The organism is Ancylomarina subtilis, assembly GCF_004217115.1.
In the GTDB taxonomy this organism is placed as follows: domain Bacteria; phylum Bacteroidota; class Bacteroidia; order Bacteroidales; family Marinifilaceae; genus Ancylomarina; species Ancylomarina subtilis.
On sequence record NZ_SHKN01000003.1, the window covers coordinates 173,014 to 230,684 of the forward strand.

Sequence of the window (57,671 nt, forward strand, 5' to 3'; positions counted from 1 at the left end):
AAAAACGTGTTCAGGATTTTTTACCTGATTTGGAGCTGTTAAATAAAAAATTCAAAGAAATTGGTCAAACTAAGTCGGGAAGACCGAAATTGGTTTCAAAGAAAGGAAAGGCTGTCATAGGAAATAAGGTGAAACTTAACCTGCCTCCCAATATATTGAAAGATGTGAAGACTATTAATGACAGAATTCGAACTCGAATTACTGAATTGTAGAGTTGTTTAATAAGTCTTAATGATAAAAAATATTCTTAAGGATGAGTAAAATTTACAGATATATAATTTTATTAATAGCATTAACTTGTGTTTCGAGTTTTGCCTTCTCGCAGTGCAACGAATTTACCAAGAAGGATTGTATTCCTTTGTTAAGCCCATATACCTTTAATGGACAATTGAATAATACAGTTTTATCTGAAGGAGAAACGGCAGAACTTCAATTAACTTTTTACGCTGATCAGGAATATCGTATTTTGGTTGCCGGGGAAGATCAGTTGGGTCAGATTAGATTTCAATTGTTGGATGTGGAATACAATGTTTTATACGACAATAAAGATGAAGATTATACTAAGGTATGGGATTTCTCCGTGGAAAGTACGGATGATTTTATTGTTAGAGTTATGGTCGATCAGAATATGAACCCTGAAGATACTGAAAGTGGTTGTGTTTCCATGTTAATCGGATTTAGGGCCTTTGGTTCCCGAACGCTTTTTAAGTAAGAATGAAACTATAGTAAATTAAGCGGTTTTTTACATTTGAAGAATCCACCTTTTAGGGGTGGATTTTTCTTTTTTTAAGAACTTTGTAAATAGAGATATGACTACTTTTGGGAATGATTTTAATAAAACAAATTGCCATATTTTTAGGCTTATGGTTTTTAGGTGAATTGATATCCTTCTATGGTCATCTGCCGCTTTCAGGGAGTATCATTGGGATGTTATTGCTTGTAATTGGCCTGGAATTAAAGCTGATTAAAACTGAGGATATTAAAGTAGTGGCCAATTTTCTACTCAATAATATGGCCATGTTTTTTATTCCTGCAGGTGTTGGTATTATGTGCCATTACCATGTGTTGAAACAGGAGTGGTTATCCATATCAGGTGCTATAGTTATAAGTGCTCTTCTGGTTCTTACAGTTGTCGGGTTAATCATGAAAAAACGAATCCGATGAAAGAACTATTGAATTCTCCTCTCGTACATGTGAGTTTGACCCTTGCGGTTTATATTTTTTCTAAAAAGATGCAGTTGAGATATAAATCACCTCTTTTGAATCCAATTTTACTCACCATTGCGGTGGTGATTGCTTTTCTTCTTTTTACGGATGTTGACTATAGAGATTATGAAAGGAATACACAAGTGATCAGTTTTTGGCTGGCTCCTTCTGTTATTGCTTTAGGTTATGCCTTATATAGTTATTTAGAAGAAATTAAGGCTGATTTCAAGAAGATCATTGCCTCAATGCTAGCTGGAAGTCTAACGGGTATTGTATCAGTATGTATGATGGCTTATTTATTAGGCGCCTCAAAGACGACTTTAATTTCTTTGGCTTCCAAATCGGTAACAACTCCAATTGCGATTGAGGTTTCCAAACAAATGGGAGGCATCCCTTCATTAACCGTTGCATTTGTAATTGCAGTCGGCATATTTGGGGCTATATTCGGTCAAACGTATTTGAAGCTATTGGGTGTTAAGGATCCAAAGTCAGTGGGGCTCAGTTTGGGAGCCACGGCTCATGCCTTGGGAACAGCCAGTATTAGCGAACGAGGTCCTGATTTCAGTGCCTTTGGCGGTTTAGGTATGGCTCTGAATGGGGTGTTGACAGCTATATTAGCACCTTGGGCTATTAAACTATTACTTCTAGTACTCTATTGATCAGAAACATGTAGATATAAAAATGCCATACCTCCGGATTTAGAATCTGGAGATATGGCATCTTGTTTTTTCTTTTATTTCAAACTGAAGGTAGCATTCCCAATATGAACACCTTCAGAAAACAAGTCCAAAGTATATTCACCTTCAATCAAGCTGTCATCATTATCCCAGAAGATTGAAACTTCAAGTTCATCACCTTCAAACTCGATATCACGTTTAGCTGAGTAGGCCATTTGCGCATTTTCATATTCAAACAGCAAGTTTTCAGGATTACTTAGAACCACTTCATCCGGACGAGAGATTCGAACATAAATTGTTTTTATCCCGGGTGTTATTGTGATGTTTTTTCTTAAGGTAAAACTTGTTTTAAGTTTTTCTGTTTTAGATATTTTCTTAACGGTTCTCCCTTTTCTATTGATTGGTTCGCATACAATTTGAGTTGCATCAAGGGCTGAAGCTTTAGAGATAAGCTCCTTCATGTTTTTGGTCGTGCTTTCCAATTTTTCGTTTCGTTCTTTTACCCATGAAATTTGTTTTTTGACACGAATGTTCTCAGCACTGAGTTCTTTGTTTTTGCTGTTTAAAGAGTCAATCTGAATCACATAGCTACGAAGCACGCCCTTAAGTGTCCCAATTTCTTTTTTGTATTTGTTAATTTCGAAATATGAATTATTTCTGAATACTCTCATTCTTTCTAATAATTCGTCAATCTTTTCCTTCTCAGTAACTAATAATTGGTTAAGGGTGTCGTTACTTGTTTGTAGTGAGTCGTAATTTTGAGAAAGGACCTTTAACTCATTCTCTAAATCAGTTTTCTCAATTTTAATTTCGGCTATGTATTGTCTGTTCTCTCTATATGTCTTCAAGAATAAGATAGAAACGGTCAGTAGGATAACTCCTAGTGAGATTAGAACGATTTTATAAATCTTGTCTTTCTTGGCTGTCTGCAAATCTGTACTCATCTAAATTATTTTAATCGTTTATGATGGCATCAAATTTAATAGTTTTTACTCTTTTAATACAATGGATGTGTTCTAAAAACAGAAAAAGCCGCCTAATCTTTGATCAGACGACTTTGGAGTACTACTAAAACCCCAACTATATAATGAAATTAAAATTTGCGTTCTTTTATGAGTGTTCCTTCTTCATTCCAAATTAGCCATGTCCCTATTTTTTTTCCCTCATCATATTCCATTTCATACCTTTTCACACCATTGGCATCCCAGATGTACCACTTGCCATGTTTTTTGTTTTTCTTGTATCGTGCTTCGGCAATTTTCACGGATTGATTATTCCATGTGATCCACGTGCCATCCATCAAACCTTTGACGTAGGAGCGAACTTCCTGAATTTGTTCATCCTGAAAGTAGAGGGTGATTTTTCCATCTCGTTTCCCTTCAGTTAAGTTCATTTCAATTCGCTTGTTCCCATTCTCGTAAAACTCGGTATAGGTTCCCGTATAGAGATCGCCCTCAACGCTGTAATACAAGCCTTCAATTTCTTTTATCGACTGTGAGAATGATTGCATGCTAAGCATACAAATAAAGAAACACAGCATTAATCCTAATCTATTTTTCATCTTCAGTCTTAGTCTTTTTTAAGTACCAAACGAATGACATTTTTAGGACCACTCACATTTACATCTTTTAATTTGTTGTCGGCGTACGAAATGTAGTTCGATAAAATATTGTATTTACCCGGCACCACATTATTAATCTTAAAATTGCCATCGAAGTCGGTGTAAAATGTTTCGTTTGAGCCTTCGAAACGAATTGCAACACCAGCCAAAGCTTCTCCGGTTTCATTATCTAAAACAATGCCCGAAAGGCTGGTTGTTGTTAATGTTGAGATTTCAGTTGTCTCCGTGTTTTTGTCACCCTTTGGAGTTATCACATTTACAGCCTGGCTGATTAGTCCTATAAAAAGGAGAGCAGTGATTAAGAATACGTTTTTTTTCATGATTTGTGTATTTAAAGTTTTGTATATAATGCTGATTTTGTTCGAGCATTGTTGATTTTTAATTTTGCCTTAATCTCTTTGGAATTAATGCGCTTTGTTTTCATGACCAAAAATAAAGGAAGCATTATTTGGAATGATTAAAAGAAACTTACCAATATGTTAAGGAATAATTAAGATGCTGTTTTTACGTCTTCTAATTAGAGTTGAAATAAGCGAATAACCTTTATTTACAGGCTTAGTGTGAGGTTTTGCTTTCTCTTGTTTTTTGAATTATATGATTAAATGATCACAAAAACCAATATTTGGTTTCTTTCATCAATTGGGTGACGATGGGATGAATTTACATTCGATTTATTCCTGTAAGTCTCGGTTTTTCTCATTGTTAGGATCGTTTTAAACCTGATTCCCACTCCGGGTCATTAATCTGAAATTTAGTTTTACTTAACAAATGACATTCTCCTAATGTTCTCTTAACATCAAGCTTTTGTTTTGTTGATTTTCGTTTAAAATGAATTTAACATGCTTGTCGTCTTTCTTGCCTAAAATCGCATAGTGAATGAAAAATAGAAAGAACGTATAGACTTATTATTAAAGAAATGACAAAGCAAGTATTCTTAGTTTTATTATTGAATATATCTTTTTTAGGGCTGTTTGCTCAACAGACAAGTATTACCGGAAATGTGAAAGATGTGAAGCTTGGAGAGACCCTGATTGGGGCTTCGGTTTATGTGGAGGGGACAACAATTGGAACTGTTACCGATTTTGATGGGAATTACACATTAAAGAACATTCCTGTTGGCACTATCAATTTAAAATGCTCATTTATTTCATACGAGACTGTTACAAAGAAGAGTATTACATTAAGTGAAGGTGATATTCCGGTTATCAATTTCGAAATGGGGGCTTCTTCAGTCGAACTGAACGATGTGGTGGTGATTGCAAAAGCCAAGCGGGAATCAGCGCTTGTTTTATTAATGGATCAGAAAAAGTCGGCAGTGATGAAACAATCCATTGGGGCACAACAATTAGCCACTCAGGGAATTTCAGATGCTGCATCAGCCGCGAGTAAGATTACAGGTGTTTCCAAACAAGAAGGGAATAAGGGTTTGAGTGTTCGAGGCTTGGGAGACCGATACAACACAAGTAGTTTAAATGGTTTGCCATTACCTTCGAATAATGCCGAGTATAAAAATATCGAACTGGGTTTATTTTCAACCGATATCATCGAATTTATCGATGTGGAAAAAGTTCCAACAGCCCATTTGTATGGCGACTTTGCGGGTGCAAATATCAATATTGTTTCAAAGGTGCATTCCGGAAAGACATTTTTAAAGCTTGGTTTAAAAACCGGATACAATCTCAATTTGGCAGATGCCGATAAGTTTTACTTGGGTGATGGTCCCGGAGCTTTCGGTTTTGACAATTTCAATTACCCTCAGGATTTGAGCACTTACAATTTTGAGACCCATTGGAATCCGGAAGAAAAAACAGTTTATCCGAATATGGAATTTAAACTGTCAGGAGGTAAAACTTTCACGTTTGAGAATTCAGAATTAAATGCCTTTGCCAGTTTATCTTTCGATAATGAATATAGCTACAGCGATTATCTTGAACGTAAAGTGAATGGGAGTGATTATGTGAGAGCTGATGTGAAAGGTGAAAAGTATAATTACACAACTCAGTCAACAGGTATGTTGAATCTGAATTACAACTGGAAAAAGAATAAGCTCTTTTTCAATAGTATTTTGCTAAACACGTCTGATCAGATGCTCAGAGAAGTGAGAGGGACTCTTTTTGATTTGGCGGAAGTGGGGGCCTTGGTTCGCCGATCAGAATATGAAAGAAATACAGTTTGGGTGAATCAGCTTTTAGGCAAGTATGAGTTGAAAGAAAAAATGGGGCTGAATTGGGGAATCGCTTTTAATAAGGTGAATAATATCGTCCCGGACAGGAAACACAATACCATGGAAAATGGGACAGATTCTGAAAAATATTTTGCAACCAATGATCAGGCCAACAACAATCGTTATTTCCACGATTTGATAGAGGACGAATTGGCTGCAAATTTAAGTGTCGATTATCAATTTGGTGAAGGTTTCGCTGATGCAGATTATAAAGGGAGATTGACCTTTGGCTACTCAGGTAAATATAAAACGCGAGCTTTTGAAGCCACACAATTCAATCACAAAATTAAGGAGAATCGTTTAGTGAATGTGGATGATATCGATTCGTATTTTAATAATGATAATTTGCAAAAAGGGCTATTCGATCTTAAGGTTTTATCAAGCGATTTTGTTATTCTTTCAACTTACGATGGCGAACAGGTGATAAATGCTGGGTTTGCTAGCCTGGAATATAATCTGAGTCCACGTTTATTGGCTTTACTTGGTGTTCGTATTGAGCATGTGTTTCAGAAAATTGAATATAAAACAGCACTGGGCAAAGGCAAGGAAGATTTTAATGAATTGAACGTACTGCCTAGTTTGTCTCTAAAATATGCCTTGAATGACAGATCGAATTTACGATTTGCTTCAGGTATTACCTACACCCTTCCGCAGTTTAAAGAGTCGGCCTTATTCCTTTTCGAAGGAATTACGGATGTGACAGTGGGAAATCCATATCTCACCCCGTCAACCAATTACAATGGTGAGATAAAATGGGAGTTTTTCCCTAAACCAAGCGAGTTGATATCAGTTGCTGCTTTTGGGAAATATATTGTCGATCCCATCAACAAATTTGTTCGTGCATCGGCAGGGAATGAATTTACGTATGCCAATACGGGCGATTGGGCTTATCTCTACGGAGTGGAGCTTGAAGCGAAAAAAGATATCATGACTTTAAGCTCTGAACATTCGACCAAGAAGTTCAACCTGTCAGCGAATCTGACATTGATGGACAGCAAGCAGGAGTTGGATCAGGATAAAATTATTACACAAACCAAAGGGCAGTTTAATGCCAACTTCAATAAAAAAGAGGAAAAACTGCAAGGAGCAGCACCTCTTATTGCCAATGCGAATATGACTTATAAATATACCTGGGCTGAGGGCAAAAAATCAATAACGTCCAGCTTAATTTATACGTATGTATCAGACCGCTTGAATTTGATAGGTTATTCCAGCTTGGGAAATCAGGTGGATAAGGGCATGCATACCCTTGATTTTGTAATGAAATCGAAAATTAAGCAATGGGGACTGAGCTTATCGGCAAAGAATATTTTGAATCAGGATATTGAGAGGAAACAAGAAAATGCGAGCCGTGACTGGATCGTGAAATCATATAACAAAGGGGTGGAATTAAGTGTGGGTTTATCCTATACATTCTAAATAAAAGAAGCTTTAGAGCTTGATCAATTGTAAATATTATATCCATTTTATAATCTAATTAAAAAAGAAAATGAAAAAATTATTTTTAGCCTTATTGGCAGTTTCTGTACTTGGTTTTTCAAGTTGTTCAGATGATGATGATCCTCAGCCAACACCAAATCCTGAGGTGAAATTTGATGTGGAAAATTTCAAAGGTGAAATCATGGATGGCGAGGCGATCACCTTAGATGCTTCAAAAACCTATATGTTATCGGGTGCTTTGATCGTGAAAAAAGGAGGGAGTTTAACGATTCCTGCAGGAACCCGAATTGTAGCCAGTGCGACATCGGCAAGCGATGTTGATGTGCGTTATATTGCCGTTGAGCAGGGGGCAAAAATTTATATCAAAGGAACAGCATCGGCTCCGGTTGTCATGACTTCTGAAGTGAAGGAAGCTGAAGCCTGGGGTGGTTTAGTAGTTTGTGGTTATGCGCCAACCAACAAAGCTGATGCAGGTAGTGCTGGTGCTGAAGTATCGGGTTTGGCTTATGGAGGCGACCAGCCTAATGACAGCTCAGGTTCTATAGAGTACTTGCGTTTGGAGTACACAGGTTATAAATACACGAATGAAAAAGAGTTCAACGGCCTGTCTATGTTTGGAGTAGGTTCGGGTACAGTTGTTGACTATGTGGTTTCATACAAAGGGGGTGATGATGGAATGGAGTTCTTTGGAGGAACCGTAAATGCATCTCACCTGGTATCGGTTGATAGTGGTGACGATGGCATTGACTTTGCTGATGGTTGGTCAGGAATTGGTGAATATTGGTTCTCTTTAAACTCAGCAAAATCAGGTATCGAAGGCTCGAATAATGGTGACAACGGAGCAGCAACGCCTATGACTGATGCGACGCTTAGAAACATTACGGCTTATGCTATGGGAGAAAAACCTTTCTTTTTGAAAGAAGGTGCCGGAATGATGAATATCGATAATATCGTAATCGGTGGTTTGAAAGCTGAAAAAACACAAGCTATCTTTTATGCTTCTTCGGATGATGCAGATGCTGCAGCACGTATTAATGCGGGTGATGTTGTTGTAAGCAATGCCAATTTTGTTGACATGAAAGAGGGGCAGACCAAAGCCGTGAGTATTTTAACTGTTGGTGAAAATATTGAGGCTAAGGGAGCTGGTAATGGTATCAATAAGCCGGACTGGGTGTCAGATGCTTTGAATACAGTGGATGCAAACACAACTGTTTTTGGTGATGCTGTTGTAGCCAGAGTTGCTTTTAAAGGTGACATCACCAGCGACATGACACTTGATGCCAACACGATTTACATGTTAAACGGTGCAGTTGTTGTTAAAGAAGGTGCGAGTTTAACGATTCCTGCCGGAACAGTGATCATTGCTTCCGAAGTTAGCGCTAACGATACGGATGTGCGTTATATTGCTGTTGAGCAGGGAGCTAAAATATTTGTGAACGGAACGGCTGATGCTCCGGTTGTGATGACCTGTGAAAAAACGGAAGCTGAAGCTTGGGGAGGTTTGGTTGTTTGTGGGAAAGCACCAACCAATAAAGCGGATGCAGGTAGTGCCGGAGCTGAAGTATCTGGTTTATCTTACGGTGGTGATGTGGCCGATGATAATTCCGGGAAAATTTCTTACCTGCGTTTGGAATATACGGGTTATAAGTATACCAACGAGAAGGAGTTTAATGGATTATCACTTTTCGGAGTGGGATCTGGAACGACTGTTGAGTATGTTGTTTCATATAAAGGTGGTGATGATGGTATGGAGTTTTTTGGAGGAACTGTTGATGCCTCTTACTTACTTTCATTCGAAAGTGGTGACGATGGAATCGATTTTGCTGATGGTTGGTCTGGAACAGGAATGAACTGGATGTCAATTAACTCAGCTAAATCAGGAATCGAAGGTTCTAATAATGGTGATAATGGGGCTGCCACACCAATGACCCATGCGACATTGAAAAACCTATCGGTTTTTGGAATGGGTGAGAAGCCATTTTATTTGAAAGAAGGCGCTGGTAAAATGAATATTGATAATATCGTGATTGGTGGTTTAGCTGATAATAAAGGACAGGCTTATTTCTATGTTTCCTCAAGTGATACAGATGCTGCAGATCGAATTGCTGCGGATGATATTGTGATCACGAATGTGAAATTTGATCAAATGGGAGCAGGTAATACAGAGAAAGCTGCTGCAGGTTTATCATTTACTGAAAATGCCAATGCAACAGGAGCGGGTAATGGTTTTGGAAAACCAAGCTGGTTATCTGATGCTTTAAATAAAGCTTACAATGGAGAAGTGATTGTAAATTAAGGTTGGTTTAGGTTTAGTTGAGAAAGGCAGATCTGTAGGGATCTGCCTTTTGTTTTTTCTAGTCTTGTTCACTAAAGACTCTTTTCAAAATAGAGCTAACCCGTTTCATGGGATCTTTTCTAATTTGCAATTCTTCCTCAGCTACTTTTAAGAAGAGGGCATCAAGGGCCTTGTTGGTTACATAGTCGTCGAGTTGGGAGTTGACCGTTTTGAGATCTGCCAGCTGTCCAACAAAACTTTGAGCAACTTGATTGTATGATTTTGTAAGCAAGTTCCAGGATTCTGTTGTAGATAGATTAGCAATCAGTTTTTTATCAAGTGAATTTTTTACTTTAGGCAAAAAAAGTTCTTTCAGTTTGGCGTAACTCTTGTTTTTTAAATAGATGGTTGCTGCATTTTTATCGCCTTTTAGTATACCAAAAGCATCCTGAATCGTCATTTCAGAAATTGCAGTGACAAAAATTGGTGTGGCTTCTGCAACGGCATCTTCAGCCGCGCGATTGAGTCTGAGCACAACTTTGTCAACCAGATCCTGTCCTCCGGGAATCATTTTAATATGTTTGGTGATGCTTTTAGCCTCGGGCGGTAATAGTATTTTCACAAGTTCATCCTTGTAGAAACCATCTTGTGCGGATAGGACTTTCGATGCCTGTTCACTACCTATTACCAGTGCCTCTTTTAAGCCTTGCGATACATCAAACGAAGTCAGAGGTTTGTTTTGTTCGATGGCATATTCGTTAACGACGGTTTGTAGTTCGGCACAGGAGGTGAAATACAGAACTGATAGCAGAAGGATTGATTTCTTTAACATTTTTAGGATAATTGATTATAGCTCGCAATTTATAAAAAGAAATGTTGGCTTCTAAATCTAAATAACAAGGGACAAGGTGAATAAAAAAGCGGAGTAAAACCCTAAAGTTTATACTCCGCCGGACTCTAACCGATAGAATCACTAATTGTTTATAGTAGGTTACCTAACTTTATTCCAAAATGAATGGTACGTGGGTTTAGTGGGCCATAAATCCAGCTGGCATCGCGATAAGCTCCTTTGTCGAAATCGTCCTGGAATGAATTGAAGATGTTTTTCACTCCCAAGTCAAATTCCAGTTTTACATCGCCACCTAAATCGAAGTGGTAAGCAAAGTTGATACCTATATCCATAAATTCACCACTCTTTGTGAGTTGATCGCCGATAGCCAGACCATTGGCATCTTTTTTAACCCCGAAATGAATCAGATCCATTGATCCGGAATAGTTTCCTGAAATTGTTGTTGTAAATTCGTGCAGAGGTTTCCAGTTCATAGCGAAGTAGCCGTAATGGCTTGGTGTTCTCAGCATCTTATCCATTTTGATTTCTGTTAAATCGCCCTGCTCAATCTTTTCTTTGTACTTGCTTGATTGCAAAGTCATACCCATTTGGAAATCGAGTTTGTATGATGGAGCGACTTTAAACTCAAGATTTACGCCTTTTACGATGGCACCCTTTGAATTTTTACGATACGAAATCAGATTCCCATTTTCGTCATTGGTACTGTATTCATTAACGAAAGAGTCGTTTAAATCGGTATAAAAACCTTCAGCCAGGAAATAGGTTTGTACTTTGCCAAAACTCTTGTCGATATCATAAGATACGGTGTAAGAGTTTGAAGACTCTGCTTTTAAGTTTTCGGATAATTTATGAATCACACGACGCGCAGCTGAAGCTTCAATATGCAAATCTTCATCAAAAATCTGAGGGGCGCGGAAACCCCTGGCATAGCTCAAACGCAACTGCATATCCTCATCCAATTTGAATAGAATATTGGCTCTTGGGCTGATCACCGTGTTGTTGATTTCAGAATGATCAACACTATTTTTGATTTTATATGCATCCATTCGAGCGCCTATAAGGAAGTTTGCAAAACCCAAATCCCACTTCGATTGAGCATATGCGCCTATGGTGTTTGAACTCTGGTTGGCAATAATGGTAGTTGGTTCAATGGTATTTGTGCTATAATCCATATATGAAAGCTTTTTATCCTTGAGCTTATTATATACGTTTTCAAAACCTAAAGTGATATCGGCAGGAGCAAAAAGTAAATTGTCGGAATGGCTGAAGAATTGCACACCTGCAGATATGGCCAAATCCTGAGTCGCACCATAGGCACTGTTATCGTAAATGGGCTGAGGCAAATCAAATCCGGCATCATCTTTCAATTGAGCAGCGCCATAATACGACGATCTGTCAATATGTTGAGCCGATGCATATACCGAAAGTTTGTTAACTCTCTCTTCTGAGAAAAATTGATCTAAAGTGATACTCCCTGAATTAATGTTGTGTTCAACTTGTTCGGCAATAAGCGACATGTGAGCGGGTAATTCCAATTGATCACCACCTCTACGAAATTCATCAACAACGTGGTATTCCAAACTTAATTTTGACAAATCGCTTAAACGATGGAAGGCATTGAACCCGGCACTTAAGTTCTTTAGTTTTACGATGTCAGAGAAGCCATCCTTATTGGCATCCCAGGCATCTTTGTTGCGTTTCATTCCAAAAAGAAAGATGCCTGATTGCTTATCTTCCGAAACGACAGAAGCATTAAAATCGACAAGAATATCCCCGGCAGGTTTATCGCTGGCTTTTACACCCGTGCCTACGCTGCTGTATTTGGCACCGACTTTAAATGAATTGTTAACCGGGTCTTTAGTGATAACATTGATGGTTCCCGCGATGGCGTTTCCACCAAAAAGAGCCGAACCACCGCCACGTACAACCTCAATACGTTGAATCATACTTGGTGGAATGTGCTCTAGTCCATAAACTCCTGCCAGACCACTAAATATAGGGCGTGAATTAATAAGGATTTGTGTGTAGGGACCTTCGAGGCCGTTCATTCTAACTTGTGAGAATCCGCAGTTGTTGCAATCATTCTCAACTCGTAGACCAGGTGAAAACATCAGACCATCAGCCATGGTTGAAGCGGCTGTATTTTCGAGCAATTTGGTTCCAATTGAGTTGACAACAACGGGGGCATCTTTACGTGATATCTGATTGCGGTCAGCCGTAACCACGACCTGATCGAGACCAATGAAATCTTCATTCATTTTGAATGTAAGCGTATTGGCTTGTCCAAGTTTTACAGCGAATTCTTGTTTGTCAGCTCGATATCCTACGCAACTTGCGATGACATGATAATTTCCGGCGGGTACATTTATTATCTCAAATTCCCCTTCAAAATTGGTGACCGCCCCAATCGATGTTCCTTCAAGGGCAACATTGGCAAAGGATACGGGTTCATTGCTTGTAATATCAATAACTTTCCCCTTAATGGTCGTGGTGTTGTTTTCTGCATTAGTATAAAGTGAAATGGATGTTATTAATAATAAGCTAAGACAAAGTCTTGTGATGATTCTCATTTTAGTATGTATTGAATATGAAAGTTCAAATACTTAAATACAATTCCAATTGCTAGAATTAGAAGAGTCTTAGTATGATTTGTTTTAATTTTGATGTAATAATGTAAGGACCTCAGGTATGTGTATACCTTGGTTCGATAATTATGAAGTTGTATGACATTATGATGAGTGTCAGACAATGATAATTATGTATTTATAGATGGGGTCATCTAAAATCCTTAATATTTAGGCGAAAGTAGGTGGAGGCCTGTTGTTAAGAAGGCTGGCCGTGAATCCAAAATTAGAATCGATAAATTTAAGTTCGATTCGCTTATAAACCCGGCTAAAAATACAACTGAGGGCAAAGACAGAAGCAAAAATAAAAAAGAAACTTGTTAATTGCTGAATCGAGGCACAGTCGTGACTTGTATGGGAGTGTGAATTCCCATTGTTATTGGTGTGAAAAGGGTGTGCATGAACCAATAGACTCCCATTGGCTTGTTTGTGGATATGCAGGTTGAATAAAGCATTCCCAGTCAGTGCGAGCACTGCTGGAATAACTGCTATTAACACAGCAAATTTTATTTTTCTAAAGAATTCCATCAAACATTATATCACTTGAATTTTTCAACGTTACAAACATAATGCCTTTCAATATTTCCTACAATACCTATATCATGTGATATTGATAAAAAAACACTAAAACATGTTTTTAGCTTCTGAGTGAATATTGACGACTTGTTTTTTTATTGACAATGAGGTTTATTGGAGATGATTTTAAATTAGAGAAAGCGAGCCGTATAATTTATTTAATTCTTATAACTTTGCCTTTCGAGTTTTAACTGATGCTATTGATGTTTCAATCGATCTAAATAACGCAAGTATGAGTGAAGTAAAAGAGAAGAAAGCTATAATAGAGAAACTCCGAAATAAGTACCGTTTAACCATTTCAAATGAAAGTACTTTTGAGGAGGCTTTGTCTTTTCGATTATCCAGATTGAATGTGTTTACCGTAACAGGGGTGTTCTCAATTTTCTTAATTGCGTTTATAACTGTTTTGATTGCTTTTACACCTTTACGTGAATATATTCCCGGTTATCCCGATGGAAAAATGCGTCGAAATATTGAGCAAAATGCCATCTTGGTTGATTCTCTTAGCTTAGAACTTGAGAAAAGAGATCGTTTCTTTAGTGGTATTCGCAATGTAATTTCAGGTAATGACTTTGACAATGTGATGCAGGATAAAGCTGATTCTATTGTTGATCCTAAATATAAAGGTTTGCAGTTTACCCAATCGGAAAATGACTCAATATTTAGAAAAGAGCATGAAGCTGAAGAGAAATATAATTTGACACTTTCAGGCGAAAATAAAGCGCGGGGGATATCAAGTATACACTTCTTTACACCCATGAAGGGCATGGTGTCCAATCCATACGATGGGCAGTCAGGACACTATGGGGTTGATGTCGTTGGTCCGCTTAACGAACGAGTTTCGGCAGTTATGGATGGGACCGTCATTTTTGCGGAGTGGACTTTGAATACAGGTTATGTGATACAAATTCAGCATGGTAAGGATCTTGTGTCTATCTATAAACACAATCAGGAATTATTAAAAAAAGCCGGCGAATTTGTCAGAGCGGGTGAAGCGATTGCTATACTTGGAAATTCAGGAGAGCTAACTTCAGGTCCGCATTTACATTTCGAATTATGGCACAATGGAAAGGCTTTAAATCCTGAGAGTTATATCAAATTTTAAATCCTGATAAAAGATATTTGTTGTTGGGAAATCAAAAAAAAGTAAGGGACTAAATGAGTAAACATATTGCAATCTTAGGATCTACAGGTTCTATCGGAACGCAAACACTTGAGGTAGTAGAATCTAATCCGGATTTATTTGTTGTTGATGTTTTAACTGCAAATAATAATGTGGACTTGTTGATTGCCCAAGCAAAGAAATTTCAACCGAATGTTGTTGTCATTGCCAATGAGGATAAGTATGCGTATTTGTCTGATGCCTTAAAGGATGAGGATATTAAGGTTTATGCAGGTATTGATGCGATTTGCCAGGTTGTGGGCATGTCGTCGGTGAATATTGTGGTAACAGCTATGGTTGGCTACTCTGGTTTGTTACCTACTATAAAAGCTATTGAAGCTAAAAAAAATATTGCCCTTGCCAATAAAGAAACGCTGGTTGTAGCGGGTGAAATTATTCAGAAATTGGCTTTGGAAAACGGCGTGAGTATTTACCCTGTAGATTCGGAACATTCGGCTATTTTTCAATGTTTAATTGGTGAATTCGAGAATCCGGTTGAAAAAATATACCTTACGGCTTCAGGAGGTCCCTTCCGTGGAAAGGATAGAAAATTCCTTGAAAGTGTTACGTCTAAACAAGCCCTTAAACACCCCAATTGGGATATGGGAGCAAAGATCACAATTGATTCAGCCAGTATGATGAATAAGGGTTTTGAGGTGATTGAAGCTAAATGGCTTTTCGATCTGAAACCTGAGCAGATTGATGTGATTGTTCATCCTCAATCTATCATCCATTCTTTGGTGCAATTCAAGGATTCATCCATGAAAGCTCAAATGGGTTTACCCGATATGAAGCTTCCAATTCAGTTTGCATTGACTTATCCTAAACGTTTGGAAACGAGCTTTGAACGTTTTAATTTTCTTGATTATCCCCACTTGAGTTTTGAGCCTGTTGATACGCATGTGTTTAGAAATTTAGCTTTGGCTTACGAAGCGATGAATAGAGGGGGGAATATGCCTTGTATTATCAACGCAGCCAATGAGATCATGGTCGAAGCTTTTTTGAGAGATCAGGTTGGCTTCCTTCAGATGAGTGATATTATTGAAACTTGCATGCAAAAAGCGAGTTTTATCGCCCGGCCAGTTTACGAGGATTATGTTGCTAGTGATGCTGAAGTTAGGGAATTAGCTGCCTCTTTGTTATAAAATTCTTACCTTGCCGTGATTTTTAATTGAACAGTCAATGGAATTGAGGAGGTTCGATTTTTGAGTACAATCCTGATTTTTTAGGATGCTTAATTTGTTAAAAGAAATTAAATGGAAATATTAATAAGAGTATCTCAGTTTCTTCTGAGTTTGTCTATTTTGGTGGTTCTCCACGAATTGGGACATTTTGTTTTTGCAAAAATTTTTAAAGCACGTGTTGAGAAATTCTACATGTTTTTTAATCCGGGTTTTTCCCTTTTTAAATATAAGAAAGGTGAAACTGAATATGGTATTGGATGGATTCCTCTAGGGGGTTATGTGAAGATATCAGGTATGATTGATGAGTCAATGGATAAGGAGCAATTGGCATTGCCACCAGAGCCATACGAGTTTCGTTCGAAACCAGCTTACCAAAGACTTCTGATTATGGTTGGTGGCGTTTTGGTGAACTTTATTCTTGCCTTTGTCATTTATATTTCGGTTCTATTTGCCTGGGGAGATGCGTATCTTCCTGCTGAGAATGTGAAATATGGTTATGTGTGCGACTCTTTGGCGCAGAGTATTGGTTTGCAAAACGGAGATAAGATTCTTGAATTGGACCATCAAAAGCAGGTGAAATATTCGGATATTTTAACCAATATTCTTTTGAATAGTCCTCAAAGCATGCAAGTTGAGCGAGAAGGGGAGATGATTGATATTGCTATCCCGTCAACTTTTGTAAAAGATCTACTTGCTAAGAGTAGTAAAGGGTTTTCAATGTCCCCTGTGATTCAGCCTCGTCTCCCTTTACAACCCTTTGTGATTAGTGGATTTTCTAAGGAATCAATGGCCAAAGAAGCTGGAGTAAAAAAAGGGGATGAAGTCCTCCTTGTGAATGGAAAGGATTTCGAGTTCTTTGATGAATACTTGGCTTATCTCCAAACTCTAAAAGGTCAAACAGTAATGCTTACTGTTAAGCGCGATGGTGAAGTTCATGAGATTTCATCGAAATTAGATGAAGAAGCTAAGTTGGGTGTCTCAATAAAACCTTATAATCATTTTGAATTTGCAGCAATTGAGTATAGCTTTTTAGAAGCGATTCCTGCTGGGATTAACAAAGGCGTTGATAAATTGCAATCGTATTTGAAGCAATTTAAATTGATCTTCTCATCAGAAACGAAAGGCTATAAATCTATCGGTGGTTTTGGAACCATCGCTAGTATTTTTCCGGGCGTTTGGGATTGGCATGCCTTCTGGAACCTGACAGCCTTCTTGTCAATTATTTTGGCAATCATGAATATTTTACCGATTCCAGCATTGGATGGAGGGCATGTGATGTTCTTGTTGTACGAAATTATCACCCGACGTAAGCCTGGGGATAAGTTTATGGAATATGCTCAAATTGGAGGTATGATTATTTTGTTTGGCTTGCTAATTTTCGCCAATGCAAATGATATCATGAAAGCTTTCAATTAGGTTGAATGGAGTGTATTTCAGCGATCTGTCTTGATACTTTAGATGAAAATACTATATTTGTGACATCTAAAACTTAAAAAAAAACTTATGAACCTTTTTGTTATAGCCGGAATGGTTGGACCATGGCAAGTTGTTATCATTGTATTTGCTCTTGTACTTTTGTTTGGGGGTAAAAAAATTCCTGAATTGATGAAGGGCTTAGGTCAAGGAATGAAAGAGTTTAAAAAGGCTACTGAATCCGAAGACAAGGAAAAAGACAAGGACGAAGAGGATAAAAAAGATAAATAATAAATAAAGGCAGGTTATAAAACCTGCCTTTTTTATGTCGCTGACTTTTAAGAGTTATTCGTCTCTTTTTAGGGGCTTTTAAGAATTGATATAATTACTACAATATTGCGTGTTTTTTGAACTGAGACAAGGATAAAATGCTTATCTTAATTCCGCCAAAATACATACTAAAATTTGAAGTGATTATCCTCTATGAGATATACAACACCAGCTTTTAAAGTCTTATTAATTATCGGAGTTATACTAAGTTCTTTTTATGCCAGCTTGGCTATCGATAAGACAAAGTCTTCTTGTTTAGTGAGATCTGAAGGTATCGAAAGAGGCGAAAGCAAAAAGTCTGAACTCAATGGGAAATCGGTTCATAACAATCCTATCCCTGTTTTTTCAAAGGAAGAATATGTCTGGCGTTTTGACAAGCTGAACGAGGCATGCCCCATACAGCTCGATTTTAATGATATTGTGAAGCGATATATCGATGTTTATTCGGTTCGTCATCGCGATAAAACCGCTCGGATTTTAGGTCTAAGCGAAATTTACTTTCCAATTTTTGAGGAATACCTTGATAAGTACGGTCTGCCTCTCGAATTAAAATACATTGCCGTTATTGAGTCGGCTTTAAATCCTAAAGCAAAGTCTCGATCGGGAGCGACGGGTTTGTGGCAGTTCATGTTTCATGCCAGCCGAATGTTCGATTTGAAAATCAATTCTTATGTTGATGAAAGAATGGATCCGGTAAAGTCAACAGATGCGGCTTGTAAATACCTGCAATATTTGTATCGCATATTTGGGGATTGGCAATTGACAATTGCGGCTTATAATGGAGGTCCTGGAGTTGTGCGTGACGCGATAAAGGCATCGGGAGGCAAAACGAATTTTTGGGATATTGCCCCTTTTCTACCCGAGCAAACCCAAAAGTATTTACCTGCTTTCATAGCTGTTAACTATGTGATGACTTACAATCAGGATCACAATATCATACCCGAACATTTAAAGTTCTCTTACCTGAAACTTTCGGATGTCAACGTAAAAGAACCTTTGTCTCTGATGAATGTTTCAAAAGAATTGGATATTTCTATTGAGGATTTAAGGCGATTAAACCCAATTTATAAACTTGATTTTATTCCTAAAAGTGAATTGCCGGCTAGGTTGACTTTGCCGGTTGATAAAGTAGCCGCTTTTATTAATGAAGAATCAAGATTATATGCAGCCCCTCAAAAAAAAGTTCTGTATCACGACTTAGAAAAGAACATGTCGTCAACACGCGGCAAAAGGTGTATTGTTCACATCGTTCAGGCGGGTGAGTTTTTTCATAAAATAGCAATGAAATATTCATGCACCAGTGAGAATATCAAAACATGGAATAATTTGAGAGGAGATATTCTTCATATTGGCCAGAAACTTAAGGTTTGGGTACCGGTCTCTCAAAGCAGTTCCAATACCATGAAAAATTTAGATTTATTGGATTTAGTTCATGTCTCAGGATACAATGATCAGAATTCAAAATCGACAAATACGCATATCAGTATGCTTACTAATTCGTATTGATCAAGGGAGTTTAAGTAAAAATAAAACAAGAATATATAATTAAAATATCAGTTATGAAATCTATAATAAAATTTGGTGTCGTTTGTTTAATTCTTGTTACAAGCATCAGTTCTTGTAAGAAAACCACAAAGGGATTAATGCCAACAGTTACGGGGCAGTCGGGAGAGATTGTCATTTTAAGTAGTATGGCATTATGGGAAGGTGTCGTTGGCGATTCGATAAAAACAATTTTTAATGATATTCAAGTTGGGATGCCACAGGATGAGGCCGTAATGGATCTTTTTCACCTGAATCATGAGGCCTTTACCAGTATGTTTAAAACACATAGAAGTATTTTAGAGGTTAAAGTTGCTTCATCAGTAAAGAAACCCAGATTGGTTGTGAAAGATAATATGTATGCCCGTACACAAGCATATATGCGAATTGAAGCTGCTACTACTAAGGATATATTGGAGGTTTTAGATAAAAACAGAACAAAGATTCTGGCTTACTTTATTCGTGGTGAACGTAATCGAAAAATTGGCATTATTTCAAAAGCTCCCGTGCAGGAGATTTTTGATTATCTAAAAAAGGAGAAGCAGTTTACATTAGCATTTCCATCGGGTTATAAGGTTAGGAAAACAGAACCTGATTTTTATTGGGTAAGTAAGGAAACGCCTGAAACAAGTCAAGGCATGTTTGTTTATACTTACGATTACCTTACTGAAGAAGCCTTTGATAAGGATGCAATTTTGATGTTGAGAAATCAAAAACTAAAGGAGTTGGTTCCGGGTCCTTCCAAAGGATCGTATATGACGACAGAGAACAACTTCCCAATTTCATTTAATCATTTTGAGTTTCAAGGGAATTATGCAGTTGAGATGAGAGGTCTATGGAAAGTTCAGAATGATTTTATGGGCGGACCCTTTGTTAATATTTCATTTCTTGACTCGGTTAATAATCGTGTGATTTGTATGGATGCGTATGTGTATCGTCCTAATAAGGATAAGCGTGAGTTGTTGAGAGAGCTTGAAGCGATTATGTACACATACACTCCGGTGAATAAAGTTTCTAAGAAAAATAAGAAATAGTTTCTGGTTTAAATTTTGCCGGATTTGAGTTGAATAAATACAAAAGACGAAGTGAATCTTCCTGATTATAATCAAATTAATGTTTCTAAGTATCGCGATAAAGTCGAGATCATAAAACAAGTTGCAGCTCAGATTGAAAAAGATTTTTATCAATTTGGGTTCGAAGTTCAGTTTTCAGGAAACCCGCATAATGCTTATGATGAACTTTTTTCTCAGATAATTGAGCATGTGGCCTATATGCTTAGCCAGGATTATCACCGTTTGGTTTTACTCTTGTATCAAATTGATTTGAGCGAAAAAGAGATATTAAAAAATGAAATAAAATACCCCAATGCGGATAAACACCAGCTTTTGTCGGAATTGATTATTCAGCGTGAGCTTAAAAAGGTGCTTATCCGAAATTATTTTAAAGAGAATCCTGATAAATTATAATCATCGATACTTGTTAAGCTATGAAATAGAGCGAGATGATTATAATAGATCTTTTCTTTAATCTTATTACTTTTGTGAAAACATATTTGGATTGCTGCTCTTCATTTTGGATTTAGAGATTGCATAGAAATGAGGTTTCTTAAATAAGAGACTTCCATTTTGATAGATGCTGGCAATTCAATCGATATATAAAAAACAGACCAATGAAAGATACTAAAATAAAAGTCGGAATAACACAAGGTGATATTAATGGGATTGGCTACGAGGTGATAATAAAAACCTTGATGGATGCTCGAATTCTGGAAATATGTACACCTATTATTTATGGTTCGCCTAAGGTTGCTGCATATCACAAGAAGGCACTTAATATCGAGGACTTTAGTTTAAATAACATTAAGACGGCTCAGGATGCTCATACCAAAAGAGTTAATGTAATTAACTGTACAGATGAGAATATCAAGGTTGAACTTGGTAAATCAACTGCAAGTGCAGGTGTTGCAGCTTTAGCTTCTTTGGAGGCTGCAGTAAAGGATTTAAATGAAGGAAATATTGATGTTTTACTAACTGCACCGATTAATAAAAAGAATATCCAGTCGAAGGATTTTGTATTCCCGGGGCATACAGAGTATTTGGAATCCAGAATCAATTCAGGAAAATCGTTGATGTTACTGATTAGTGAAAAACTTAGGGTTGGTGTTGTGACGGGGCATATTCCAATCTCAAAAGTCTCAGAAAGTATTACGGAAGATAAGATTATTGAGAAATTAACGATTCTGAATAAATCGTTGATTCAGGATTTTGGAATTCGTAAACCAAAGGTGGCTGTTCTTAGTCTGAATCCGCATGCCGGGGATGATGGTTTGATTGGCTCTGAAGAAAAGGATGTAATCATTCCGGCTATAGAAAAAGCCAGAAAGAGTGGTATTATGGCTTTGGGGCCATATCCTGCTGACGGTTTCTTTGGATCAAATGATTATTCAAAGTTTGATGCCATTTTGTCCATGTATCACGATCAGGGACTGACGGCTTTTAAAGCTTTATCTTTTGATTCCGGGGTTAATTTTACTGCTGGCTTATCTAAAGTGAGAACATCTCCTGCTCATGGCACAGCTTATGCAATTGCGGGAACCAATGTTGCTTCTCCTGAATCTTTTCAGAAAGCTTTATATATGGCTATTGATGTTTATCGAAACAGAATACAATTTGAAGAATTGAATAAGGATCCAATGAAGGTAAAAACGCCAAGTGCAGATTTTCAGAACAAAAGACAATCTGTAAAATAACTGCTGTTTTTGATCTAAATATACTGTAAATACACTCATCCAATTTTACCTATATGTTTGAATATATCAAAGGTGATATAAATGAATTGACCCCTACGAATGTGGTTATCGAGAATCATGGTATGGGGTATATTATTAATATATCACTAAATACATACTCTCAGCTTTCTGGTCATAAATCCACTCAATTGTATTTGCATCAGGTTATTCGTGATGATGCTCATCTTTTCTTTGGATTTAAAGATTTGAAGGAGAGAGAAATCTTTCGTTTGTTGATTTCTGTTTCAGGGGTTGGTGCAAATACAGCCAGAATGATGCTTTCGTCACTAACTGCTGATGAAATTAAGAAGGCCATTTTTTCTAATAATTCCAAAACATTGCAGGATGTTAAAGGAATTGGAGCGAAAACGGCACAACGAATTATTATTGAACTTAAAGATAAGATTGGGAAAGAAGATGAAATGGGCGAAATTGTATTGCTTCAGGACAATACAATTCGTGAAGAAGCGTTATCTGCTTTAATAATGCTTGGTTTTGCTAAAAATTCTATTGCCAAAGTACTTGACAAAATTATTAAAGTAAATTCCCCGGCAAATGTTGAGGAGTTAATTAAATTGGCTTTGAAACAGCTGTAATCTAAATCGTAAAATCCCCCTTCTTGAAAAAATTGGTTCAATACATATTAGCGTTTTTGTTTTTATTCTCTCTAGGGCTTTCGAGTAAAGATCGTTCTTTGAGGGCAGATGCTTATTCTTTTGAGAGTTTACAACAAGATAGTACACTAAAAAAGAGTACAGAACGGATCATCAACCCTAAATCACCGTTTAATAAGGCTAAAAAGAAAAGTTCTAAGGATGAGTCATTGCCTTATGCTTTTGACGATGAAGATGATACCAAGCTTAAAAAAGATCAAGTCAAGTCGCCTTTATATTTGAACGATCCGTCTAATATTGAGACAACAATTGTTTACGATCCTGTAACGGGAAATTATATTCTTAAAAAGCGAATTGGAGGAATGGATTATCGCAATTCAACCTCGATGTCGAAATCTGAGTTTCAAGCCCAGCAAAATCAGGCAGCTTTAAGAGACTATTGGATGGAGCGCATTTCATCAGACAGGTATGTTAGTGGTGCTGATCAGCGTTCTTTTTTGGGTTCAAAAGTGTTTGGTAAGCTGTTTGGTAATACCGCTATTTCTATTAAACCTCAGGGGGCTGCTGAACTGAGTTTTGGTATTAGTACAACCAAGGTTGATAACCCAACCATACCTGAAGAACTTCGAAAAACGACCAGTTTCGACTTTGATGAGAAGATCCAAATGAGTGTTTCGGGTAAGATTGGAGATATCCTATCTATGGAGGTGAATTACAACACCGAAGCGACTTTTGATTACGAAAATCAGATGAAACTGGAGTATAATGGTGAGGATGATAACATCATTAGAAAAGTTGAGGCTGGTAATGTATCTATGCCGATTTCCAATACTTTGATCACCGGAGGACAGAATCTTTTTGGTGTGAAAACTGAAATGCAATTTGGGAAACTTTCTGTGGCATCGGTGTTTTCTCAGCAAAAAGGGGAAACCAAGGTCGTGAATATGGAAAATGGGGCTCAGAAGAGTGAATTTGAAGTTTCGGCTGATCAATATGAAGCGAATCGTCACTTCTTTCTATCAAAATATTTTTATGACACTTACGATCAGGCAATGGCCAAATTGCCGATTGTGAATTCGGCCGTTACAATCAATAAAATTGAGGTTTGGATTACGAATAAAAATTCAAATTTTGAGGACTCCCGAAATTTTGTTGGTCTTGTTGATTTGGGTGAAAATTACGTTTCGGGAGAATACCCGGATAATGAGAAGACTGGTTCAAATAGTAGTTTCTATAACCAATTTACTGATGGTGTATATAGTGGAGTACGTGATATAAATCAGGTTACCAGTGTTTTAAATGGGAATTATGTTGCGGGTAAAGACTACGAGAAAGTTGAAAATGCACGACTATTATCGGAAAATGAATACACATTAAATAGACGTTTGGGTTATATCTCATTGAATCAATCGTTGAATGCTGATGAGGTTTTAGCTGTGGCCTATCAGTATACCGCAAACGGAGAAGTATATCAGGTCGGTGAATTTTCGACAACGGGTGTTAGTGCGCCTCAATCTCTTATTCTGAAACTTATAAAAGGAACCAATTTGAATCCATCACTGACCAGAACGTGGAAGCTGATGATGAAGAATATCTACAATATTGGTGCTTATCAAATCAATTCTGAAGATTTCCGTCTGGATGTGTTGTATCAGAATGATCAGGCCGGCTCTCAATTGAATTATATCGATATTGATGGAACAGGAAAAAATGAAATTTTATTGAGCTTATTGAACCTTGATAATTTGAATTCACAACTGGATCCTAGTCCTGATGGGATGTTTGACTTTATTGAGGCTTTAACGATTTATCCGAATAAGGGACGAATCATCTTCCCGGCTAAGGAGCCATTCGGTTCGTATTTACGATCGAAGATTACGAATAATGCTATTGCAGATAAATATGTTTTTGAAGAACTGTATACCAAAACACAAAATGAAGCCCAGCAAATTGCTGAAAAAAATAAGTATGCCCTTAAAGGGAGCTACAAGTCAACAGGTGGATCAGAAATCTCATTAAATGCATTGAATGTCCAGCCTGGATCGGTTGATGTGAAGGCCGGAGGAATTAAGCTTATTGAGAATATCGACTATACGGTTGATTATACCCTGGGACGAGTTAAAATTATTAATCAGGCATTACTTGAAGCAGGTACACCCATTTCAATCTCATCTGAAAGTAATTCGCTCTTTAATATCCAAACGAAAACATTGGTTGGGGTTCAGATGGACTACCAGTTTGATAATGATTTTAATTTGGGAGCAACCGTAATGCATCTTTCAGAGCAGCCACTAACCCAGAAAGTGAATATTGGTGACGAACCGATTTCGAATACCATTTGGGGGTTGAATGGGAGTTACAGAACGGAATCCATGTTCTTGACGAATTTGGTTGATAAACTTCCGTTTATCGAGACTAAAGAACCATCTCAAATTTCTATTGAAGGTGAATTTGCACAATTGGTACCCGGACATAATAAGGCAATTGGTAGTTCAGGAACAGCCTATATCGACGATTTCGAAGGGACTGAAACGTCCATCGATATGAAGAATTACAACTCCTGGGTTCTAGCCAGTACGCCACAAAATCATCCTGATTTTCCTGAAGGTAATCTGAATAATGATTTGGCATACGGTTTTAACCGTGCTAAGCTAGCCTGGTATGTGATTGATCCGCTTTTTAATAGAAATACCTCTTCAACACCGGCACATATCCGATCGGATAAGGAACAATTATCGAATCACTTTGTTCGCGAGGTTTATGAAGAGGAAATCTGGCCTAATAAGGAAACTGCGACTGGTATTCCAACAAATATTTCAGTGCTGAATTTAGCATACTATCCTACAGAAAAGGGGCCCTATAATTACGATGTGGATGGGCGAGCCAATATTTCAGGTGGTATGAATGCTGATGGAACATTGAAAAACCCTGAAAATCGATGGGGGGGAATTATGCGTAAGATTGAGACCAATGATTTTGAGGCAGCGAATATTGCTTATGTAGAATTTTGGATGATGGACCCATTTGTGTACGATAAGACTCACAAAGGCGGGGATATCTTGCTTGATTTAGGTAATGTTTCTGAAGATGTTTTGCGAGATTCACGTAAGGGTTTTGAGAATGGCTTACCTACCAGTAGTAATATTGTTTTGGTTGATTCAACCGTTTGGGGACGTGTTCCTTTAGTGCAGTCACTGGTTAATTCTTTTGATAATGATAACCAATCCAGAAAATATCAGGATGTTGGGATGGATGGTTTGGCTACTGAAGACGAGAAGACTTTCTTCGATAAATATATCTTGGATGTGCAGAATTCAGCCAACTTGGGTGTTGGTTCAAAAGCCTATTCGAATGCCATTACTGACCCGTCCAGTGATAACTTTCATTATTTCAGAGGTGGTGATTTTGATGCGACTGAGGTAAGTATTCTGGATAGATATAAGAATTTTAATGGACCTGAAGGTAATTCACCAACGGCTGACCTGTCACCAGAACCCTATACTACTTCCGCTACAACTTTACCCGATGTAGAGGATATCAATCATGACAACACTTTGAGTGAGACAGAGGCCTACTATGAGTATAAAATTCATCTTGCTCCTGATGAGATGAAGGTCGGTCAGAACTTTATTGTGAATAAGGTTGAAAGTACGGTAGATCTTGCAAATGGAACAAAGGGTACGGTAAACTGGTTTCAATTTAAGGTTCCGGTTGAAGAATATAATAACAAGCTGGGGAACATTAACGACTTTACTTCGATTCGTTTCATGAGAATGATGATGAAAAATTTTGAAGAAGAAGTGGTGTTACGTTTTGCTAGTTTGGATCTGGTTCGTGATGACTGGAGAGAATATGATCAAACTTTACGTCCTGATTTATTAGAGTCTTCTGAAGATACTCGCTTCGAAATATCAGCAGTCAATATCGAAGAAAATGCTGAGAAAGAGCCTGTAAACTATGTTTTACCTCCAGGGATCGATCGTGTTGTTGATCCAAGTAACCCTCAGCTTTTGCAATTGAATGAACAAGCAATTCAGTTAAAGGTGACCAATTTGGAAGAGGGAGATGTTAAAGCGGCCTATAAGACATTGAATATGGATGTTCGAAAGTATGGTACACTGAAGATGGATGTTCATGCTGAGAGAATAGAGAATCTGAATCTTGAAGATGACGACTTGAGAGTTTTTATTCGTATGGGATCTGACTATCAGAATAACTACTATGAGTACGAAATACCTTTGAAGTTAACCCCCTTTGGTCACTATACAAATGATAATTTGGATGACAGATTAATTGTATGGCCGGATGCCAACCGTTTCGATTTTAAATTGAATTTATTTTCGGGGATAAAACAGAAAAGGAATAATGAAATGCGTGCTGATAAATCAAGTGTCAGTCTTACTGATATTTTTGAGCGACCCGTTATCGAGCTTGATCGAAATGCCGGACCTTTAGCTGAGAATAATATTATACGTATTAAAGGAAATCCAAACTTAGCCAATGTTCGTACAGTGATGATTGGTGTTCGTTATCCGCAAGAAGGGACTGAAAACGATGGTGAACGAAAAGCTGTTGAAGTTTGGTTGAATGAGCTACGGTTGACCGATTTTGACGAAGATGGCGGTTGGGCTGCTAACTTGCGAGTGACCACGAAACTAGCTGACTTGGGAACTTTAACCTGGGCTGGTAGTCGAATGACTGCGGGTTTTGGTGGTATCGAAGATGGTGTGAACAGTAGAAATAAGGAAGATATTTTCCAATATGATTTCTCCGCCAGTCTTGAGCTGGGTAAATTCTTTCCTGAAAAATCAGGAGTGAGAATACCGATGTATTATGCTATTTCTGAGGAAACCTCAAATCCTGAGTATAATCCTCTCGATCCGGATATTCCTCTTGATGTTGCACTTGATCAAGCTGCAAATAAAAAAGAACGAGATTCGATTAAGCATATCGCTCAAGACTATACCAAGCGAAAAAGTTTCAACTTGACGAATGTTCGTATTGAAAAGCAGGAAGGAAAAGCCAAATTGCTTGATGTTTCGAATCTGTCTGCTACCTATTCGTTTAACGAAACATATTCCCGAAATGTGAATAAGGTACGTGATCTGGAGAAGAACTATCGTGGGGTACTGAATTATACTTATAGTTCACGACCAAAGAATTACACACCATTCAAGAAAACAAAATCATTAAAATCGCCTTATTTGCGTTTATTACGTGATTTTAATTTTTATTTGATGCCAACACAGGTTTCGGTTCGTTCAGATATTCAGAGGTATTATCGCGAAATTGAAACCCGTAATATTGAGCAACCTGATCTTTTGATAACGCCTACTTACGATAAGAATTTCAACTGGTATCGTTATTACGATTTGAAATATAATCTGACGAAGAATCTGAAATTTGATTTCTCTGCGACCAATACATCACGTATTGATGAGCCAGATGGAATTGTTGATAAGGATAGAGATAGAGATGCCTATAATATCTGGAAGGATTCTATTTGGAATAATATCATGGATGGAGGGCGTAATGTGCAGTATCACCATAATTTTAATGTGACCTATAAGATCCCTATTAATAAGATTCCGTTTCTAAATTGGACCTCTTTGACAACCCGATATACGGGTTCATACGATTGGAATGCAGGTGCAATTGTTGAAGATGAGAACGTTGAACATGGTAATATCGTTCGAAACTCGAATAATATTCAGTTGAATGGGCAAATGAATATGGTTAATCTCTACAATAAATCTAAATTTTTGAAGAGGATTAATCAGAAACATAGCGGTACCAGACGCTATAAAGCCCAAAGTAACAAATATGAAAAGGTTAGTTACGAGGGGGAGATAGATGAACTGAAAGCTATGGTTGGTAAGTCAGTATATCATAAGTTAGGCACTAAAGATATTCAGGTTAAGGTTTACGATTTAGAGGGGAAAGAAGTTCGAATTGAATACCGACCGCTTTCAGCTAATCGGGTGCGTGTGATCTCTAAACGATCCTTGAAAAATGCTCGTGTCAGAATAAATGGAAGGGTAGAGGAAAAAGATAATTTATTTGTCAAACTTGGGGAAAACATTCTCAGACTGGGTATGAGTGTTCGAAATATCTCTTTAGGTTATTCAGAAACAAATGCCACAACTTTACCTGGATATTTACCACAAACCAATTTCTTTGGAGGTGAAACTTATAACGGATCGAAAGCTCCAGGCTTTAATTTTTTAATTGGTAATCAGGACAGGGATTTTGCTGCAAAAGCAGCCCGAAGGGGATGGATTACAACGGATCAAACACTGAATGCACCTTATGTGATGACCCATACTGAGAATTTCACGTTTCGATCAACCATTGAGCCAATTAAAGGTTTGAAAATAAATCTGAATGCAAATCGAAATTACTCGAAGAATATCAACGAGTTTTATATTTATAACGAAACTGAATCGACACCTGATCAACCAGTATTCGATGCAAAAAATAAGACACTAACCGGGAACTTCAGCATGACTTTCATGAGTATGAAATCGGCGTTCTTTAGTATAGGTAATACAGGTAATTATTCTTCAAAATATTTTGAGGAGTTTCTGAAAACGCGTCAGTCTGAATCGTTACGCTTGGCTAAGAAACGATGGGGGGAGACTTACGAGGATCACCCTAAAACTATAGAAGTTGACGGAAAAGAAGTTATTGTAAAAGATTATTATGAAGGTTATGGTCCAACATCACAGGAAGTGTTAATACCAGCCTTCCTGAAAGCATATGGTGGCGGAGGGAGTAAGTATAATAAGCTTTTCCCGGGAATCGATAAGATGATGCCAAATTGGCGGGTAACTTTTGATGGTTTATCCAAGATTCCTTTAGTTAAGCGTTATTTCAAGTCGATTAATATGAATCATTCATATACTTCAACCTATAATATTGGATCCTACAATAACAATTTGAATTATGTAGATAATGGATATGGCTTTACGGATGAATTTGACTTGGTTGACAACTATTTATTGAGGTATGAAGCCAATTCTGTTTCGATAAATGAGCAGTTTAATCCGCTGATTAATATTGATATGATGTGGAAGAATAATTTTACAACAACTTTCGAGATTAAGCGTGCTCGTAATCTGACTTTAAGTTTGGCAAATACACAGTTGACCGAAGTGGCTTCAAGTGAATTCATTTTTGGCTTGGGCTATCGTTTTGATAATTTGGGACTGATTATTGGGTCAGGATCCGGTCAGAAGAAATTTAATAGTAATCTAAATCTTCGTGGTGATTTATCTATCAGAAAGAACAATACCATTATTAGAAAGATTGTTGATGAAGTTGATCAGTTGACTTCAGGCCAGAAGGTTGTGAGCATTAAAATGTCAGCAGACTATGTGCTGAGTAGTCGCTTTAATTTACGATTGTATTACGACCGAATTGTGAATGAACCCTATGTATCACTTTCATACCCAACTACAACAACGGAATTTGGAGTGAGCGTACGTTTTACACTCGCTCAATAGTCTTATGTCCAATAACATAAACAAATATTTATTTTGAAATAAGAGTTTATTTAATAGTTCGAAAAAAAATGTAAATTTGGGGCAAATAATGAACCAGATATAAACAAGAATTAATCATGAACGTACCTGAAAATTTAAAGTTTACAAAAGATCACGAATGGATTCGTGTTGAAGGTGATACAGCCTTTATTGGTGTTACTGATTTTGCTCAAGGAGAATTAGGAGATATCGTTTTTATCGAAGTTGAAACTGAGGGTGAGACTTTGGATAGAGAAGAAGTTTTTGGAACAATTGAAGCTGTTAAAACTGTTTCTGATATGTTTATGCCTATTGGGGGTGAAGTATTGGAATTCAATGCAGAATTGGAAGATGCTCCAGACCTTGTAAATACAGACCCTTATGGAAAAGGATGGATCATTAAAGTTAATGTTGCAGATGCTTCGGAATTAGAAGACTTATTGACTGCTGATCAATACAAGGAATTGCTTTAAGAATTTCCTTATAATATATAAAGCTCCGACTCGTCGGGGCTTTTTTTATGTCTTTATATCTGATCTCTGACCATTTTGTTATTTATGGAACAACAGGCCTGATTTTATATGTGAGGCGTTTATACCTCTTAATTCTGTTGTCGTGTGAAGATTTATGGATGTTAATTGGATTCATCGAATATTGGTTGATAGGAGGTAAAAAAAAGAGAGGCTGTTTCAGATGAAACAGCCTCTCTCTTTTATATGTATTGAGCTATTATTTTAGCTTCTTAGCAACTTCTACTTCTTCGAATGCTTCTACCATATCACCAACTTTAATGTCGTTGTATTTTTCGATATTCAATCCACACTCGTAGCCTTTTGCCACCTCTTTAACATCGTCCTTGAATCGTTTTAGAGAACCAAGAGCTCCAGAGTAAATAACAATACCATCGCGAATTAAGCGGATCTTAGAGTTACGCTTGATCTTACCTTCACGAACAATACAACCTGCAATGGTTCCAACTTTAGTGATGTTGAATGTCTCAGTAACCTCGACAGTAGCAGTGATTTCTTCCTTAATTTCAGGAGAAAGCATGCCTTCCATAGCTGATTTCAATTCTTCAATCGCATCATAGATAATTGAGTACAATCTGATATCAATTTCCTCTTTTTCAGCAATTTTTCTAGCTCCCATTGATGGTCTAACCTGGAAACCAACAATAATTGCATTTGAAGCAGTTGCAAGCATTACATCTGATTCAGAGATTTGTCCTACGGCTTTATGAATCACATTAACCTGAATCTCTTCAGTAGAGAGTTTGATTAATGAGTCCGAAAGTGCTTCGATAGATCCATCCACATCACCTTTAACAATAACGTTAAGTTCCTGGAAGTTTCCAATTGCAATACGACGTCCGATTTCATCTAATGTAATATGCTTCTGAGTTCTTAGTCCTTGCTCACGCTGTAATTGTTCACGTTTGTTAGCAATACCTCGAGCTTCTTTCTCGCTTTCCATTACGTTGAAGTTGTCACCCGCTTGTGGTGCACCGTTCAAACCAAGAATCAATGCCGGTTCTGAAGGACCAACTGCATCTATTTTCTTGCCACGTTCGTTAAACATAGCCTTTACGTGACCTGTATAACTTCCTGCCAATAGAATATCTCCAACTTTTAGAGTTCCAGCTTGAACCAATAGAGTGGTAACGTAACCTCTACCTTTATCCAACGATGATTCAATTACTGAACCAATAGCACGTTTGTTTGGATTTGCTTTCAATTCAAGCAGTTCAGCTTCAAGTAATACTTTTTCAAGTAATTCTTCGATATTAACCCCGTTTTTCGCTGAAATTTCCTGACACTGATATTTACCACCCCAGTCTTCAACAAGGTAGTTCATATTTGCAAGTTCACTTTTAATTCTTTCCGGATCTGCACCCGCTTTATCGATCTTATTAATCGCAAATACGATAGGTACACCAGCGGCACTAGCGTGATTGATGGCCTCAATAGTTTGTGGCATTACGTTATCATCAGCTGCAACAATAATAATTGCAATATCAGTTACCTGAGCACCACGAGCACGCATCGCAGTAAAGGCTTCGTGACCTGGAGTATCTAGGAAAGAAACGCGTCTTCCATCGTCAAGTTTTACGTTGTAGGCACCAATATGTTGGGTAATTCCCCCTGCTTCACCATCAATAACATTAGCATGACGAACGTAGTCAAGTAATGATGTTTTACCGTGGTCAACATGACCCATTACAGTAACAATAGGTGCTCTAGGAATTAAATCTTCTTCTTTATCAATTTCTTCCTCAATTGATTCCTGGATTTCAACACTTACGAATTCAGCTTCAAAACCAAATTCATCCGCAACAATCGAAATAGTCTCTGCATCCAAACGCTGATTGATTGATACAAAAAGACCAAGTCCCATACAGGTTGCAATAATTTGTGTTGGAGAAACTTCCATCATCGAAGCAAGTTCACTAACAGTAACGAATTCAGTCAGCTTAATTGTATTCTTTTCGGCCTCTCTTTGTTCAGCAATTTCTTGCTGCTTCATGCTGGCCATGTCACGTTTCTCACGACGGTGTTTAGCTCCTTTTGATTTTCCACCCTTAGATGTCAATCTAGCTAAAGTATCTTTAATTTGCTTCTGAACATCTTCTTCGCTAACCTCTTTTTTAACAGGCGCTTTTTTCTTCAGCTTATTAAATTTAGAATCTCTTGCTGGTCTTCTATCAGCACCTGCAGCACCAGCTTTGGCAGCACCAGCGCCAGTTCCCTTAGGGCGATTAGTCCCTTTTTGAGCAGCTACATTTACTTTTTCGCCATCCTTCTTAATACGCTTACGTTTCTTGCGCTGATTCTTGGCTTTATCTTTATCTGCCTGAGATGTTTTTTTCTCAACTGGAAGTTCAATTTTCCCGATAACAGTAGGGCCTGTTAACTTCTGAGTTGATGATTTGAAGATTTCTTCTTCTTTCTTTTCAGGCTTAGCAGCAGGAGTTGGTTCAGTTGTTACGACTGGTTTGCTCTCAACAACTTTTTTTGTAGGAGGAGTAACTGATTTTTGTTTCTCTTTTCGTTCTACATCCTTTTCTGCTTTTGTTTTCTTTGCAGGACGGGTTCTTTGATTCATTGCATTCAAATCAATTTTCCCGATGACTTTAAATTCGTCTTTTTTGTCAGAAGTTTTTGCTTCTGTTTTTGCTTCCTCTTTTTTAGGCGATACCATTTTAACAGTTTGTTCTTCGGGACTAGCTTCCGAAGGTTGTTTAGTTTTTTCTTTAGATTCAGCCTTAGGTGTAGCAACTTTTTCTTCAGATACCGGAGTCTCTTCTTTCTTCTCAGGTTTCTCCTCAACTTTCGAATCCTTTACCTTTGCTTCTTCTTTTTTACTTGGTTTTGACACAGTATCTAAATCGATTTTCCCAACCACTTTCACAGTGGATTTTGGTTTCTCTTCTTTAACTGTTTCTTCAGTTTTCTCTTGTACTTCAGGTTCAGAACCTTCTAAAAATACAGGGTCTTTTTTCTCACGAGTGCTCTTCAGATTTACTTTCTCGGATTCCTTTTTCAGATTGATATCTGAACTGTATTCTTTTGCAAGAATATCATAAGCCTCTCCGGACACTTTGTTATTAGGATTTGAATCAATTTCAATTCCTTTTTTATTTAAGAATTCCACAATAGTAGTAATTCCTACATTGAATTCTCGTGCTAGTTTACTAAGTCTTATATTTTTATTGACTTTTGTCATATTCTGAAGTTAACTGTTAAAATGTCTGTATCTTAAACTAAAAATATTGAGGATAGAGATAGTTTATTCAAATTCTGAATTCAAGATATTTAAAACTTCTTCAATAGTCTCGATTTCAAGATCTGTTCTTTTTTCTAGTTCCTCTGCTGTAAGTTCCAACACAGAACGGGCAGTGTCGCAACCAATTTTCTTAAATTCTTCGATGATCCATGCATCGATTTCGTCATTAAACTCTGACAAGTTTACATCCTCCTCGCCTTCAACTTCGGCTTCTACTTTTTCACGGTAAACGTCGATTTCGTAGCCAGTCAGCTGACCCGCAAGTTTAATATTTAAACCACCTTTACCAATAGCCAATGATACTTCTTCTGGATTTAAGTATACTTCAGCTTTGTGTGTTTCGTCGTCGAACTTAACCGAGTTTACCTTCGCAGGGTTAAGTGCACGGGAAATAAACAATGAGGTGTTCGTTGTATAGTTGATAACATCAATATTTTCGTTTCTTAATTCACGAACGATACCGTGAATTCTTGATCCTTTCATACCCACGCAAGCACCCACTGGATCAATGCGCTCATCGTATGATTCAACAGCAACTTTTGCTCTTTCACCAGGAACACGAACAATATTTTTGATTGTGATTAAACCATCGAAGATCTCAGGTACTTCAAGTTCGAATAAACGCTCAAGGAATACAGGAGAAGTTCTGGATATTATAATCAAAGGACTGTTGTTTTTCACTTCAACGCGAACAACAACGGCTCTTAGTGTTTCACCTTTACGGAAATAATCTGAAGGAATCTGTTCCGTTTTTGGCATAATCAACTCGTTACCTTCATCATCGATAACAAGAATTTCTTTTTTCCAAATTTGGTAAACCTCACCCGTGATAATCTCACCAATTCTATCTTTATAGATATTGAAGATGTTATCTTTTTCAAGCTCCATAATACGAGCTGACAAGTTTTGACGAAGAGTTAGAATTGAACGACGTCCAAAATCCAGGAATTTAACTTCATCAGTTACCTCTTCACCCAGTTCATAATCTTCATCGATTTTTTTCGCTTCGGATAATGAAATTTGAAGATTTGCATCTTCAACATCTCCATCTTCTACAACTTCACGATTTCTCCAAATCTCCAAATCACCCTTGTCTGGGTTAATGATGATGTCAAAGTTTTCATCGGTACCGTAATTCTTCAATAATAGGTTTCGGAACACATCTTCCAAAACACTCATCATAGTAGCACGATCGATGTTTTTTAACTCTTTAAATTCTGAAAAAGTTTCAATAAGATTCATATGACTCAGCGATTCACTTGTTAAAAAGTAATTATATCTTTTGTTGATTTTATTTGTTCGAAGTCGAGCGTCAAAGTTTTGGTGATTAGTTGCTTCTTTTTCTTCCCTTCGACCTTAACCAATTCTTCAATCTCTACTTCAATTTCTTTTTCTCCAACGACAAGCAACTTGCCGATGAATTTGTTGCCATCCATAGTAAGGACCTCAACGTCTTTCCCTACATTCTTATGATATTGTTGTATCACTTGAAAAGTTTGTCCAATACCAGCTGAAGATACTTGTAATTCAAAATCTTCAACCTCTCTGTCCAATTGACCTTCAATTGCACGGCTCAATTCGATGCATGTACTGATAGGAACACCATTAAAGCTGTCAATCATTACAGAAATGGTATTGTTTGAGGAGACCTTAGTTTCGACCAAATAAAGATCGGTATTTTCGATCTCTTTTTCAATAATTCCTTGTATTGTTTTCTTGTCAATCATAAAGGAGTTGCTTTCAATAAAATAGGGGACTTTGTTGTCCCCTAAAGCACATATAAATTGTTACTTTTCGCTGCGAAATTAGATATATTTGTTTTAATATGCAAATTGCTTGTGTCTAAATTATTGTTTTCTAATTGTTAATGAGATTTTCTTCGATTCACTTTAAGGGTTTTGCTGTTAAATGTGAGGGCTTGTATCTCTTTTTGTTACATTTGCTAATAAGCGATTAAAACTTGTTCTGAACGCTTTTATTGTGTCTTGAAAATGATGGGGTAGGATTTTTGACAGAGAATTTATTTTCCAGAACTCTCGTAGATAATTTAAACTTTATGATGATGAAGAAAAAAGTGCTGAGCGATCCCGTTCACGGGTTTATTCATATTCCTTCAGGAATCCCTCATGATTTGGTTGAACATCCTTTTATTCAGCGGCTTCGACGAATCAAGCAGCTTGGGATGACTTATTTGGTTTTCCCGGGAGCGATTCATAATCGTTTTCAGCATGTTATGGGGGCTGCGTATCTTACCCAGATGGCTATCGAATCATTACGTTCAAAAGGTGTTGAAATTAGTGGGGAAGAGGCACTTGCTGTAACAACAGCTGTGCTTTTACATGATATTGGACATGGGCCCTTTTCTCACGCTCTTGAGTACAGTATTGTTGATGGGATAAAGCATGAGAAATTATCGGAGTTGTTTATGGATCGTTTGAACACCCACTTTGAGGGAGGTTTGGATATGGCCATTCAGATTTTTAAGCATGAATATCATAAACCTTTTTTAAATCAGCTTGTATCCAGTCAGCTGGATATGGATCGTTTGGATTATCTGCGTCGTGATAGTTTTTTTACGGGTGTGAGTGAAGGAGCTATTGGTTCAACTCGAATTATAAAAATGCTTGAAGTCGTCAAAGGGAATTTAGCTGTTGAAGATAAAGGGATTTATTCCATCGAAAAATTTCTAATTGCCCGAAGATTGATGTACTGGCAAGTGTATCTTCACAAAACAAGTTTGGCTGCTGAAGAAATGTTGGTTCGAATATTAAAAAGAGCCAAGTATCTTGCTGGGAAAGGTGAAGATTTGTTTGCAACGCCATCGCTGCATTATTTTTTATACAATAAAGTTGGGATCAGGCAATTTAAAAGTAAGGAAAAGGTTTTGGGTGATAAGGATGCTCTGGAGGTTTTTGCCGATTTGGATGATAACGATATTATGGTTTCGATTAAAGTGTGGGCTGATCATTCTGATAAGGTTCTTTCGTATCTGTGTAAGTGTATGAAAGATAGGCGTCTTTTTAAAATCGAGATTGATAAAAAGCCATTTTCAAAGGAATATGTTGCTGAAGTCAGGAAAAACGTTAAAGATCGTCTAGGCTGTTCCAATCATGCTTTAAATTATCTGGTTATAAAGGGCTCGATCACGAATAATGCTTATAGTCGTGAAGATGATAGGATTAATATCCTTTTTAAGGATGGAAGTCTGCAAGATATTGGGAAAGCATCAGATATGTTAAATATTTCAGTTCTATCTAAAACCGTTAAAAAATATTATTTCTGCTATCCAAAATTCTAATTGCCCTTATGTGTCTTGTTTGGAGGGCTTAAGCTGTTTGGTGAATCTTTGTCTGGATCTACTTTGAGTGTGTGTTTGTTGGGTTTTCTTAAGCTTGAGTTTAGTATATATAGAGATGAATGTTCACGCTTTAGTGACTAAATTTTTATTGCCTTAAAATATTTATTAGATTTGCGTAAATTTTGCCTAGTGAAACCGAGTTGTTAGAACTGTCTATAATTCAGGCTTATGTTTCTTGATTGAGCTGAGGGATTGGACCTTTGGATGTGTAATAATTAAGTTCAAAACGCCGGTAGTTTTCATAGTGAATATTCTGAGTTAGTTTATTTGCAGGGCATTTAGAAAGTAGAAAGATGAATTTTACAGCAAATGATATTGCAGAGTTTCTGAATGGAGAAGTCGATGGTGACGGTGCTGTTTCAGTAAACAATGTGTCAAGAATTGAAGAAGGTAGAGAAGGAACCCTATCGTTTTTAGCGAATCCTAAGTATGCGCATTTTATTTATGAGACTAAATCGTCTATTGTTTTAGTTAATAAAGATTTTGTAGCGGATAAGGAAATAGCGGCAACGTTAATTCGGGTTGATGATGCTTATCAGGCTTTAGCTCAGTTGTTAGAAATGTACGAGCAAAGTAAGCCACAACGTGTGGGTGTTGAACAGCCTTCGTTTGTGAGTAAAACAGCTCAGGTTGGTGAGCAGGTTTATATTGGAGCTTTTGCTTATGTTGGAAGCAATGTGAAGCTGGGTAAAAATGTAAAGCTTTATCCTCATGTTTATGTGGGCGATAATGTTGTTATTGGTGATAACACCATTCTTAATTCAGGTGTAAAGGTATACGAGAATTGTACAATTGGGGCGGAATGTATTTTCCACTCAGGTGTCGTTATTGGTGGTGATGGTTTTGGATTTGCTCCTTCGTCGGCTAATGATTACAAGAAAGTTCCTCAAGTTGGGAATGTTGTAATTGAAGATCATGTTGAGATTGGCGCAAACACTTGTGTTGATAGAGCAACAATGGGGTCTACAATTATCCGTAAGGGTGTGAAGTTGGATAACCTGATTCAGGTAGCTCACAATGTTGAAATTGATGAGAATACGGTGATTGCAGCTCAAACGGGTATTGCAGGATCAAGTAAAGTTGGTAAAAATTGTATGATTGGTGGCCAGGTTGGTTTAGCAGGTCACTTATCTATTGCGGATGAAGTGAAAATAGCCGCTCAGTCAGGAATTGGAAGAACGATTAAGAAAGAGGGGGTCGTGCTTCAGGGATCACCTGCTTTTGAATTTGGTCCTTACCAAAAATCATATGTTTTGTTCAAGAATCTTCCCAAGATGCGCGAGCAGATTATTGCTTTGGAGAAGGAATTGAAAGAGTTGAAAAAATAAGAGAATTAAGAGAAGAGGGATAAAAGAGATTATCTCTTGAAACTTAGATAAGAACTAGAGGATTGATAGGAAGAATGGCTGATAAACAAAGAACTTTAGCAAAAGAATTTTCTTTAACCGGAAAAGGACTACATACAGGAATTGAAGTATCAATTAAATTTTTACCTGCTGCCGAAAATCACGGCTACCAGTTTAGACGAGTTGACCTTGAAGGACAACCCGTAATTAAGGCAAGTGCTGAGTATGTTGGAGATACCTCAAGAGGGACTGTTCTTCAAAAAGGTGAGTGTAAAGTGCAGACTGTTGAGCATGCTCTGTCAGCTTTATATGGTTGTGGTATCGACAACTGTATGATTGAATTGAGTTCTTCGGAGCCACCAATTTTGGATGGTAGTTCGAAATTCTACGTTGAAGGAATAGAGGAAGTTGGGATAGTAGAGCAAAATACTAATCGTGAGTATTTTGAAGTCAAGGAAAAAATTGTTTATAAAGATGAAGCAAAAGGATCGGAATTGATTATTTTGCCGGATGATGAGTTTAGTGTAAACACAATGATTTCTTTTGACTCAAAAGTATTGAGAAATCAGTTTGCCAGCATGAATAGCTTAAGCGAATACAAGGATGAAATTTCGATGTGTCGTACTTTTGTTTTTGTTCGCGAATTAGAGTTTCTTTTAAATAACAATCTCGTTAAAGGGGGCGATTTGGATAATGCCATTGTTATTATGGACCAGCCAATGGAACAAAACGAGTTGGATCGTATTGCAGCCTTGTTTGATCACGAAAGTGTAGAGGTGAAAGAGGGAGTTCTTAGTAATTTAGATTTGTATTTTGATAACGAATGTGCGCGTCATAAGTTGCTTGATGTAATTGGTGATTTAGCACTTTGTGGTAAGTTTATAAAGGGTAGAGTGATTGCAACCTGCCCAGGTCACGGTCCTAATACCGAGATGGCTAAAGTATTAATCAATAGAATAAAAAAAGAGATGGGAAAAGATTCAGTTCCGGCTTACGATCCTAATAAAGAGCCTGTTTTAGACATTAATGGGGTAATGAAATTGTTGCCGCATCGTCCTCCGTTTTTGTTGGTTGACAAAATTATCGACATTCAGGACGACAGTATCGTAGGGGTTAAGAATGTTACAATGAACGAACCATTTTTTGTTGGTCACTTTCCAGGAGAGCCTGTTATGCCAGGTGTTTTAATGGTTGAAGCGATGGCCCAATGTGGTGGTATTTTGGTTTTAAGTCAGGTTGATGATCCGGAAAACTATGGAACTTACTTCTTGACTCAAAACAATATCAAATTCAGAAAAAAAGTTGTGCCGGGTGATACCTTAATTTTCAAATTAGAATTCTTGTCGCCAATTCGTCGTGGAATTGCTAATATGAGAGGTTTGGCTTATGTGGGTGACACCATTGTAGCTGAAGGTGAGTTTATGGCTCAGATTGCGAAAAAGCAATAATTTTTTTGTGCTGGGTATTTTAGACTAGAATAGAAATTTTCATCTATCGGAAAGAAGAATAAGGCTTTCGGTTTTACTCTTCCGAAGTGTAAATAAAAAATATAAAATGAAGCAACCCTTAGCTTATGTACATCCGGAGGCAAAAATTGCCGACAATGTGGTTATCGAGCCTTTCGTTACCATTGACAAGGATGTCGTGATTGAAGAAGGAACACGTATTGGTTCAAATGCAACCATTCTTGAAGGAACACGTATTGGAAAAAATTGTAATGTTTTTCCAGGTGCTGTTATTGGCGCTGTTCCTCAGGATTTAAAATATCGTGGTGAAAAAACAACCGTTGAGATTGGGAACAATACAACAATTCGCGAATGTGTAACCATTAACCGTGGTACCTCTGCAAAAGGTAAAACAATTGTGGGAGATAACTGTTTATTGATGGCCTATTCACATATTGCTCACGATTGTGTGTTGGGTAATAACATTATTGTAGGTAATGCGTCTCAAATTGCAGGTGAAGTTGTGATTGATGATTTTGCCATCTTAAGTGGATTGGTAGCCGTTCATCAGTTTGTACACATTGGTTCTCATGTGATGATTTCGGGTGGATCTCTTGTTCGTAAGGATGTTCCTCCTTTTGTGAAAGCTGCTCGCGAGCCCGTTTCTTATGTTGGAGTTAACTCTATAGGTTTACGTCGTCGTGAATATTCAAATGAGAAAATTCGTGAGATTCAGGATGTGTATCGTTACCTGTATCAAAAAGGGATGAATAATTTTGCCGCAATTGAAGCCATTGAAGCTGAAATGCCTGCTTCACCAGAGCGTGACGAGATTATTCTTTTCGTGAAGAATTCAAAAAGAGGTATTATGCGTGGGTATTTCCCAGAGTAAAATCTTATTGATATTATATAGAAAAAGCGCTTGTTTCAATTAAGAAACAAGCGCTTTTTGTTTTTATACGAAAACCTGACTGGTTTGATTTGAATAATATAAATAAACCTGTCAGGTTGGTACTCTTTAAATAATAAAATAGGCAGCCTCTTTCGAAACTGCCTGTTCTTTATATATTGAATTTGGATTGTTTGTGATGAATAATAAAGTATTTTTTTATCCATTAACACATCAGCGTATCATCACATCTCTTAATCTATTCTGTAAAGTTGGTCCAACCTTGAGCCTGAAGTGCAATTTCGGTATTGTCGCGGGCAACCATATATTTCCCTTTGCTTGCGTCGCAGATATGACCGATAACTTTGACATCAGGAATTTTTTCAATTTCTTCAAATTTGTCAAGAGGCACTGTAAAAAGGAGTTCGTAATCCTCACCACCATTAAGGGCAAAAATCGAATAGTTCATATTCAATTCTTCAGCCATTTTATGTGTTTCGTAATCGATAGGAATTTTCTCTTCGTAAATTTGGCAGCCCACATTTGATTCTTCGCAAATATGGAAGAGTTCTGATGATAAACCATCAGAAATATCAATCATCGATGTCGGAACGATTTTAGCATCCTGTAAGCTCTCGAAGATATCTTTTCTGGCCTCAGGTTTCAATTGACGTTCCAGGATATAATCGTGCCCTGTTAAGTCAGGCTGAATGTTAGGATTGTTCTCGAAAATACGTTTTTCTCTATCCAAAAGTTGAAGGCCTGCATATGCCGCCCCTAAATCACCAGTCACACAAATTAAATCGTTTACTTTTGCTCCACTACGGTAAGCCAATTGATCTTCGTCAGCTTCACCAATAGCAGTAACAGAAATACAAAGACCTGTTAATGATGACGTGGTATCGCCACCAACTAAATCAACATTATACTTCTCGCAAGCCATATTGATTCCTTCGTAAATTTCATCAATTGCTTCAAGCGTAAAACGCTTAGATATGGCTATAGAAACAGTCACCTGCTTGGGTTCAGCATTCATCGCATAAACATCAGAAACATTTACAACAATGGCTTTATATCCCAAATGACGAAGTGGGGTATACATCAAATCAAAATGGATGCCTTCAACCAAAAGATCGGTTGTCACAATAGTCTTTTTACCTGATTGATTTAAAACGGCTGCATCATCCCCAATGCCCTTAAGGGTTGATGTTTGATTTAATTTAATGCTTTTGCTGAGGTGTTTGATCAAACCAAACTCACCCAGTGTCGATATATCGGTTCCTTGTGTATTGTTTTCCTGCATGATATCATTTATATGATGAAACTAGTTTTGATAAAATGCCGATATATAAATGAAGAGAGTTTAGGAGTGTAACGAACTGGACTCTATATTCATTTAATAATCGGTATAATAAGCTGATTTCTAAATTTAGAATTTGCTGGCAAAGGTAGAGAAAAAAATAGGAATGGGTAAATCTAGTTTTAACCAGTACTTTCCCATTTCATTTATCTCATTTTTGCTACCCGTGTATATTTAATCAGGGTTCGAGCTGTAACAGCTCCCTCAAAATGCTGAACGAGATTAAATTGCTTGTCGAAAATAAAGAGGCAGGGCAATGATTTTGATCCGAAGGCTTCCTCGAATTCATTGTTTTCATATCTCAGTACTCTAATATTTGATTTTTCAGTCAGTTTATTTTTCTCCATAAAAGTATTAATATTTGGAGTTTTGTCTGTTGTTACAAATACCAATTCGAAGTCTTTGTACTCCTCAAAATAATGAGCGATAATTTTGGCTTCCTTATGACAGTAAGGACAAAAATTACCAAAATGAATCACTAGTGTTGGTTTGCCTATTTGTAAATTGGCTTTGGTAAAAACCTTGCCTAAGGTATCCTGGAAACAGAATTCAGGCATTTCAGTGAGTTCAACCTTTGTCTCTTCAGCTAATTCATTCTCTTTATTTATTTGCTGAGTTTTTATAAGAATTCCAATTAGGATTACTAATATGACTGCTATGCTTAGTATGGCTATTTTTCTGTTCATAATTGTATGTTTAGTATTATCTTTTTAGTCGAATAAGAAGCATAAGTAGAGTTTATATGGTGATACAATATGAAATACAATAAAATAGCCGACGAAGGGTATCCACATCTTTTTTAAAAGTTCGGTGTATTTATACTTAACTAAACCTTCTAAAAAGAATGGAATAAGTAGCACAAAGATAAGAGACTGAAGATTCATATCAGAGAATAGATAATTGTACCATTGGTATTCTTCGGGGGATTCCATGAATGTTTGAATGGATGGGTTTAAAATCTTAGATACACCCTGTAGATCTACTATTTGATATTCAGTTTGTATCAGTCCAAACCAGATGCATTTGAATAAATCCATTAGGGGAAAAACAATATAAGCAAGTAGGGTTGATTTAAATACATCTCCAAAGGGAATTTTTGAATACTCTTCCGTAAAATGGAAACCAATAAAGATTAGAAAACAGAGTGCAAAACATCCTGCTGTAAGTGGAACTGATACATAAGTGATGTTAAAATAAATATCATCCCAATAGACTGACCCCGTTTTTGTATCCTCAACTGGTTCGAGATCAATTTCGGCCAGATCATCTTTAAAATCGGCCATCAAATCATCGTGTCCGTTGTAGATTTCTGCTTCTTGTTCTACTTGTCTTTCGTGATTATACGTTTTTTTGATTTCGTCCGTACTTATGTATTCGAGATAAGTAAAATCAGCTAAAAAAGTGATAAGAAGTAAAAAGAGAAAAATATAAAGAGTTTTAATCTTTAAAATGGATTGAATGAATCTGTTCATGAGTTTATTTTTTTAAGGGTTCTAGTTCGAGAGTGGGTAGCATGGTGGAATCAGTTTAGTTCTTACTGATTGTTTTATTCTCGTTTTTATTTGATAGTTCTTTCTCTAAAGCTTCTCTAAATATTTTTTGTTCTACAGTTTCTACCATACTTGAATATCTTTTCCAGAACTTGGCATTATATGGGCGTGGTGTAAACAAATTAGAATCCCAAGACTTCTCTAAGCTTTTAGCTAGTATGTCACTATCTGTTATGATTTCATTAAACATAACTTCTTGTGTCTCGTAGTAATATTCTTCAGAATTTGCTTTTGCACCATGAGCCGTACCACTCAATATTTTAAAGATATTATTGGCTTTTGGTGTATTTAAGGTGATGTGTTTGGGGTACATTTTGCCATCAATCTCAATATATTTAATATGGAAGGAGGATGCTATTTTTGATCTATACATTTTAGTGAAGATTTGAGCTTTGTCACTATTCACAAGTGTATATTCCAATTCAACAATGGCAAAATCCTTAGCCCTAATGTAAATCCAGCCTATTGGGAAACAATATTTTCCGTAATGTTTATTTAGCTTTACTAAAGGAGATTTTGGCGTAATTTTTATTTTATAGATGTCATCAGAATTATAAGACAGGACAGTATCTATTTTAAAATTGTGCTTTTTAAGTATGTTCTTGTCAAAAATGGCATCTTTTTGTTTGTAGTATCTTAAAACATTCAAGCTTCCTGAAAATAAACCATTAGGATTGCTTAATCGGTTATCTTGGAAATGTATGGCATTTTTAATCTCTTTGGGATCTTCATCTGCTAGATTGTCTTTTCGTTTTACTGATTTTTTTAAGGACACGTTTTTGACTTCACCTAAATAAAAACAATAGATAGTAGCTGTATCTACGCTTCGATTATCAATACTTCTTTTAATCTCTTTGATATTGAGTTTTATATCTTTCGAAGTCTGGTTAAATCCCGGGTCGTAGACTTCAATAGCAGCATCGACTAGCCACTTGTATTTCGTTTTTGTTTTCTCGGTATGTCGCAAAAAAGCTTTACCTATAAAAGGGCTAGTGGGGAAATTATCTAGGTAATGATCAAAAGCTTTTTGCACAATTTCATTGGCATTGGTTGCTTTTACCTTTATCATCACTTCGTTTAAGTTGACAATAGCGGTTTCAAGCTCGATTTCATAAATCTCTTGCTTCTCAAATGCTTTGATTAAGATTTCTTGTGTTTTGAAACCCATAGACGAAAACACTAAGGAAGCTTCTTTGTATTCATCAGGAATGTTGATGTTAAAGTCACCATTAAGATTGCTAATCGTACCAATTGTTGTGTTTTTTATCACAATATTGGCATAAGGTATCGGGTTTTTATGCGAGTCTATTAATCTTCCTGTCACGATTGTGTTCGCAAAGCAAGTGATACTTATTAAGAATAATAGAGCTGTACTGAGGATGGTTTTTTTCATATTGGGTTTGGGTTTTTAAAAAGGGTTTTTAGCTATTAACTTAAAGCTGTTCTCTATTTTGAAATTCGGAGTCTTTATTTATTCAATGCTTACATAAATGATTAGGGCTTATTCATAAAAAAATAATAGTAACGACATCAATGGGCTAAAGCCCTTTTCTTGTTTATTGCTAACTCCAGCATAAATGCTGGAGTTAATGGATTTCAGAAACAGAAATCCGTTGCGCCCTTTGCGAAAAGACTTAGCGAGCTTTGCGTTAAAATATTTTAAGACGTTTAAATACAAATACCAAACACCCCTCTGTTCTTCAGAATCTCCCCTGAAAAGGGAGAAACGACAATTGTATGTCGAATGGATATTCTACGATTATCTGATAAGCTTTCCCTTTTAAGGTACCGTAGATTGTGAAAACCTTTAAAATAATCTAGAAGTGAACAAAGTGTCGACAGTCGAAAGGGTGTATTTAAATAGCTTCAAAAAGAAACGTTCATTTTTATTACATGCAGAAATCAATGAACAAGCCCTGCGAAAATGATTAATTGTTTACTTGATTAATTCTAATGCTGTCTGCCGATTTGCTGAACTGTTGTTTCATGTCGATTTCACTCTCCAAATCTTCACGTAGTTTGGCTTCATTTTTAGTCTCCAGCAGTATGCTGTAGTTTTCCCAAAACTCAGGGTGGTATTCCGAAGGGATATACAATTTGTCATTCCATTTATTGGGAAGCATCTCAGTAATCTGATTAGGCTCTTCGATGATTTCGGTGAATAAGAACTCCTTGATTAGATTAGGGGTTTTTGCTAATTCATTATCTCTATGGTGCATCAGTGAAGTATAGCCAGCAAAATCTCGCCCGAACGATCTGTAATAATAGGGGTAAAGTTTGCCCTTGTGTTTTTTGTATTTTAACGTGTGATTGTAAGAATGATAATATCTTGATTTCATCTTTGGATTTTCCACATCCCCAATTTTGAGTTCATGCAAAGCAAAATCCTTTGCTGAAATCAGTAGATACCCAAGTCTTATAGAATATGAGCTCTTTAGTTGTTTAGCAGTGGGTAGTATCTTTATTTTGTAGATGGCTTCTCCATCTCTGTCTAGAATTGTATCCAGTTTGATTTGATGCATACTACTTTTGTATATTTTGTTCAGATCGTGCCACATATCGTCTATTTTTGGCTGATAAGCGGTTTTTAGTCGTCTAAGTTTACTGATTGAATTTCTTTCTTCATCCGTATCCCGAATCAATTTTTGTAATTCTTCATTACTGGGTTTATAGGTCTTCGATTGTTTTAGTGCCTTTTTATAACGAACATCATTCCACTGTTTAAAAAAGTAAAGTTCTTTGGCATCAATTTCTCTGTTGTCGTAAGTGTTTCTTTTTTCAAGAATATGCACCTTGAGTTTCGGTTCCTCTGGTGTTGCATAGGTGAATAGGGCTGCCTCTATAAGTTTCACATATTTTTTGTTTAGCAGGTGACTTTGTCGCAAAAAGCCCTTGTTTATATAGGGTTTATCGGGACGAAACCTGGGTGCAGCTTTCATGCAGGCTTTCAGTATCTTTTTAGGATCGCTCATCAACCTGCTGGCATTTACGTTTACCTCCGATAAATCGTAAGCAATGGCTTTTAGTTCGATGGTTTTTGCTTTGGTTATTTCGTCGATATTGAGCGATAGCGATTGGTAACCCAAACTGCTGATGAGTATTCTAGTGTCGGTTTGCGGATTTTCAATAGACAATTGGAACTGCCCATCTTTGTTGCTTATGGTGCCCTTGGTGGTTTTTGCTATGGATATATTGGCATAGGGTATAGCCGCTTTACTTTTTTTATCTATAATACTCGAACTGATTTGCACCTGAGCCTGTGTGCTTGTCAGTAAAATCAATAAAAAGAGGGCTGTACTAAGGATGGTTTTAGTCATATTGATTAGTGAATTAAGGGACTGTATGCTTGTGATTTGTTTTTTGTCTGACTAAATGTACTTAATTAATGTTTAGTAGACCGTTAAGTGATGTTAAATAAAACTTTACGTAATAAATTTTTATATGTTAGATGGATGGCAAGGGATATAGTTATAAATCGATTCTGATTTAGCTTCTGTTTTTGGCCTTCTGCGCAAGAAAATTGAAGATAGATGAGTTTGTTTTTAAATTGATATTATCACCACGGAATAAGGTGTTTAAATTTAGGTGAAACATCTATCCTTATTGGGATGTTTGATTTTTTATTTAACCTAATTCGTCCGGGCTCCGAAGTGGTATAAACCACTTACTAGCTGGGTAAATTGGCTTTGAGCTAAAATAACCATCTTCTATGTTCTGATATGGAAATTGTATTTAACTTTATTTCTTTAGGCTTTGGGGTAAAACTCTTAGGATAGCTCGAGGTTTGATGTACGATTGGGGCTAATGTTTTTAAGCTAAACAGTGGTTTGATACTCGATTTTCGTGTCTCGAAGCACGGTGGATGGTAATTTTTTTAACAAGAAGTGTGTCTGCATACTCGATAGTTGAATGTCGATACTCGAATAAGCCTAAAAGAGGCGGCCTATGAACCTTTAGTTTAAAGAAAAAGCGAAACCCTATATAAAGGGTTCCGCTAGTTTACTTTAGATTTCTTCTTTGCTTGCATTTTTGTGGTTTGGAAAGAATTGTTTCAATTCGTTATACAGAGGCATAGCCTCTTGGTCGTGTTCGTTGGCAAAATAACGAACCGAGCGGTAGTAGGCCATTGAATCTTGATAGTTATCATTATCTAATAAGATTTTGGTGTCGCTCAGTTTTTGTCGAAGCTGCTCTATCTTACGAAGCATATTCTCAATCTGTTCTCTTGCAATAAAATCCCGTTCAAACTCTTCCATATTCACAAAGTTTGGAACGTATTTGGGATTCTCACGCATAATCAGCTTGGTTTTGTTCACCAACAATTTATTGGTCTCGTTTATAGAGCCAAATGTGGAACGTTGCTCTGGAGTTAAGCCGGGTGCGTTTGTATTTGCCGAGGCCAACAAAGCATCTAAATGGCTGTTGTTTTCAGCTAACTCTTCTGGGGTAAACACCACCTGTATTAAATCATTATTCTTCATAACTTTGATTTGAAATGTTAATTAATAATTCTTTTTATCAAGAATGAATTTAACGAAAATTTCAATTCACTGTTCAGTATAGAATGTGTTCTTTAGCTATTCGAAAATGAAGGGGATATCTAGTTAGTCTGAACCTTCACACGATCTCCCAAGCTTAAACCTTCGGTTATCTCTATTCTTAGGCCATCGGAAAGGCCTGTTTTTACCAGGCGTTTGCTTTTTTTGTTGTTCTCGTTCAGCAGTTCAACAAACAGGCTGTCTTTTTTAAAAATCAGATTGCGTTCTTTTATCGTTAATACACTATCTCTTTTGTCCAGTACAATTTCGGCAACAGCAGAAAAACCTGGGTAGAGTTGTATGTCGGGATGATTCTCAACTTTGGCTTCAATTTCGAATTTCATCATGCCATTTTCTTCAACTGCCTTGGGTGTGATATGACTGAGCGTGGCTTTCAGTTTTTTATTTTTAAGTGCGCTGATTCCAATTTCAAAAGCCATGCCTTTTTTCAAATAGGCAACATCCGATTCACTAACCTTAGCTTTGAATATCAAATTTTGTAGATCAGCAATGTTAGCAATTGTCGAACCTTCGTTGTAGTTGTTTCTTTCAGTCACGCTGGCGCCTTCTTTAAGAGGAATGTCCAAGACAGTTCCTGATACGGTTGAGCGAATGAAATTAGGAATGTTCTGTTGAGATTGAGAGTAACCTTTCTGAATAATTTGGAGTTGTTTTTTTGCTGAAGACATCTCTTCCTGACTAATTAGATAAGATTCCCTATACTTATCAAATTCCTGTTCGGCAATGACTTCTTTTGCATAAAGTTCTTTGTATCTCTTGAATTCCTTTTCACATTTTTCATGATTTATTTGACAGGTTTTAAGTGTCTTTTCTGCTATTTCAATATTCTGAGGATTGGGAAGAATGCTAATCTCTGCGATCAAGTCACCTGTATGAATCGTATCACCTGCTTTGTGGTATAATTTATTGAGAATGCCTGAAATTTGTGATTTAATTTTTACTTCTCTTTCGGGAATCAATACGCCTGAAACGTACTGTCTTAATTTCAGATTCACAATTTTTGGTTTCTCACTAGCTGTGTATTTGTGATCTGATTTTGTTTGTTGCAGTAAGACGAAAGCTACAACAATAATTAGGATGAAAAGACTAACATAAAGGTTGGTTTTATTTTTCATGTTGTATAATTTGTTTAGTTTTCTGTAGAGTTGAGTGCTTTTATAGGCAATACCGAAGCTGCTTTTTTTGCAGGATATAGCCCGGCCAATGCTCCCGATAAGATTAATAAAATAAGAGCACTTAATGCAATGGGCAGGTTCACTTCCAATCCTTTAAAAATGGAACTTTTGTCAGCGATCATACCGCCGATGGCTGCATTGATTAATAAAACGATACCACTTGCACTTATAAGTCCTACGATACCCGCTACAAAAGTAATAACAATGGATTCGTTCAAGATCATGTAGAGAATACTTCGGGGAGGCGCGCCAATGGCTTTTCGTATACCTATTTCCTGGGTTCGCTCTTTAACAACGACGAGCATAATATTACTCACGCCTACAATACCGCTAAGAATCATGCAAACACCAACTAGCCAAAGAAAACCATTTATTATTTTAAAAAGGGAATTAAATGCTTTGGCATCTGCTTGTAAATTCTCAATGTAGATGGCATTCTGATCTTCTGAATGGAATTCGTATTTTGAAGCTAGATAATCTTTGAATTCTTTTTCAAATTTTGTGGGTGAGGTATCTGATTTAAGGGCTAATGCAAAATTATCCAATTCCTTACCATAGTTATATTGTGCAATCATGGTTGGGTAAGGGATATAAATATGATGACCATTATCAGAGAAGAGTGATTTCTCGGCTAATATGCCGACGACTCTTAGCCAAGTACCATCAAGATAGAAGTAATTCCCCAGAGCGTCATCTTTGGCAAATAAAACTTTTGCAATTTCCTTGCCGATTACTGCCACCCTACTTTTGGAGATTTCATCATTAGGATTTAAAATTCTTCCTAGCTCCGTTTTGTAGGTTTTAATTTTAAAATACGAACTGTTAACCCCATAACAAGAAAAACGACGGTAGTTTTTTTTTGCAGAATAGAGTTGTTTTCCAGAGTATTTTACTTCTGGAGAAATGACTTCTATTTCAGAAAAGCGTTCAGCAAAGTGATTTAATTCCGAATTTTGAAAAAGTACAGCACGACCAGCTCTTTGTCCGGGTTTTGACATAGATGTTTGCCCTCCGTATACCCACATGCTGTTTTGAGTATAATCCTGAAATAGTACCATTATGCCTTTTTGAAGACCACTACCAGCTCCCACAAGCAATACCAAAATAAATATTCCCCAAGCTACACCAAAACCAGTAAGTATATTTCGGTTTTTGTGCTGTTTTAGTGAATCCCAGGTTTCTTCGAATTGATATAAATTAAGCATAGTCTAAATCTTTCCAATAATCACTGTATAGATTTTCATTCAGCATAAGCTCATCATGTGATCCCCATGTTTCTATCCTTCCCGACTCCATAATATAGATTGTACTGTTTAAAGATTTTATAATATGCAGACGATGCGTAATAAAAAGAATTGCCATTTCACTTTTCAGTTTGTTAAGCATCTTGAGTACAAATTGCTCTGTATTTCTATCCATGGCAGATGTTGCTTCGTCGAGTATAAGAAATTGAGGTTCGTTATATAATGCACGGGCTAATGCAAGTAGTTGTGTTTCACCTCCTGATATGTTTTGTCCTTCCTCTCCTATAAGGGTGTAATAAGAATCAGATAGTTTTGAGAAGTAATCATCGAATCCCCATTCTTTACAGAATTCAATAATTCTTTCTTCGTGTTCGCATGCTTCATCTAAGCAAATATTATCTAAGATAGATCCATTGAAAATCTGAATCTGTTGTGGGACAACACCTATCGTTTTTCGCCAAACTTGATGATCTAGATTTTTAAGAGAATGATCATTATTAAGAATAATATCACCTTTTATAGGTTCGTAAAATCTCTGAATAATTTGAATTAGGGTACTTTTCCCACAACCATTTTCACCCAATATGGAAATCAACTCTCCTTTTTTAACTTGAAGGCTTATATTATTTAGAAGTTCTATTTGTCCGGGAAAATTGAAATGTAAATTCTCTATTTTTAGTTGACTAAAATTAAAAGCTGATTCATCTGTTGAAGTAGTTTGGTATTCTAACTTTTCTTCAGTAAAATCGAACATGCGTTCCAAAGCAACTTTAGCACCTTGAATCGATATATTAGCCAAGATTAAATTTTCGGTTGAATCGATTAAAATACTTATAATACCTAGAATAGCCAGTAGTTCTCCAATTTCAATCTTCCCTTGAAGGTACAGGAAGGCACCAAAAGAGATACTAAGAATAAGAACCAAGGAATTGATAATGTCGTTGGATAAATTAAACTTTAAGGCAATTTTATTGAATGAAAATATTCTTTCTTGAAAATTGGAGTAAATAGTTTTGGCTTGTGCTTGAAAGTAGTTTTCTTTTTGATGCGTTTTTATGGTATTTATACCATTGATTATCTCGATATAATAGGATTCATTTATAGCATGATTTTGCATGACTTCCTGCTGTATCTTCTTTACAGGAGCTAAAAAAACGTTGAGTAAAATTAGTAGTAAAGGAATTATTGTTGCTGCAAACAAGGCTGTTTCTACATTATAGTAGAATAGGAAAGATAAAGAGATGATGACAAGTAGCGCATCGATAGCTGCTTGTCCCATAACGTATTGTACAGCCGATTGTATTTTTTGGCTGTCGTTGAGCCTAGCAATCATATCGCCCTGCTTCTTACTGTCGAAAAATGCTTTGGGCAAATAGATGAGTTTCGATAAAAAATAATTGACAACTCTACTATTGAAACGAAAGGTTTGTTGTGCTAGGAGTAAACTTCTCAGGTAATTGAAAACAGATAATAATAAAATGAGAATACCCCAACTGAATAAACCTTTGAGTAATAAATAAAAATCTTTTTTAGGAAGAATATCATCGACCATTTGTTGTGTGAATACCGCTGTTGACAAACTGAGTATTGAAATGATAACTCCCAGAAAAAGTGCCGCAATAAAAAGAGGTTTGTCTTCGCTTATTTGTTCTTTTAGCCACGAAAAGCTTTTATTTGATTTGAATCCTTTGGCTTCGAAACTTTCATTGGGTGTTAAATCTAAGAGGTAACCTGAAAGCCAGACTTCTTCTAATTCCTGTGGCTTTTTTTTGCAAAAACCTTTTGCAGGATCGCCTATATAAAATTTGCCTCTTTCATATTTATAACAAACCACATAATGCTGAAAGTGATCTTCTATATTTAGATGTAAAATAACGGGGTGATTTAGCTTTTTGAGTTCATCAATATCCCCCTGTAAGCCATCTGCTGTAAAACCAAGTTTATTTACTGCCTGGTATAAACCAAGGAGACTTGTTCCTTTAGGATTTGTACCAGACTCTCGTCTTAGTTTCTCAAGGGAGATGTCTCCATTGTAATAGCGAAAAATACTTTTTAAACAGGCTACCCCACAGTCTTTCTCGTCGTGTTGGAAAACGATCGATCGTTTTATTTGTTTATCGGTCATTTGCAGCTCTTGTGTATTTAACGAGTGTTTTTACTGTAACAGCTTCTTCAATCTTTTTTAATAGTTTTAGTTGCGTATCAAAAATTAGAATAGCTGGAAGTTTTTGTGTGCCAAAAATCTCTTCGAATTGATCTTCCTGATACTTTAAAAATTGAATATTTGGGAAGGATTCCAGCTGATGTTTTTTTGCGAATTTTTTGATGTCAAATTTTTTGCTTTTAGAAACCATTAAGATTTCTGAATTTTGAAACTCGCTGTAATAATTGAATAATATTTTGGCTTCCATATCACACATGTCACATTTAGGACTAAAGTGAATAATAAGAACTGATTTATCTGTTTCAATATCCCAATAGGAGTAATTTCCGCCTTTAGTGTTCTCGAATTCAAATTCCGGAAGCTCTGATAATTCAATTTTTTTAGGAATCTTCTTAACTCTTGCTTTTACCTGTATAGCCTTGTATGTTGTGAGTATAAGCATTCCACAAATAATGCTTGCAATACCTATGAGTGCTAATATCTTCTTCATTTGTTTTTTTTAATTCACTTGTGACAGTAATGGTTCATTTGAATAAATTAAATCGTTAAATAAATCATTAAACTCTCATACAATACGAACCCACATAGTATCGGGATAAACATACTAAGCATCAGTTTTCTATAAGGAATTGTGCTTGCTATTTTTAGGAAAAAAGGGATAAGTAGAAGATATAATAGCAGATAAAGATTTAAATCTTTAAGTAGGTCGAAATACCAAGAGCTTTTGTCCACATTCCCAATCCAATCTCTTACCGAAAAGGATAGTTCCTTATTAAAACTCTTAATATCTTCAAATTTGTAATTTGATTTAATAGCTAAGAACCAGATAGCATTAATGATATCTTTTATAAAGAAAACCAGGTAAGCTAAGAGACTTGATTTGAATATAGTTGAAAAACGAATGCTTTTAAAATCTTCGACAAATTGAAAGCCAATAAAGATAAATGTAGCCAACCCTAAACAAACAATCATGAATGGAGCAAGAACCATAGTGGAGTCCATTAAGAAATAATCCCAACCATACGCATTATCTTCTTCAGGTAAATCTATGCCTTTTAGATCTTCTTCAAAATCAGCTATGTATTGATCATATTCATCATTGTGTTTTTGATCTTCTTTTTGTGCAAGATGCTCATACCATACCTTATCATTGTTGACAAAATCAGTGTTTACTATTTGCAAGCAAAACGCAAAAGTGTAGAAAAGGATTATTAATAAAAATCCTTTTACATTTAGGATATCATAGATGAATTTTTTCATTTTTTAGTTTTGTTTTTAATCTCCTTGATCAAATTGTTTTTTAACAATTGCTCTTCATTTGTAGGAAGCATAGTAGTGTGATTTTTCCAGAATTCCTTATTATATGGAATTTTTCCGTAATGATCTCCTTCCCAGTTAAGCGTGTTTAGTTGTTTGTTAACCAAACCCTGGTCGTTGATGATTTCTGAATAAGAAAGTTCTTGAATCAAACGCCTTTTGCGTGATAGATCACTGTTGTAATCGAACCTGTTTGAATATAAATAGCTTAAATATAGCTTTTTGTTGAATTCTTCAAATTTAATTTTGAAATGGAAATAATATCGTGATTTTCCTTTAAAGTGTTTGTAGTTTGGATTCTTAATATATCCGTAATCTAAATTCAAAAATGCATAATCTTTAATACGTATATAGGCAATACCAATAGGTATGAGACTATACTTTTGGTATTTGATTTGGGGATAATTTTTGCTTGGTAGGATTTTTATTTTATAGATTGGATCATTTTTATACATCAAAATGGTATCTAATTTAAATTGATGTTCCTTAATGAAAGATTTGGTAATAATGGGGCGTCCATTTTTAAAGTGAGGATTGATTCTAAGTGATTTTTTTCGTCTCCCATTTTGTATGCTACGAATCATATTCGTAGAAGTAAAAAACTTTGAAAAAGAAGCTTTACTGTGATCCAGATCTTCCAGTAAATATTTCTGAATTAAAGGATCTTTGTAAGAAGAGTTTGATTTTATTCTTGGATCACCAAAATAATCCGTTTTTTTTCTTGAATATAGATAAGCTCTCAAAAGTAATTTGTAATCTGTATCTCTATTGTCAAGACTTGATTGTAGCTTATCAATATTAAATTTACATTCTGTAATATCGTGCTTCATTCCTGGATCGTAAATACTGATTGTTGCTTCAATTAGGCGATTAATTGAAGTGTCTAGTCGGTGACTTTGGCGATAATAGTATTTACCAATGTGAGGTTTATCATCTAATAAATTAGGCAGTTCGTTAATAGCATTCGCAAAAATTTGTTTGGCATTTTTCAAAATTTCTTGCTTGCCAACAATTACCTCTTGTAAGTTATAAGCTTGCTTTTTTAATATAAGATTGATTGTTTGTTTTCCCTTTTTTATTTCAAGCAAGGAGTCGATCGGGAAAAATTTGGTTTGATATCCAATACAGGACACCTGAATATTATCAAATTTCCCTACATAAGGGTGTTTGATTTCAAAATATCCTTCAGGGTTTGTTATTGTTCCTAGAGGGCTGTTTTCCAATACAATTGATGCGTATGGAATAGGAGTTCTGTTATCATCGACAACTCTAGCTTTAATTTTTTGTTGAGAAAAAAGTAGAGATGAGTAAAAAATAAATAGTATTGGTAAAATTAGCTTTGGTACGTTCTGCATAATGATAATTTGAAAACCAAGTTATTGATACTCCCTGCGAAAATAGCAGGGAGTATTTATTTGCGTCAAAAGTTTTAGTTTTAATATTGACAATTATTCATATAAGCTTTTTCATACATTCTATGAGCACCAGCTTCGTTGCCATTACTTTTATATCGCTCATACCTTCTCTTATACCTTGCACATGAGCCACCACTCACTTTTTCCATTTGTTTTGAATTTAACTTTTTCATCTTGTCAAAATTTAAGTGTTAATAATAAAATTTACTTTAATTTTGCCCTAATCTCCTCGAACGAGATTTTAGGCGTTGAGTTTAAATGCGCAGTTGTTTAACTCTGGCGCTAAGTTATGTAAACTCACTGATAGATATTGTCAGTGAGTTTATTTTTATTAAGTCTAATAGTTTTTTTAAAATTAGATCATGATACGCTGGAATGGGACATGTTTTTTTTGTATTGGGTTTTGTTTTATGTTGATCTAAATAAGAAATGGGCCTTTGTTATGTGAGTGATATGATTTTATCATTCGTCGATATAGTATGATCGGATTGTTCTACAATATTTGAATTTTAAACCATCTGTTTTCAAGCTTTCTAAGAGTCTGTATAGGACTCTTTCTTGAATATTGAATTTAGTTGCTAGTTCTTTAGGTGTTCCAGTTGCTCTTTTTTTTGCAAGCTCTATGAACAGCCTGCGTTTTTCCAGAAAATCAATTTGTTTCATCTTGTATTAATTTGGGGTGTTGAAAATACTTTTTTGAATCACTTTTAAATGCTATGTGTCTTATGTGACTCGTTCAACTATTTAGTTAATTAAGTGGTTTGTCTTTTTGTTTTGTTTTTTTTTACTTAAAAGTAACCTATTGTTTTTAACTTTTTCATTAAATAATGTTAACTAGCCAAATAATGTATTACAATCAGTTGTTTATGATGTTATTTTGAACGTAAATGAAATTTATTGGGACTGTATTGAAATTTTATGTTTGTTAAAATGGATTTTCTAATCCAATTAACTTGATGGTGAGATAGTCGTTCATACTAATTTGAAGGGTGTATTTTTCAACTATTACTCTACTATTTTCAATATTAGATCAAGAAAAAGACTTTTTGGTGTTTTATTGAGTATCTTACATACAGATATCTAAATACTTTCTTTATATTTGCAGCAAATTTCAAACGGTTTCAGTCGGGCTAAATGGTTCGGGGAAACTGATTTTCGAAAGCAAGCCTTTAAGCTTCGACAATATAGAGGCAGGTGTTTCATGAAAAGTGGTGATCGCGTTTTCGAATATGGATACTTACAACTTGATACTTTTTTTAAGATATGGCTAAAGAAGAACAAGATAAAATATTGAATGAAGTCACGCAAAGTGATTATAAATATGGCTTTTCGAGTAACATCGATACAGACTCTATTGCAAAAGGTCTGAGTGAAGATGTAATTCGCTTGATTTCGTCTAAGAAAAACGAGCCGGAGTTCATGTTAGAATTTCGACTGAAAGCATATCGTCATTGGTTGACCATGAAGATGCCTGAATGGGCACATTTGGAAATACCGCCAATCGACTACCAAGACATTATTTTTTACGCTGCTCCTACTCAAAAAGCAAAGTTGGAGAGTATGGATGATGTGGATCCTGAAATTCGAGCAACTTTTGACAAGTTGGGTATTCCTTTGGATGAGCAGAAAATTTTATCGAATGTAGCTGTTGACGTCGTGATGGATTCTTCATCGGTGAAAACAACATTTAAAGAGGCTTTAGCGGAGAAGGGGATTATCTTTTGTTCGTTTAGTGAGGCTGTTCAGGATCATCCTGATTTAATTCAGGAATATATGGGTTCAGTTGTTTCTTATCGAGATAACTTTTTTGCGGCTCTGAATTCGGCCGTTTTCTCTGATGGATCTTTCGTTTATATTCCAAAGGGTGTTCGTTGTCCAATGGAACTATCAACTTACTTCCGCATTAATGCTGAAAATACAGGTCAGTTTGAGCGTACCTTAATCGTTTGTGAAGATGATTCGTTCGTGAGTTATCTTGAAGGTTGTACAGCACCAATGCGTGATGAAAACCAATTAC

The 57,671-nt window shown here is 36.3% G+C and carries 45 protein-coding genes (2 of these 45 only partly in view); 22 read left to right on the forward strand and 23 right to left on the reverse strand.

What is annotated here, in order from left to right; genetic code table 11:
• The 4 genes from EV201_RS13990 to EV201_RS14005 all read left to right on the forward strand — a co-directional run.
• Positions 1–212, forward strand: partial view of a hypothetical protein gene (locus tag EV201_RS13990; RefSeq protein ID WP_130308269.1) — the 3' portion only. Its footprint begins 685 nt before the window's first position; only the last 212 of its 897 coding nucleotides appear in the window; the start codon falls outside the window, past its left edge; it ends in the stop codon at positions 210–212.
• A 41-nt stretch (positions 213–253) separates the two neighbouring features.
• Positions 254–712, forward strand: coding sequence for a hypothetical protein (locus EV201_RS13995; protein WP_130308270.1), 459 nt, complete (start codon positions 254–256; stop codon positions 710–712).
• A gap of 113 nt (positions 713–825) precedes the next feature.
• Positions 826–1,164, forward strand: a complete 339-nt coding sequence (locus tag EV201_RS14000; RefSeq protein WP_130308271.1) for a CidA/LrgA family protein — start codon at positions 826–828, stop codon at positions 1,162–1,164.
• Positions 1,161–1,865 carry an LrgB family protein gene (locus tag EV201_RS14005; RefSeq protein WP_130308272.1) on the forward strand — a complete coding sequence of 235 codons (705 nt, stop codon included), beginning with the start codon at positions 1,161–1,163 and terminating at the stop codon, positions 1,863–1,865. Before EV201_RS14000 ends, EV201_RS14005 begins: the two co-directional genes overlap by 4 nt.
• Positions 1,866–1,939: 74 nt before the next feature.
• Here EV201_RS14005 and EV201_RS14010 read toward each other — a convergent pair whose 3' ends face one another.
• The 3 genes from EV201_RS14010 to EV201_RS14020 all read right to left on the reverse strand — a co-directional run bounded on the left by EV201_RS14010 (position 1,940) and on the right by EV201_RS14020 (position 3,824).
• The gene (locus EV201_RS14010) at positions 1,940–2,827 is read right to left on the reverse strand and encodes a hypothetical protein (RefSeq protein ID WP_130308273.1); all 888 of its coding nucleotides are present in this window, start codon (positions 2,825–2,827) and stop codon (positions 1,940–1,942) included.
• 149 nt (positions 2,828–2,976) lie between these two features.
• Complete coding sequence (locus EV201_RS14015; protein ID WP_242610497.1) at positions 2,977–3,444, reverse strand: toxin-antitoxin system YwqK family antitoxin; 468 nt, start codon at positions 3,442–3,444, stop codon at positions 2,977–2,979.
• Positions 3,445–3,452: 8 nt separating this feature from the next.
• Positions 3,453–3,824 (reverse strand): carboxypeptidase-like regulatory domain-containing protein, encoded by a 372-nt coding sequence (locus tag EV201_RS14020; RefSeq protein WP_130308274.1) that lies wholly within the window; start codon positions 3,822–3,824, stop codon positions 3,453–3,455.
• Between the two features lie 596 nt (positions 3,825–4,420).
• Between EV201_RS14020 and EV201_RS14025 the strand changes: the two genes are divergently transcribed.
• Positions 4,421–7,147, forward strand: a complete 2,727-nt coding sequence (locus tag EV201_RS14025) for a TonB-dependent receptor (RefSeq protein ID WP_130308275.1) — start codon at positions 4,421–4,423, stop codon at positions 7,145–7,147.
• A gap of 70 nt (positions 7,148–7,217) precedes the next feature.
• On the forward strand, positions 7,218–9,464 hold the full coding sequence (locus EV201_RS16510; protein WP_207224497.1) for a hypothetical protein: 2,247 nt from the start codon (positions 7,218–7,220) through the stop codon (positions 9,462–9,464).
• Positions 9,465–9,522: 58 nt separating this feature from the next.
• Here the strand turns inward: EV201_RS16510 and EV201_RS14035 are convergent, their stop codons facing one another.
• The 3 genes from EV201_RS14035 to EV201_RS14045 all read right to left on the reverse strand — a co-directional run bounded on the left by EV201_RS14035 (position 9,523) and on the right by EV201_RS14045 (position 13,415).
• A complete protein-coding gene (locus EV201_RS14035; RefSeq protein WP_130308276.1) occupies positions 9,523–10,275 on the reverse strand; it encodes a DUF4197 domain-containing protein in 753 nt (250 codons plus the stop codon).
• 149 nt (positions 10,276–10,424) lie between these two features.
• Positions 10,425–12,863 (reverse strand): TonB-dependent receptor, encoded by a 2,439-nt coding sequence (locus tag EV201_RS14040; RefSeq protein ID WP_130308277.1) that lies wholly within the window; start codon positions 12,861–12,863, stop codon positions 10,425–10,427.
• A gap of 225 nt (positions 12,864–13,088) precedes the next feature.
• Positions 13,089–13,415 (reverse strand): hypothetical protein, encoded by a 327-nt coding sequence (locus tag EV201_RS14045; protein ID WP_130308278.1) that lies wholly within the window; start codon positions 13,413–13,415, stop codon positions 13,089–13,091.
• Positions 13,416–13,725: 310 nt separating this feature from the next.
• Here EV201_RS14045 and EV201_RS14050 point away from each other — a divergent pair, with 310 nt between their 5' ends.
• From EV201_RS14050 to gcvH, 11 genes are all read left to right on the forward strand, one after another.
• Complete coding sequence (locus EV201_RS14050; protein ID WP_130308279.1) at positions 13,726–14,598, forward strand: M23 family metallopeptidase; 873 nt, start codon at positions 13,726–13,728, stop codon at positions 14,596–14,598.
• 53 nt (positions 14,599–14,651) lie between these two features.
• A complete protein-coding gene (locus EV201_RS14055; protein ID WP_130308280.1) occupies positions 14,652–15,800 on the forward strand; it encodes a 1-deoxy-D-xylulose-5-phosphate reductoisomerase in 1,149 nt (382 codons plus the stop codon).
• Between the two features lie 111 nt (positions 15,801–15,911).
• The gene (rseP, locus tag EV201_RS14060) at positions 15,912–17,255 is read left to right on the forward strand and encodes an RIP metalloprotease RseP (protein ID WP_130308281.1); all 1,344 of its coding nucleotides are present in this window, start codon (positions 15,912–15,914) and stop codon (positions 17,253–17,255) included.
• Between the two features lie 87 nt (positions 17,256–17,342).
• A complete protein-coding gene (locus EV201_RS14065) occupies positions 17,343–17,543 on the forward strand; it encodes a Sec-independent protein translocase subunit TatA/TatB (protein ID WP_130308282.1) in 201 nt (66 codons plus the stop codon).
• A 192-nt stretch (positions 17,544–17,735) separates the two neighbouring features.
• Entirely contained in the window at positions 17,736–19,088 is a 1,353-nt protein-coding gene (locus EV201_RS14070; RefSeq protein WP_130308283.1) for a lytic transglycosylase domain-containing protein, read from the forward strand.
• Between the two features lie 53 nt (positions 19,089–19,141).
• Positions 19,142–20,158: a DUF4837 family protein gene (locus EV201_RS14075; RefSeq protein ID WP_130308284.1), complete on the forward strand. Its 1,017-nt coding sequence runs from the start codon at positions 19,142–19,144 to the stop codon at positions 20,156–20,158.
• A 51-nt stretch (positions 20,159–20,209) separates the two neighbouring features.
• On the forward strand, positions 20,210–20,590 hold the full coding sequence (locus EV201_RS14080) for a hypothetical protein (protein WP_130308285.1): 381 nt from the start codon (positions 20,210–20,212) through the stop codon (positions 20,588–20,590).
• A gap of 203 nt (positions 20,591–20,793) precedes the next feature.
• Entirely contained in the window at positions 20,794–21,873 is a 1,080-nt protein-coding gene (pdxA, locus tag EV201_RS14085) for a 4-hydroxythreonine-4-phosphate dehydrogenase PdxA (protein WP_130308286.1), read from the forward strand.
• 53 nt (positions 21,874–21,926) lie between these two features.
• Positions 21,927–22,508 (forward strand): Holliday junction branch migration protein RuvA, encoded by a 582-nt coding sequence (ruvA, locus tag EV201_RS14090; RefSeq protein ID WP_130308287.1) that lies wholly within the window; start codon positions 21,927–21,929, stop codon positions 22,506–22,508.
• A gap of 23 nt (positions 22,509–22,531) precedes the next feature.
• Positions 22,532–30,031, forward strand: a complete 7,500-nt coding sequence (sov, locus tag EV201_RS14095) for a T9SS outer membrane translocon Sov/SprA (protein WP_165389671.1) — start codon at positions 22,532–22,534, stop codon at positions 30,029–30,031.
• A gap of 116 nt (positions 30,032–30,147) precedes the next feature.
• On the forward strand, positions 30,148–30,522 hold the full coding sequence (gcvH, locus tag EV201_RS14100; RefSeq protein WP_130308289.1) for a glycine cleavage system protein GcvH: 375 nt from the start codon (positions 30,148–30,150) through the stop codon (positions 30,520–30,522).
• A 256-nt stretch (positions 30,523–30,778) separates the two neighbouring features.
• Here the strand turns inward: gcvH and infB are convergent, their stop codons facing one another.
• From infB to rimP, 3 genes are all read right to left on the reverse strand, one after another.
• On the reverse strand, positions 30,779–33,772 hold the full coding sequence (gene infB / locus EV201_RS14105; RefSeq protein WP_130308290.1) for a translation initiation factor IF-2: 2,994 nt from the start codon (positions 33,770–33,772) through the stop codon (positions 30,779–30,781).
• 63 nt (positions 33,773–33,835) lie between these two features.
• Positions 33,836–35,074: a transcription termination factor NusA gene (gene nusA, locus EV201_RS14110; RefSeq protein WP_207224498.1), complete on the reverse strand. Its 1,239-nt coding sequence runs from the start codon at positions 35,072–35,074 to the stop codon at positions 33,836–33,838.
• A 20-nt stretch (positions 35,075–35,094) separates the two neighbouring features.
• Positions 35,095–35,559, reverse strand: a complete 465-nt coding sequence (gene rimP / locus EV201_RS14115; protein WP_130308292.1) for a ribosome assembly cofactor RimP — start codon at positions 35,557–35,559, stop codon at positions 35,095–35,097.
• A gap of 335 nt (positions 35,560–35,894) precedes the next feature.
• Here rimP and EV201_RS14120 point away from each other — a divergent pair, with 335 nt between their 5' ends.
• The 4 genes from EV201_RS14120 to lpxA all read left to right on the forward strand — a co-directional run bounded on the left by EV201_RS14120 (position 35,895) and on the right by lpxA (position 40,873).
• Positions 35,895–37,130 carry an HD domain-containing protein gene (locus tag EV201_RS14120; protein ID WP_242610498.1) on the forward strand — a complete coding sequence of 412 codons (1,236 nt, stop codon included), beginning with the start codon at positions 35,895–35,897 and terminating at the stop codon, positions 37,128–37,130.
• 353 nt (positions 37,131–37,483) lie between these two features.
• On the forward strand, positions 37,484–38,518 hold the full coding sequence (lpxD, locus tag EV201_RS14125; RefSeq protein ID WP_130308294.1) for a UDP-3-O-(3-hydroxymyristoyl)glucosamine N-acyltransferase: 1,035 nt from the start codon (positions 37,484–37,486) through the stop codon (positions 38,516–38,518).
• 74 nt (positions 38,519–38,592) lie between these two features.
• A complete protein-coding gene (locus EV201_RS14130; protein ID WP_130308295.1) occupies positions 38,593–39,984 on the forward strand; it encodes a bifunctional UDP-3-O-[3-hydroxymyristoyl] N-acetylglucosamine deacetylase/3-hydroxyacyl-ACP dehydratase in 1,392 nt (463 codons plus the stop codon).
• A gap of 106 nt (positions 39,985–40,090) precedes the next feature.
• Positions 40,091–40,873: an acyl-ACP--UDP-N-acetylglucosamine O-acyltransferase gene (gene lpxA, locus EV201_RS14135; protein ID WP_130308296.1), complete on the forward strand. Its 783-nt coding sequence runs from the start codon at positions 40,091–40,093 to the stop codon at positions 40,871–40,873.
• 256 nt (positions 40,874–41,129) lie between these two features.
• On the opposite strand, the gene thiL is transcribed toward lpxA, so the two are convergent.
• From thiL to EV201_RS14200, 14 genes are all read right to left on the reverse strand, one after another.
• Positions 41,130–42,173, reverse strand: a complete 1,044-nt coding sequence (gene thiL, locus EV201_RS14140; RefSeq protein ID WP_130308297.1) for a thiamine-phosphate kinase — start codon at positions 42,171–42,173, stop codon at positions 41,130–41,132.
• A gap of 203 nt (positions 42,174–42,376) precedes the next feature.
• Positions 42,377–42,916 (reverse strand): TlpA family protein disulfide reductase, encoded by a 540-nt coding sequence (locus tag EV201_RS14145; RefSeq protein WP_130308298.1) that lies wholly within the window; start codon positions 42,914–42,916, stop codon positions 42,377–42,379.
• A 24-nt stretch (positions 42,917–42,940) separates the two neighbouring features.
• Positions 42,941–43,702, reverse strand: a complete 762-nt coding sequence (locus EV201_RS14150; RefSeq protein ID WP_130308299.1) for a hypothetical protein — start codon at positions 43,700–43,702, stop codon at positions 42,941–42,943.
• Between the two features lie 55 nt (positions 43,703–43,757).
• Complete coding sequence (locus tag EV201_RS14155) at positions 43,758–45,173, reverse strand: carboxypeptidase-like regulatory domain-containing protein (protein WP_130308300.1); 1,416 nt, start codon at positions 45,171–45,173, stop codon at positions 43,758–43,760.
• Positions 45,174–45,708: 535 nt separating this feature from the next.
• Complete coding sequence (locus EV201_RS14160; RefSeq protein WP_130308301.1) at positions 45,709–47,097, reverse strand: carboxypeptidase-like regulatory domain-containing protein; 1,389 nt, start codon at positions 47,095–47,097, stop codon at positions 45,709–45,711.
• Between the two features lie 687 nt (positions 47,098–47,784).
• Positions 47,785–48,261, reverse strand: a complete 477-nt coding sequence (locus tag EV201_RS14165) for a hypothetical protein (RefSeq protein WP_130308302.1) — start codon at positions 48,259–48,261, stop codon at positions 47,785–47,787.
• A 119-nt stretch (positions 48,262–48,380) separates the two neighbouring features.
• Complete coding sequence (locus EV201_RS14170) at positions 48,381–49,454, reverse strand: efflux RND transporter periplasmic adaptor subunit (RefSeq protein WP_130308303.1); 1,074 nt, start codon at positions 49,452–49,454, stop codon at positions 48,381–48,383.
• A gap of 14 nt (positions 49,455–49,468) precedes the next feature.
• On the reverse strand, positions 49,469–50,719 hold the full coding sequence (locus EV201_RS14175) for an ABC transporter permease (protein ID WP_130308304.1): 1,251 nt from the start codon (positions 50,717–50,719) through the stop codon (positions 49,469–49,471).
• Positions 50,712–52,883 carry a peptidase domain-containing ABC transporter gene (locus tag EV201_RS14180; protein ID WP_130308305.1) on the reverse strand — a complete coding sequence of 724 codons (2,172 nt, stop codon included), beginning with the start codon at positions 52,881–52,883 and terminating at the stop codon, positions 50,712–50,714. Before EV201_RS14180 ends, EV201_RS14175 begins: the two co-directional genes overlap by 8 nt.
• Positions 52,873–53,412, reverse strand: a complete 540-nt coding sequence (locus EV201_RS14185) for a peroxiredoxin family protein (protein ID WP_130308306.1) — start codon at positions 53,410–53,412, stop codon at positions 52,873–52,875. Before EV201_RS14185 ends, EV201_RS14180 begins: the two co-directional genes overlap by 11 nt.
• A 47-nt stretch (positions 53,413–53,459) precedes the next feature.
• On the reverse strand, positions 53,460–54,182 hold the full coding sequence (locus EV201_RS14190) for a hypothetical protein (RefSeq protein ID WP_130308307.1): 723 nt from the start codon (positions 54,180–54,182) through the stop codon (positions 53,460–53,462).
• Positions 54,179–55,594 carry a carboxypeptidase-like regulatory domain-containing protein gene (locus EV201_RS14195; RefSeq protein ID WP_130308308.1) on the reverse strand — a complete coding sequence of 472 codons (1,416 nt, stop codon included), beginning with the start codon at positions 55,592–55,594 and terminating at the stop codon, positions 54,179–54,181. The genes EV201_RS14190 and EV201_RS14195 overlap by 4 nt, the downstream gene beginning before the upstream one ends.
• 80 nt (positions 55,595–55,674) lie before the next feature.
• The gene (locus EV201_RS16430; RefSeq protein ID WP_165389672.1) at positions 55,675–55,827 is read right to left on the reverse strand and encodes a hypothetical protein; all 153 of its coding nucleotides are present in this window, start codon (positions 55,825–55,827) and stop codon (positions 55,675–55,677) included.
• 289 nt (positions 55,828–56,116) lie between these two features.
• On the reverse strand, positions 56,117–56,317 hold the full coding sequence (locus EV201_RS14200; RefSeq protein WP_130308309.1) for a hypothetical protein: 201 nt from the start codon (positions 56,315–56,317) through the stop codon (positions 56,117–56,119).
• Positions 56,318–56,917: 600 nt separating this feature from the next.
• Here EV201_RS14200 and sufB point away from each other — a divergent pair.
• A protein-coding gene (sufB, locus tag EV201_RS14205; protein WP_130308310.1) for a Fe-S cluster assembly protein SufB crosses the window boundary here: on the forward strand, positions 56,918–57,671 show its 5' portion. Its footprint extends 698 nt past the window's final position; the window shows 754 of its 1,452 coding nt (coding positions 1–754); it begins with the start codon at positions 56,918–56,920; its stop codon lies off the right edge, out of view.

What these genes read in the sequence shown, in the direction of transcription:
- EV201_RS14070 (WP_130308283.1), top strand. Translation starts at nt 17,736, where the DNA reads ATGAGATATACAACACCAGCTTTTAAAGTCTTATTAATTATCGGAGTT.
- EV201_RS14145 (WP_130308298.1), bottom strand. Translation starts at nt 42,916, where the DNA reads ATGAACAGAAAAATAGCCATACTAAGCATAGCAGTCATATTAGTAATC.
- EV201_RS14160 (WP_130308301.1), bottom strand. Translation starts at nt 47,097, where the DNA reads ATGACTAAAACCATCCTTAGTACAGCCCTCTTTTTATTGATTTTACTG.
- lpxD (WP_130308294.1), top strand. Translation starts at nt 37,484, where the DNA reads ATGAATTTTACAGCAAATGATATTGCAGAGTTTCTGAATGGAGAAGTC.
- EV201_RS14075 (WP_130308284.1), top strand. Translation starts at nt 19,142, where the DNA reads ATGAAATCTATAATAAAATTTGGTGTCGTTTGTTTAATTCTTGTTACA.
- EV201_RS14055 (WP_130308280.1), top strand. Translation starts at nt 14,652, where the DNA reads ATGAGTAAACATATTGCAATCTTAGGATCTACAGGTTCTATCGGAACG.
- pdxA (WP_130308286.1), top strand. Translation starts at nt 20,794, where the DNA reads ATGAAAGATACTAAAATAAAAGTCGGAATAACACAAGGTGATATTAAT.
- EV201_RS14165 (WP_130308302.1), bottom strand. Translation starts at nt 48,261, where the DNA reads ATGAAGAATAATGATTTAATACAGGTGGTGTTTACCCCAGAAGAGTTA.
- EV201_RS14010 (WP_130308273.1), bottom strand. Translation starts at nt 2,827, where the DNA reads ATGAGTACAGATTTGCAGACAGCCAAGAAAGACAAGATTTATAAAATC.
- EV201_RS14200 (WP_130308309.1), bottom strand. Translation starts at nt 56,317, where the DNA reads ATGAAACAAATTGATTTTCTGGAAAAACGCAGGCTGTTCATAGAGCTT.
- EV201_RS14040 (WP_130308277.1), bottom strand. Translation starts at nt 12,863, where the DNA reads ATGAGAATCATCACAAGACTTTGTCTTAGCTTATTATTAATAACATCC.
- EV201_RS14170 (WP_130308303.1), bottom strand. Translation starts at nt 49,454, where the DNA reads ATGAAAAATAAAACCAACCTTTATGTTAGTCTTTTCATCCTAATTATT.
- EV201_RS14185 (WP_130308306.1), bottom strand. Translation starts at nt 53,412, where the DNA reads ATGAAGAAGATATTAGCACTCATAGGTATTGCAAGCATTATTTGTGGA.
- EV201_RS14195 (WP_130308308.1), bottom strand. Translation starts at nt 55,594, where the DNA reads ATGCAGAACGTACCAAAGCTAATTTTACCAATACTATTTATTTTTTAC.
- thiL (WP_130308297.1), bottom strand. Translation starts at nt 42,173, where the DNA reads ATGCAGGAAAACAATACACAAGGAACCGATATATCGACACTGGGTGAG.
- EV201_RS14120 (WP_242610498.1), top strand. Translation starts at nt 35,895, where the DNA reads ATGAAGAAAAAAGTGCTGAGCGATCCCGTTCACGGGTTTATTCATATT.
- EV201_RS14180 (WP_130308305.1), bottom strand. Translation starts at nt 52,883, where the DNA reads ATGACCGATAAACAAATAAAACGATCGATCGTTTTCCAACACGACGAG.
- EV201_RS14025 (WP_130308275.1), top strand. Translation starts at nt 4,421, where the DNA reads ATGACAAAGCAAGTATTCTTAGTTTTATTATTGAATATATCTTTTTTA.
- rseP (WP_130308281.1), top strand. Translation starts at nt 15,912, where the DNA reads ATGGAAATATTAATAAGAGTATCTCAGTTTCTTCTGAGTTTGTCTATT.
- EV201_RS13995 (WP_130308270.1), top strand. Translation starts at nt 254, where the DNA reads ATGAGTAAAATTTACAGATATATAATTTTATTAATAGCATTAACTTGT.
- EV201_RS14035 (WP_130308276.1), bottom strand. Translation starts at nt 10,275, where the DNA reads ATGTTAAAGAAATCAATCCTTCTGCTATCAGTTCTGTATTTCACCTCC.
- infB (WP_130308290.1), bottom strand. Translation starts at nt 33,772, where the DNA reads ATGACAAAAGTCAATAAAAATATAAGACTTAGTAAACTAGCACGAGAA.
- EV201_RS14020 (WP_130308274.1), bottom strand. Translation starts at nt 3,824, where the DNA reads ATGAAAAAAAACGTATTCTTAATCACTGCTCTCCTTTTTATAGGACTA.
- nusA (WP_207224498.1), bottom strand. Translation starts at nt 35,074, where the DNA reads ATGAATCTTATTGAAACTTTTTCAGAATTTAAAGAGTTAAAAAACATC.
- gcvH (WP_130308289.1), top strand. Translation starts at nt 30,148, where the DNA reads ATGAACGTACCTGAAAATTTAAAGTTTACAAAAGATCACGAATGGATT.
- EV201_RS14175 (WP_130308304.1), bottom strand. Translation starts at nt 50,719, where the DNA reads ATGCTTAATTTATATCAATTCGAAGAAACCTGGGATTCACTAAAACAG.
- EV201_RS14015 (WP_242610497.1), bottom strand. Translation starts at nt 3,444, where the DNA reads ATGAAAAATAGATTAGGATTAATGCTGTGTTTCTTTATTTGTATGCTT.
- rimP (WP_130308292.1), bottom strand. Translation starts at nt 35,559, where the DNA reads ATGATTGACAAGAAAACAATACAAGGAATTATTGAAAAAGAGATCGAA.
- EV201_RS14000 (WP_130308271.1), top strand. Translation starts at nt 826, where the DNA reads ATGATTTTAATAAAACAAATTGCCATATTTTTAGGCTTATGGTTTTTA.
- lpxA (WP_130308296.1), top strand. Translation starts at nt 40,091, where the DNA reads ATGAAGCAACCCTTAGCTTATGTACATCCGGAGGCAAAAATTGCCGAC.
- EV201_RS14050 (WP_130308279.1), top strand. Translation starts at nt 13,726, where the DNA reads ATGAGTGAAGTAAAAGAGAAGAAAGCTATAATAGAGAAACTCCGAAAT.
- EV201_RS14190 (WP_130308307.1), bottom strand. Translation starts at nt 54,182, where the DNA reads ATGAAAAAATTCATCTATGATATCCTAAATGTAAAAGGATTTTTATTA.
- EV201_RS16430 (WP_165389672.1), bottom strand. Translation starts at nt 55,827, where the DNA reads ATGAAAAAGTTAAATTCAAAACAAATGGAAAAAGTGAGTGGTGGCTCA.
- ruvA (WP_130308287.1), top strand. Translation starts at nt 21,927, where the DNA reads ATGTTTGAATATATCAAAGGTGATATAAATGAATTGACCCCTACGAAT.
- EV201_RS14065 (WP_130308282.1), top strand. Translation starts at nt 17,343, where the DNA reads ATGAACCTTTTTGTTATAGCCGGAATGGTTGGACCATGGCAAGTTGTT.
- EV201_RS14005 (WP_130308272.1), top strand. Translation starts at nt 1,161, where the DNA reads ATGAAAGAACTATTGAATTCTCCTCTCGTACATGTGAGTTTGACCCTT.
- EV201_RS14130 (WP_130308295.1), top strand. Translation starts at nt 38,593, where the DNA reads ATGGCTGATAAACAAAGAACTTTAGCAAAAGAATTTTCTTTAACCGGA.
- EV201_RS16510 (WP_207224497.1), top strand. Translation starts at nt 7,218, where the DNA reads ATGAAAAAATTATTTTTAGCCTTATTGGCAGTTTCTGTACTTGGTTTT.
- EV201_RS14155 (WP_130308300.1), bottom strand. Translation starts at nt 45,173, where the DNA reads ATGAAAAAAACCATCCTCAGTACAGCTCTATTATTCTTAATAAGTATC.
- EV201_RS14150 (WP_130308299.1), bottom strand. Translation starts at nt 43,702, where the DNA reads ATGAACAGATTCATTCAATCCATTTTAAAGATTAAAACTCTTTATATT.